At 71.7% G+C, this 54,143-nt stretch carries 59 protein-coding genes and 1 pseudogene (2 of these 60 running past the window's edge); 34 read left to right on the plus strand and 26 right to left on the minus strand.

Annotated features, from left to right (window positions below):
- The 5 genes from GON04_RS13635 to GON04_RS13655 all read left to right on the plus strand — a co-directional run.
- Positions 1-308, plus strand: the final stretch of a protein-coding gene (locus GON04_RS13635; protein WP_157398623.1) for a LysR substrate-binding domain-containing protein. 613 nt of this gene lie to the left of the window's left edge; the window shows 308 of its 921 coding nt (coding positions 614-921); the start codon falls outside the window, past its left edge; it ends in the stop codon at positions 306-308.
- Between the two features lie 116 nt (positions 309-424).
- Positions 425-1,393 (plus strand): tripartite tricarboxylate transporter substrate binding protein, encoded by a 969-nt coding sequence (locus GON04_RS13640; RefSeq protein WP_157398624.1) that lies wholly within the window; start codon positions 425-427, stop codon positions 1,391-1,393.
- Positions 1,394-1,397: 4 nt separating this feature from the next.
- Positions 1,398-1,973, plus strand: a complete 576-nt coding sequence (locus tag GON04_RS13645; RefSeq protein ID WP_157398625.1) for a cupin domain-containing protein — start codon at positions 1,398-1,400, stop codon at positions 1,971-1,973.
- Complete coding sequence (locus tag GON04_RS13650) at positions 1,960-2,508, plus strand: cupin domain-containing protein (RefSeq protein WP_157398626.1); 549 nt, start codon at positions 1,960-1,962, stop codon at positions 2,506-2,508. Before GON04_RS13645 ends, GON04_RS13650 begins: the two co-directional genes overlap by 14 nt.
- Positions 2,509-2,641: 133 nt before the next feature.
- Positions 2,642-2,983, plus strand: coding sequence for a hypothetical protein (locus GON04_RS13655; RefSeq protein ID WP_157398627.1), 342 nt, complete (start codon positions 2,642-2,644; stop codon positions 2,981-2,983).
- 42 nt (positions 2,984-3,025) lie between these two features.
- Here GON04_RS13655 and GON04_RS13660 read toward each other — a convergent pair whose 3' ends face one another.
- Positions 3,026-3,925, minus strand: coding sequence for a LysR substrate-binding domain-containing protein (locus GON04_RS13660; RefSeq protein ID WP_181654063.1), 900 nt, complete (start codon positions 3,923-3,925; stop codon positions 3,026-3,028).
- 66 nt (positions 3,926-3,991) lie between these two features.
- Between GON04_RS13660 and GON04_RS13665 the strand changes: the two genes are divergently transcribed.
- From GON04_RS13665 to infA, 11 genes and pseudogenes are all read left to right on the plus strand, one after another.
- Positions 3,992-4,813 (plus strand): TauD/TfdA dioxygenase family protein, encoded by an 822-nt coding sequence (locus GON04_RS13665; RefSeq protein WP_157398629.1) that lies wholly within the window; start codon positions 3,992-3,994, stop codon positions 4,811-4,813.
- 159 nt (positions 4,814-4,972) lie between these two features.
- A complete protein-coding gene (locus GON04_RS13670; RefSeq protein WP_157398630.1) occupies positions 4,973-5,716 on the plus strand; it encodes a hypothetical protein in 744 nt (247 codons plus the stop codon).
- Positions 5,717-5,741: 25 nt separating this feature from the next.
- Positions 5,742-6,722 carry a Bug family tripartite tricarboxylate transporter substrate binding protein gene (locus tag GON04_RS13675; RefSeq protein WP_157398631.1) on the plus strand — a complete coding sequence of 327 codons (981 nt, stop codon included), beginning with the start codon at positions 5,742-5,744 and terminating at the stop codon, positions 6,720-6,722.
- Positions 6,723-6,728: 6 nt separating this feature from the next.
- Positions 6,729-7,829 carry an LLM class flavin-dependent oxidoreductase gene (locus tag GON04_RS13680; RefSeq protein WP_157398632.1) on the plus strand — a complete coding sequence of 367 codons (1,101 nt, stop codon included), beginning with the start codon at positions 6,729-6,731 and terminating at the stop codon, positions 7,827-7,829.
- An 11-nt stretch (positions 7,830-7,840) separates the two neighbouring features.
- A complete protein-coding gene (gene pcaD / locus GON04_RS13685) occupies positions 7,841-8,677 on the plus strand; it encodes a 3-oxoadipate enol-lactonase (RefSeq protein ID WP_198349293.1) in 837 nt (278 codons plus the stop codon).
- A gap of 38 nt (positions 8,678-8,715) precedes the next feature.
- Positions 8,716-9,672, plus strand: coding sequence for a LysR family transcriptional regulator (locus tag GON04_RS13690; protein ID WP_157398634.1), 957 nt, complete (start codon positions 8,716-8,718; stop codon positions 9,670-9,672).
- A 58-nt stretch (positions 9,673-9,730) separates the two neighbouring features.
- Positions 9,731-10,261, plus strand: a complete 531-nt coding sequence (locus GON04_RS13695; protein ID WP_157398635.1) for a flavin reductase family protein — start codon at positions 9,731-9,733, stop codon at positions 10,259-10,261.
- Between the two features lie 116 nt (positions 10,262-10,377).
- On the plus strand, positions 10,378-10,746 hold the full coding sequence (locus GON04_RS13700) for a PA2779 family protein (protein WP_157398636.1): 369 nt from the start codon (positions 10,378-10,380) through the stop codon (positions 10,744-10,746).
- 138 nt (positions 10,747-10,884) lie between these two features.
- On the plus strand, positions 10,885-11,094 hold the full coding sequence (locus GON04_RS13705) for a hypothetical protein (RefSeq protein ID WP_157398637.1): 210 nt from the start codon (positions 10,885-10,887) through the stop codon (positions 11,092-11,094).
- A gap of 199 nt (positions 11,095-11,293) precedes the next feature.
- Positions 11,294-11,584, plus strand: a pseudogene (locus tag GON04_RS13710) (RNA recognition motif domain-containing protein); the annotation flags it as partial.
- A 180-nt stretch (positions 11,585-11,764) separates the two neighbouring features.
- Positions 11,765-12,025: a translation initiation factor IF-1 gene (infA, locus tag GON04_RS13715; RefSeq protein ID WP_157398639.1), complete on the plus strand. Its 261-nt coding sequence runs from the start codon at positions 11,765-11,767 to the stop codon at positions 12,023-12,025.
- Here infA and GON04_RS13720 read toward each other — a convergent pair.
- Complete coding sequence (locus tag GON04_RS13720; protein WP_181654064.1) at positions 11,964-12,599, minus strand: DUF4334 domain-containing protein; 636 nt, start codon at positions 12,597-12,599, stop codon at positions 11,964-11,966. The genes infA and GON04_RS13720 overlap by 62 nt on opposite strands.
- 17 nt (positions 12,600-12,616) lie before the next feature.
- Positions 12,617-13,624 carry an asparaginase gene (locus GON04_RS13725; protein ID WP_157398640.1) on the minus strand — a complete coding sequence of 336 codons (1,008 nt, stop codon included), beginning with the start codon at positions 13,622-13,624 and terminating at the stop codon, positions 12,617-12,619.
- Positions 13,625-13,801: 177 nt separating this feature from the next.
- On the opposite strand from GON04_RS13725, the gene GON04_RS13730 reads away from it, so the two are divergent.
- The 3 genes from GON04_RS13730 (at position 13,802) to GON04_RS13740 (ending at position 17,183) form a co-directional block, all read left to right on the plus strand.
- Positions 13,802-14,905, plus strand: coding sequence for an amidohydrolase family protein (locus GON04_RS13730; RefSeq protein WP_157398641.1), 1,104 nt, complete (start codon positions 13,802-13,804; stop codon positions 14,903-14,905).
- A 96-nt stretch (positions 14,906-15,001) separates the two neighbouring features.
- Positions 15,002-15,265, plus strand: coding sequence for a hypothetical protein (locus GON04_RS13735; protein ID WP_157398642.1), 264 nt, complete (start codon positions 15,002-15,004; stop codon positions 15,263-15,265).
- Positions 15,266-15,356: 91 nt separating this feature from the next.
- Positions 15,357-17,183, plus strand: a complete 1,827-nt coding sequence (locus GON04_RS13740) for an AMP-binding protein (RefSeq protein WP_157398643.1) — start codon at positions 15,357-15,359, stop codon at positions 17,181-17,183.
- A gap of 24 nt (positions 17,184-17,207) precedes the next feature.
- Here GON04_RS13740 and GON04_RS13745 read toward each other — a convergent pair whose 3' ends face one another.
- Positions 17,208-17,516 (minus strand): hypothetical protein, encoded by a 309-nt coding sequence (locus GON04_RS13745; protein ID WP_157398644.1) that lies wholly within the window; start codon positions 17,514-17,516, stop codon positions 17,208-17,210.
- A 221-nt stretch (positions 17,517-17,737) separates the two neighbouring features.
- Between GON04_RS13745 and GON04_RS13750 the strand changes: the two genes are divergently transcribed.
- Together GON04_RS13750 and GON04_RS13755 are read left to right on the plus strand one after the other, a co-directional pair.
- Complete coding sequence (locus GON04_RS13750) at positions 17,738-18,916, plus strand: esterase/lipase family protein (protein ID WP_157398645.1); 1,179 nt, start codon at positions 17,738-17,740, stop codon at positions 18,914-18,916.
- A gap of 90 nt (positions 18,917-19,006) precedes the next feature.
- A complete protein-coding gene (locus GON04_RS13755; protein WP_157398646.1) occupies positions 19,007-19,285 on the plus strand; it encodes a hypothetical protein in 279 nt (92 codons plus the stop codon).
- A 35-nt stretch (positions 19,286-19,320) separates the two neighbouring features.
- Here the strand turns inward: GON04_RS13755 and GON04_RS13760 are convergent, their stop codons facing one another.
- From GON04_RS13760 to GON04_RS13780, 5 genes are all read right to left on the minus strand, one after another.
- A complete protein-coding gene (locus tag GON04_RS13760; RefSeq protein WP_157398647.1) occupies positions 19,321-21,288 on the minus strand; it encodes a hybrid sensor histidine kinase/response regulator in 1,968 nt (655 codons plus the stop codon).
- Entirely contained in the window at positions 21,281-21,739 is a 459-nt protein-coding gene (locus tag GON04_RS13765) for a response regulator (RefSeq protein ID WP_157398648.1), read from the minus strand. Before GON04_RS13765 ends, GON04_RS13760 begins: the two co-directional genes overlap by 8 nt.
- Before the next feature lie 3 nt (positions 21,740-21,742).
- Complete coding sequence (locus GON04_RS13770) at positions 21,743-23,941, minus strand: ATP-binding protein (protein ID WP_157398649.1); 2,199 nt, start codon at positions 23,939-23,941, stop codon at positions 21,743-21,745.
- Complete coding sequence (locus GON04_RS13775) at positions 23,922-24,560, minus strand: biliverdin-producing heme oxygenase (RefSeq protein ID WP_157398650.1); 639 nt, start codon at positions 24,558-24,560, stop codon at positions 23,922-23,924. Before GON04_RS13775 ends, GON04_RS13770 begins: the two co-directional genes overlap by 20 nt.
- 140 nt (positions 24,561-24,700) lie before the next feature.
- Entirely contained in the window at positions 24,701-25,666 is a 966-nt protein-coding gene (locus GON04_RS13780; protein WP_181654065.1) for an AEC family transporter, read from the minus strand.
- Positions 25,667-25,848: 182 nt separating this feature from the next.
- On the opposite strand from GON04_RS13780, the gene GON04_RS13785 reads away from it, so the two are divergent.
- Together GON04_RS13785 and GON04_RS13790 are read left to right on the plus strand one after the other, a co-directional pair.
- Complete coding sequence (locus GON04_RS13785) at positions 25,849-27,939, plus strand: ATP-dependent helicase (protein WP_157398652.1); 2,091 nt, start codon at positions 25,849-25,851, stop codon at positions 27,937-27,939.
- A gap of 2 nt (positions 27,940-27,941) precedes the next feature.
- Positions 27,942-28,349 (plus strand): hypothetical protein, encoded by a 408-nt coding sequence (locus GON04_RS13790; RefSeq protein ID WP_157398653.1) that lies wholly within the window; start codon positions 27,942-27,944, stop codon positions 28,347-28,349.
- A gap of 11 nt (positions 28,350-28,360) precedes the next feature.
- Here the strand turns inward: GON04_RS13790 and hmpA are convergent, their stop codons facing one another.
- Positions 28,361-29,545 carry an NO-inducible flavohemoprotein gene (hmpA, locus tag GON04_RS13795; RefSeq protein WP_181654066.1) on the minus strand — a complete coding sequence of 395 codons (1,185 nt, stop codon included), beginning with the start codon at positions 29,543-29,545 and terminating at the stop codon, positions 28,361-28,363.
- A gap of 95 nt (positions 29,546-29,640) precedes the next feature.
- Here hmpA and norR point away from each other — a divergent pair, with 95 nt between their 5' ends.
- Entirely contained in the window at positions 29,641-31,248 is a 1,608-nt protein-coding gene (gene norR / locus GON04_RS13800; RefSeq protein WP_157398654.1) for a nitric oxide reductase transcriptional regulator NorR, read from the plus strand.
- Here the strand turns inward: norR and GON04_RS13805 are convergent, their stop codons facing one another.
- Complete coding sequence (locus tag GON04_RS13805) at positions 31,249-32,046, minus strand: exodeoxyribonuclease III (RefSeq protein ID WP_157398655.1); 798 nt, start codon at positions 32,044-32,046, stop codon at positions 31,249-31,251. It abuts the gene before it with no gap.
- Positions 32,047-32,056: 10 nt separating this feature from the next.
- On the opposite strand from GON04_RS13805, the gene pyrE reads away from it, so the two are divergent.
- Positions 32,057-32,737 carry an orotate phosphoribosyltransferase gene (pyrE, locus tag GON04_RS13810; protein WP_157398656.1) on the plus strand — a complete coding sequence of 227 codons (681 nt, stop codon included), beginning with the start codon at positions 32,057-32,059 and terminating at the stop codon, positions 32,735-32,737.
- Between the two features lie 10 nt (positions 32,738-32,747).
- On the plus strand, positions 32,748-33,425 hold the full coding sequence (locus GON04_RS13815) for a DUF4124 domain-containing protein (protein WP_157398657.1): 678 nt from the start codon (positions 32,748-32,750) through the stop codon (positions 33,423-33,425).
- Here GON04_RS13815 and gatB read toward each other — a convergent pair whose 3' ends face one another.
- Genes gatB through gatC form a run of 3 tightly spaced genes read right to left on the minus strand, consistent with a single transcriptional unit; the run spans position 33,426 to position 36,633 of the window.
- Positions 33,426-34,871 carry an Asp-tRNA(Asn)/Glu-tRNA(Gln) amidotransferase subunit GatB gene (gene gatB / locus GON04_RS13820; protein ID WP_157398658.1) on the minus strand — a complete coding sequence of 482 codons (1,446 nt, stop codon included), beginning with the start codon at positions 34,869-34,871 and terminating at the stop codon, positions 33,426-33,428. It lies immediately after the preceding gene.
- Entirely contained in the window at positions 34,868-36,337 is a 1,470-nt protein-coding gene (gene gatA, locus GON04_RS13825) for an Asp-tRNA(Asn)/Glu-tRNA(Gln) amidotransferase subunit GatA (RefSeq protein WP_157398659.1), read from the minus strand. Before gatA ends, gatB begins: the two co-directional genes overlap by 4 nt.
- Positions 36,334-36,633 carry an Asp-tRNA(Asn)/Glu-tRNA(Gln) amidotransferase subunit GatC gene (gene gatC / locus GON04_RS13830; protein WP_157398660.1) on the minus strand — a complete coding sequence of 100 codons (300 nt, stop codon included), beginning with the start codon at positions 36,631-36,633 and terminating at the stop codon, positions 36,334-36,336. The genes gatA and gatC overlap by 4 nt, the downstream gene beginning before the upstream one ends.
- Positions 36,634-36,776: 143 nt before the next feature.
- On the opposite strand from gatC, the gene GON04_RS13835 reads away from it, so the two are divergent.
- The 4 genes from GON04_RS13835 to mrdA all read left to right on the plus strand — a co-directional run bounded on the left by GON04_RS13835 (position 36,777) and on the right by mrdA (position 41,641).
- The gene (locus GON04_RS13835) at positions 36,777-37,820 is read left to right on the plus strand and encodes a rod shape-determining protein (protein ID WP_157398661.1); all 1,044 of its coding nucleotides are present in this window, start codon (positions 36,777-36,779) and stop codon (positions 37,818-37,820) included.
- Positions 37,821-37,959: 139 nt separating this feature from the next.
- Entirely contained in the window at positions 37,960-38,895 is a 936-nt protein-coding gene (mreC, locus tag GON04_RS13840; protein ID WP_157398662.1) for a rod shape-determining protein MreC, read from the plus strand.
- A 49-nt stretch (positions 38,896-38,944) separates the two neighbouring features.
- The gene (gene mreD, locus GON04_RS13845; RefSeq protein WP_157398663.1) at positions 38,945-39,463 is read left to right on the plus strand and encodes a rod shape-determining protein MreD; all 519 of its coding nucleotides are present in this window, start codon (positions 38,945-38,947) and stop codon (positions 39,461-39,463) included.
- An 84-nt stretch (positions 39,464-39,547) separates the two neighbouring features.
- Positions 39,548-41,641, plus strand: coding sequence for a penicillin-binding protein 2 (mrdA, locus tag GON04_RS13850; protein WP_157398664.1), 2,094 nt, complete (start codon positions 39,548-39,550; stop codon positions 41,639-41,641).
- A 21-nt stretch (positions 41,642-41,662) separates the two neighbouring features.
- On the opposite strand, the gene GON04_RS13855 is transcribed toward mrdA, so the two are convergent.
- The 3 genes from GON04_RS13855 to GON04_RS13865 are packed head-to-tail and all read right to left on the minus strand — an operon-like array spanning position 41,663 to position 43,921.
- On the minus strand, positions 41,663-42,703 hold the full coding sequence (locus GON04_RS13855) for a YheT family hydrolase (protein ID WP_157398665.1): 1,041 nt from the start codon (positions 42,701-42,703) through the stop codon (positions 41,663-41,665).
- Complete coding sequence (locus GON04_RS13860; RefSeq protein ID WP_157398666.1) at positions 42,703-43,152, minus strand: YybH family protein; 450 nt, start codon at positions 43,150-43,152, stop codon at positions 42,703-42,705. Before GON04_RS13860 ends, GON04_RS13855 begins: the two co-directional genes overlap by 1 nt.
- Positions 43,153-43,162: 10 nt before the next feature.
- Positions 43,163-43,921 (minus strand): hypothetical protein, encoded by a 759-nt coding sequence (locus GON04_RS13865; protein WP_157398667.1) that lies wholly within the window; start codon positions 43,919-43,921, stop codon positions 43,163-43,165.
- Positions 43,922-43,964: 43 nt separating this feature from the next.
- Between GON04_RS13865 and GON04_RS13870 the strand changes: the two genes are divergently transcribed.
- The 4 genes from GON04_RS13870 (at position 43,965) to GON04_RS13885 (ending at position 46,226) form a co-directional block, all read left to right on the plus strand.
- A complete protein-coding gene (locus tag GON04_RS13870) occupies positions 43,965-44,558 on the plus strand; it encodes a LemA family protein (protein ID WP_157398668.1) in 594 nt (197 codons plus the stop codon).
- A gap of 12 nt (positions 44,559-44,570) precedes the next feature.
- Entirely contained in the window at positions 44,571-45,479 is a 909-nt protein-coding gene (locus GON04_RS13875) for a TPM domain-containing protein (protein WP_181654067.1), read from the plus strand.
- Positions 45,479-45,985, plus strand: a complete 507-nt coding sequence (locus GON04_RS13880; RefSeq protein WP_157398669.1) for a TPM domain-containing protein — start codon at positions 45,479-45,481, stop codon at positions 45,983-45,985. Before GON04_RS13875 ends, GON04_RS13880 begins: the two co-directional genes overlap by 1 nt.
- Positions 45,986-46,061: 76 nt before the next feature.
- Positions 46,062-46,226: a hypothetical protein gene (locus GON04_RS13885; RefSeq protein WP_157398670.1), complete on the plus strand. Its 165-nt coding sequence runs from the start codon at positions 46,062-46,064 to the stop codon at positions 46,224-46,226.
- Positions 46,227-46,296: 70 nt separating this feature from the next.
- Here GON04_RS13885 and GON04_RS13890 read toward each other — a convergent pair whose 3' ends face one another.
- The 9 genes from GON04_RS13890 to atpB form a co-directional block, all read right to left on the minus strand.
- Entirely contained in the window at positions 46,297-47,400 is a 1,104-nt protein-coding gene (locus GON04_RS13890; RefSeq protein WP_157398671.1) for an ABC transporter substrate-binding protein, read from the minus strand.
- 219 nt (positions 47,401-47,619) lie between these two features.
- Complete coding sequence (locus GON04_RS13895) at positions 47,620-48,048, minus strand: F0F1 ATP synthase subunit epsilon (RefSeq protein WP_157398672.1); 429 nt, start codon at positions 48,046-48,048, stop codon at positions 47,620-47,622.
- 4 nt (positions 48,049-48,052) lie between these two features.
- Positions 48,053-49,465, minus strand: coding sequence for a F0F1 ATP synthase subunit beta (gene atpD / locus GON04_RS13900; RefSeq protein ID WP_157398673.1), 1,413 nt, complete (start codon positions 49,463-49,465; stop codon positions 48,053-48,055).
- A gap of 32 nt (positions 49,466-49,497) precedes the next feature.
- On the minus strand, positions 49,498-50,376 hold the full coding sequence (gene atpG, locus GON04_RS13905) for a F0F1 ATP synthase subunit gamma (protein WP_157398674.1): 879 nt from the start codon (positions 50,374-50,376) through the stop codon (positions 49,498-49,500).
- Positions 50,377-50,402: 26 nt separating this feature from the next.
- On the minus strand, positions 50,403-51,956 hold the full coding sequence (gene atpA, locus GON04_RS13910) for a F0F1 ATP synthase subunit alpha (RefSeq protein ID WP_157398675.1): 1,554 nt from the start codon (positions 51,954-51,956) through the stop codon (positions 50,403-50,405).
- 34 nt (positions 51,957-51,990) lie between these two features.
- Complete coding sequence (locus GON04_RS13915) at positions 51,991-52,521, minus strand: F0F1 ATP synthase subunit delta (protein WP_157398676.1); 531 nt, start codon at positions 52,519-52,521, stop codon at positions 51,991-51,993.
- Positions 52,522-52,533: 12 nt separating this feature from the next.
- Complete coding sequence (locus tag GON04_RS13920) at positions 52,534-53,004, minus strand: F0F1 ATP synthase subunit B (protein WP_181654068.1); 471 nt, start codon at positions 53,002-53,004, stop codon at positions 52,534-52,536.
- A 68-nt stretch (positions 53,005-53,072) separates the two neighbouring features.
- Positions 53,073-53,336, minus strand: a complete 264-nt coding sequence (gene atpE, locus GON04_RS13925; protein WP_047501588.1) for a F0F1 ATP synthase subunit C — start codon at positions 53,334-53,336, stop codon at positions 53,073-53,075.
- A gap of 65 nt (positions 53,337-53,401) precedes the next feature.
- On the minus strand, positions 53,402-54,143 hold the 3' portion of the coding sequence (gene atpB / locus GON04_RS13930) for a F0F1 ATP synthase subunit A (RefSeq protein WP_157398677.1). Its footprint extends 131 nt past the window's final position; only the last 742 of its 873 coding nucleotides appear in the window; the start codon falls outside the window, past its right edge; the stop codon is at positions 53,402-53,404.

A 54,143-nucleotide genomic window follows, 5' to 3' on the forward strand; every position in this document is an offset into this window, starting at 1 on the left:
CGGCGGTGATCAACGGCTTCGCCGAGGCCGGCATCACGCCCACCATCGTGCTCACCGCCACCGATGCCGACGTGATCAAGTCGTACGTGGCGCTGGGGCTGGGCATCGCGGTGCTGCCGACCATCGCCTACGAGCCCGAGCGCGACCGCGAGCTGGCGGCCATCGACGCCAGCCACCTGTTCAAGCCCACCGTCACCCAGCTGCAGCTGCGCCGCGGCAGCTACCTGCAGGCGCACATGATCGACTTCATCAGCACCGCCTACCCGCGCTGGACCAAGCGCGCCATCGCCGACGCCCTGGCGGCGTGAGCGCCGGCGGCGCACCATAACCGCACGGAATGGCGCCATAGGAACAAGTTCCTTCGCCGCATGGTCGCGCGCCCGTAGGATCGCCGGTCCACCCTTGCACCGCTGACCGACTGCCCATGCTCCGTCCGTTCCGCCGGCTTCCCCTCGCCGCCACCCTGGCTTCCGTGCTGGCCCTGCTCGCCGCCGGCCCGGCCCGTGCCGACTACCCCGACAAGCCGATCCGGCTGATCGTCGGCCCGGGCCCCGACATCCTGGCGCGCATCATCGGCGAGAAGCTGACCGCCGCCTGGGGCCAGCCGGTGGTGGTCGACCAGCGCCCGGCCGCCGGCGGCGTGGTGGCCGGCGACTCGGTGGCCAAGGCCGCGCCCGACGGCTACACGCTGCTGCTGTCGACCGGCTCGTACACCGTCAACAGCGCGCTGCGCGCCAAGGCGCCGTACGACTTCCAGCGCGACCTCACGCCGGTGAGCCTGATGGCCACCCTGCCCTTCATCCTGGTGGTGCACCCGTCGGTGCCGGTCAAGGGCGTGAAGGACCTGGTGGCGCTGGCGCAGTCCCAGCCCGGCAAGCTGAACTACGCGTCGTCGGGCAACGGCACGCCCTCGCACCTGTCCGGCGAGATGCTCAAGCAGATGGCCAAGGTGGACATCGTGCACGTGGCCTACAAGGGCGCGGCGCCGGCCCTCACCGACGTGCTGGGCGGCCAGGTGCAACTGAGCTTCCTGCCCGCACCCACCGCGCTGCCGCTGGTCAAGTCGGGCAAGCTGCACGCCATCGGCGTGAGCAGCCCCAAGCGCTACGCCGCGCTGCCCGACGTGCCGACGATCGCCGAACAGGGCTACCCCGACTTCTCGGTGGTGGGCTGGAACGGCATCCACGTGCCGGCCAGGACGCCGGCGCCGGTGATCGACAAGCTCAATCGCGAGATCGCGGCGATCCTCAAGCAGCCCGAGGCGCGCGAGAAGGCGGCCGGCGCCGGCTTCGAGGCGGTGGGCTCCTCGCGCGAGGAGTTCGAGGCCTTCGTCAAGGCCGACATCGCCAAGGCCACGGCCGTCATCAAGGCCGGCAACATCCAGCCGGACTGACGCCATGCCCGTGCAGATGAAGCCGATCCGCCGGATCGTGACCGGCGAGGATGCCGACGGCCGCTCGCGCGTGCTGTGGGACAGCGCCGCCCCCAACGTCAATGTCGGCAAGGTCGCCGCCAGCGCCGGCATGACCGACGTCTGGGTGTTCCCCGACTGCCCGGCCCCGGTGCGCGGCGACCGCGACGACGGCAACCTGCCGTTCGCGTTCGACCCGCCGGCGCGCGGCGGCCACCTGCGGCTGGTGCACTCGGCCGGCAAGGAGCCCGGCTACGACCCGGCCGCCGACACCACCGCCGTGCCGCTGCACGAACCGCGGCTGCGGCCCAACGGCCACACCTGGGACCGCGGCGGCCAGAACGCCTACAGCTCGCCGGTGCACCGCTCCGAGACGATCGACGTGGGCGTGCTGGTGGAGGGCCGGCGCACGCTGCTGCTGGACGACGGCGCCCACCCGATGGAGCCGGGCGACATCGTGGTGCAGCTGCGCAACTGGCACGGCTGGACCAATCCGGATGCGCCCAGCATCATGGCCTTCATCATGATGGGCGGCACGGCCGGTGGCGATGACGATCGCTGAGCGGCCCCTGCGCCGCCTCGTCACCGTCGACGGGCCCGACGGCCGCTCGTTCCTGCTCGCCGACGGCGCCGTCGACGACGTCCTGCACGACCCGGCCCGGCCCGGTTTCTCGCTCACCCGCATCTGGGCCACCGACGGCACGCCGGCGCTGGCGCTGGCGGCCGAACAGGTGCGCGCCATGGCCTGGTCGCTGGGCGCGCCGACCCACGGCTCGGTGTTCCGCGTGCTGGTGCTGCCGCCCGACGCCGGCTGGCGCGCGACCACCACGCCGGCGCAGGTGCAGGCCTGGTTCCGCTCGGCCGGCTCGCCCGAGGCCTGGTGCGGCCCCGACGCCCCGCATCCCTACATGCAGAAGACCCGCACGCTCGACCTGTGCGTGGTGCTCGAGGGCGAGCCGACGCTGGTGCTGGACCACGGCCCCGTCACGCTGGCGCCCGGCGACACCGTCGTGCAGCGCGCCACCCGCCACGCCTGGAGCAACCGCACCGAGCGGCCCTGCGTGGTGGCGATCTCCTCGCACGACGCGGCCGCCTGAGGCCGGCTCCGCGAACGGCTTAGTCGACCTGCGCCGACAGGCCGCGCGGCCGCTGGCCGGTAGCGCGGCCAACGCATCCGATCTGCAATGGTCACACGCGCCCATCCCGGGCGCACTGTGTGAAGGAGCCACCATGCAAGCCGATCAACTGAAGGAACGGATCAACCGCATCGAGCAATGCGCCGACGACGCCAAGCGCGCCGTGCAGGCCGGCTCGGTGCCGCCCGAGCTGCGCCAGCAGGTCGACCAGCTGCACCAGCAGGCGCGCCAGGCCAAGCAGGACTGCGACAGCCAGCAGCAGATGGGCCAGTCGCAGGACAAGATGCGCCAGCAGGTGATGCAGCTCGAACAGACTGCCGACCGCGCCAAGCAGGCCTGCAGCACCGCCAGCAACCTCGACCCGCAGGCGAAGCAGGCCGTGCAGCGCGCGCACGACGAGATCTCCAGCCTGAAGAAGCAGATCCAGATGGGGTGAGGCCGGGGCGCCTCGACGCGTGCGCGCCGGCAACGCGCCCGCTCAGGCCGCCGGTTCGGCCATCAGCTCGCCGCACAGGTCGACCAGCCGCTGGGCGGCGGGCGAGAGCGAGAAGCCGCGGATGGTGACCACGGCGATGGTGCGGCTGAGCACCGGGGCCAGGATGCGCACCGCCTTCAGCGGGGTGCGCCGGGGCACCGCGACGGCCGGCAGCATGGCCACGCCCAGGCCGGCCTCGGCCATCGCGACCAGGGTGGCGACGCTGGTGAATTCGTAGTTGGACTGCACGACCAGCCCCTGGCCGCGCAGCGCATCGTCCAGGTGGCCGCGGAACAGGGTCGCGTCCGACAGGGTGAGCAGCGGCAGCCGGGCCAGCTCGCGCAGCGAGATGCCGGTGCGGCCGCGGTCGCGGTAGCTGCGCGGCAGCAGCGCCCGGTATTCGTCCTCGAACAGCGGGGCGAAATCGAGCTCGCCGGGCCGCTCGGGCACCGGGCCGATGCCGAAGTCGACCTCGCGCCGCCGCACCGCTTCCAGCAGCCCGGCGTGGGTGAGTTCGCGCACGTGCAGGGTGATGCCCGGGTACTGGGCAGCGAAGCGGGTGAGGATGGGCGGCAGCCGGGTCGCCGCCACCGTGGGCACGCAGGCGAAAGCCAGGTGGCCGTGCAGCACGTGGGCGGCCTGCTGGATGCGCGCCAGGCCCCCGTCGAGCTCGGCCATGGCCTTGCGCGCGCTGATCAGCAGCTGCTCGCCCTCGCGCGTGAGGTCGACCCGCCGCGTGGTGCGCTGGAACAGCGCCACCCCCAGCTGCTCCTCGAGCTGCTTGACCTGCATGCTCACGGCCGGCAGCGACAGGTGCAGCTGGTCGGCCGCCTTGCGGAAGCTGGCGTTCTCGGCCACCGCCAGGAAGGTGGCGAGCAGCTTGAGGTTGATGCGGTTGTTCACGAAACTTGAACAATGCCTCAGATCATTTGAGTTGTCCATCGCGCGGGCGCTGCCTACGATGGCGCCATGAAGATCCGACAAGTGGCTGGCGCCCTGGGCGCCGAAGTGACCGGCCTGCGGCTGGACCGACTGACCGACGGCGAGGCGGCCGAGGTGCGCCAGGCGTTCCTGCGCCACGGCGTGCTGTTCTTCCGCGACCAGATGCTGGAATCGGCGCAGTTCCTCGCCTTCGCCCGCCAGATGGGCGAGCCGACGTTCTACCCCTTCGTCAAGGGCCTGCCCGAGGCGCCCGAGATCATCGAGGTGAAGAAGCTCGAGCACGAGAAGGTCAACTTCGGCGGCGTCTGGCATTCCGACACCACCTACCTGGAAGAGCCACCCAAGGGGACGATGCTGCTGGCGCGCGAGGTTCCGCCGTTCGGCGGCGACACCCTGTTCGCCAGCCAGCACGCCGCCTACGACGCCCTGTCCGACCGCATGAAGGCCATGCTCGAAGGCCTCACCGGCATCAGCAGCTCGGCCAAGGCCGACGTCTCCAAGACCCGCGAGGACCGGATCAAGGAAGACGGCACCAGCGAGGCGAAGAAGGATTACCAGGCCGAGCACCCGGTGGTGCGCACCCACCCCGAGACCGGCCGCAAGAGCCTGTACGTGAACGAGGCCCACACCGCCGGCATCAAGGAACTGCCGGCCGCCGAGGGCGAGGCGCTGCTGCAGTTCCTGTTCAAGCACCAGGTGCGGCCGGAGTTCACCTGCCGCCTGGTCTGGCAACCGGGCTCGATGGCCTACTGGGACAACCGCTGCGTCATGCACAACCCGGTCAACGACTACCACGGCTACCGCCGGCTGATGCACCGCATCACGCTCAAGGGCGACCGGCCGCGCTGAGCGCGCACGCGCCCCGGCCGGCACGGCCGGGGATGGACATGAGGTGCGGCGGCCGCGCCGTCCGCAGTAGCCGGCCTGATGCCCGGCATCAGATCACCTGATTTGCCCCGCCCCCGGGGCACCGATACGCTGCCGCAGGACTGACACCTGCGGGGCACGATGAGCGAAGCGATCTGGGCGAGCTGGTACGACCTGGAGCCGGGCGAGCAACCGGCCTTCCTGGACTGGGCGCACGCGCACTGGCTGCCCTGGCTGCAGCAGCGGCCCGGCATCGGCTGGGTGGCGCACTACCGCGGCGTCGGGCACGGCCCGGCCCTGGCCACGTACCACGACATCGCCGGCCATGCGCCGGACGGCGAGACCGGCACCGGCACCCAGTTCGTGGTGCTGGCCGGCGCCGCCGGCTCCCACACCTTCTACCGGCCCCTGCTCGAGCGGGTCGCCATGCCCGACGGCTTCGCCGCCATGCTGGCGCGCCGCCGCGGCCTGCGCCAGGCCGTGCTGGTCGAGGAGGCGCGGGTCAACGGCCCGGCCCTGCTGGCGCGTCCGCCGGGCGCCACGCCGGCACCGGCGATCCAGTTCGGCACCTACCGCATCCGCACCGTGGAAGAGGAGCAGGACATCAACTGCTGGTACGCGCACCAGCGCTTCCCGCTCATGGCGCGCATGCCGGGCAGCGTGATGACGCGCAAGTTCGTCACCTCGACCGGCTGGGCCAAGCACGGCATCCTGTACGAGTTCGAGTCGCTGGCGGCGCGCACGCGCCACTTCGAGGAGCCGGAGGAATCCAAGGTGGTCGACACGGCCGAATGGACCGGCCGCATCGTGCGCACCACGCTGCACACGCCCGGCTCGCCCTTCGTCGGCGAGCGCACCTGGCCGCCGGTGGAGCAGCCGGCCTGAGCCCCCCAGAAGAGGAGACACCCCCATGACCCCTTTCCTGCGCCGCCGCCAGCTGCTGGCGGCCACCGCCGGCGCCGTCGCGCTGCCGCTGGTGGCCCGCGCGCAAACCTGGCCGTCGCGGCCGATCACCTTCCTGGTGCCGCTGCAGGCCGGCAGCGCCGGCGACGTCGTGATGCGCGCAGTGGCGCAGAAGATGGGTGAGTCAGTGCGCCAGCCGGTGGTGGTCGAGAACCAGGCCGGCGTGGCCGGCCTGCTCGGTGCGGAAAAGATCTCCGGCGCGCCGCCCGACGGCTACCTGCTGGGCGGCATCAGCGACAGCGTGCTGAACTACGCCGCCCAGTTCAACGACAAGCCCCGGGTCGATGCCCTGGGCGGCTTCGAGCCGGTGGGGATGGTCGCCAACGTCAGCTGGGTGCTGGTGGTGCATCCCTCGCTGGGCGTGCGCACGCTGAAGGACTTCCTGGCGCTGGCCAGGCAGCGGCCGGGGCGCATCGACTACGCGTCGGCCGGCACCGGCAGCCCGCACCACATCTCGATGGAACTGCTCAAGGCCAGCAGCGGCATCTCCCTCACCCACATCCCCTACCGCGGCGCGACCCAGAGCATCACCGACCTGGCCGGCGGCCAGGTCGGCGCCGCGATGTCGGCGGTGTCGGTGGTGCTGCCCTTCGTCAAGGACGGCCGGCTGGTGCCGCTGGCGGTGCCGCAGGCGCAGCGCTCGGCGCTGCTGCCGGACGTGCCCACCTTCGCCGAGGCCGGACTGCCGGGGTTCCAGTTCTCGACCTGGGTCGGCCTCTACGCGCCCAGGGGCACGCCGCGCCCGCTGGTGGCCCAGATCAACACCGAGCTGCGCAAGGCGCTGGCCGATCCCGCCCTGCGCGAACGGCTGCTGCCGCTGGGGCTGGAGCCATCGCCCTCGTCGCCGGAGGAGCTGCGCGAACTCACCCGCAGCGGCCACGCCCGGGTCGGCAAACTGATCAAGGACATCGGCATCAAGCCGGAATAGGACACCATGAAACTGGGCATGTTCATGATGCCGCTGCACCCGTTGCACCGGAACCCCACCCGCACGCTGCAGGAGGACCGGCAGGCCGTCATCCTGGCCGATCAGCTCGGCTTCCACGACGCCTTCGTCGGCGAGCACCTGACCGACCAGGCCGAGAACGTCACCAACTCGCTGATCTTCCTGGCCACGCTGATCGCCGAGACGCGCTCGATCAAGCTGGCCACCGGCACCTCCAACCTGTCGCACATGCACCCGGTGCTGGTGGCCGCGCATGCGGCCATGTTCGACCACCTGGCGCAGGGCCGCTTCATCTTCGGCATCAGCCCGGGCGCGCTGGTGTCCGACGCCGAGGCGCTGGGCATCCTCGAGCAGGACCGCAACCAGCTGTTCGCCGAGGCCATCGACGTCATCCTGGCGATCTGGGCCGGCGAGCCGCCGTACGACATCGAGCTGCCGGGCAACCGCTTCAAGGTCACGACCCGTACCACCCAGGTGCCGGCCATCGGCATGGGCGTGATGTCCAAGCCGTTCCAGCAGCCGCGGCCCGAGATCGTGGGCACCGTGGTGGCGCCGTTCTCCAAGGGCGTGATCGCCATGGGCCAGCGCGACTTCCACCCGCTGTCGGCCAACTTCCTGCTGCCGCAGTGGCTGCCCAGCCACTGGGCCAACTACGCCCAGGGCAAGGCCAACGCCGGCCTGGCGGCCGACCCGGCCGACTGGCGGGTGGCACGCACCATCTTCGTGGCCGACGACGCCGCCACCGCGCGCGCCTACGGCCGCGACGACGCCAACAGCCCCTACCGCTTCTACTACTCGCAGCTGTACACCAAGCTGAAGAAGGCCAACCGGCACGAGGTGTTCAAGGAGCGCCGCGACCAGCCCGACGACGAGGTCACGCTGGACCGCATCCTCGACCGGCTGGTGATCGCCGGCACCGTCCCCGAGGTGGTCGACCAGATCCTCACCCTGCGCGACCAGGTGGGCGACTTCGGCGAGCTGGTCTACGCCGGCATGGACTGGGTCGACGAGGCCCTGGGCCGCCGCTCCATGCAGCTGATGGCCGAAGAGGTGATGCCGCGCGTCAACGCGGCCATCGCCGGGCGCTGAGCATGGCGGCCTTGCCTCCATCGCCATCCGCGGTGCACGCCGACGGCGGGCGCTGCAACGTGCACGGCGCGGCCATCGCCTACCGGCTGCAGGGCCCGGTCGACGCGCCGGTGCTGATGCTGGGCAACAGCCTGGCGGCCGACCTGGAGATGTGGGACGGCAACCTGCCGGCGCTGGGGCAGCACTTCCGCGTGCTGCGCTACGACATGCGCGGCCACGGCGCCTCGTCGACGCCGGCCGGGCCCTACACGCTGGAACTGCTGGCCGACGACGCCATCGCGCTGCTCGACGCCCTGCGCATCGACAAGGTCCACTTCGTCGGCGTGTCGCTCGGCGGCATGGTCGCGCAGCAGCTGGCGGCACGCTATCCCAACCGCATCGCCAGCGTGGTGCTGTGCGCCACCATGAGCAACCAGGCCGCGCCGGCCGCCTGGGACGAGCGCATGGCGGCGGTGCGGCGCGGCGGCATGGAAGCCATCGCCGAGGCCACGCTGCAGCGCTGGTTCACGCCGGCCTTCCACGCCGAGGCGCCGCAGGCGCTGGCGGCCGTGCGCCGGATGGTGCTGGCCACCCGGCCGGAGGGCTACCTGGGCTGCGCCGCCGCGATCCGCGCGCTGGCGCAGGACGCCCTGCTGCCACGCATCGCCGGCCCCTGCCTGGTGCTGGCCGGCGAGCACGACGGCGCCGCCACGCCGGCCATCGCCCAGTCCCTGGCGCAGCGCATCCCGGGCGCGCAGCTGCACGTGGTGCCGGGGGCGGCGCACCTGCCGAACATCGAGCGCCAGGCCGCCTTCGACGCCCGCGTGCTGGCCTTCCTCGCGGACGCCACCGCCGCGACCGGCCGCTAAACTGCGCCGGCGTCGCCGGTCGCGCGACGAGGTTGCCCATGGTCCCCAGCCTGCGCGAGATCCGCCTGTTCGTCGCCGTCTACGAGGAGCAGTCCTTCACCGCCGCCGCGGTGCGCGAGCACGCCACGCAGTCGGGCGTGTCGCAGCACATCAAGAACCTGGAAGACCGCCTGGGCGTGCAACTGCTGGACCGGCAGAAGGGCGTGCGGCCGACACCGGCCGGCAGCGCCTACTACCTGCGCTGCCTGGAGGTGCTCAAGGCGCACGCGCTGGCCCGCCGCACGCTGGACGAGTTCTCGGCCGGCCTCTCGGGCGAGGTAGTGGTCGGCCTGATGCCCACCATGACGCGCTCCATCGTCGCGCCGGCGGTGCAGGCGTTCGGCGCCCGCCATCCCAACGTGCACGTGCGCATCGTCGAGGCCTACAGCGCCGTGCTCACCAACGCGCTGCGCGCTGGCGAACTCGATTTCGCCATCGTGCCGCGCCCGGGCGGCGGCGCCACCGGCATCCGCGCCACGCTGTTCGCGCGGACGCCCGAGTTCCTGGTCTCGGCGCCCGGCGGGCCGCTGGTGCACGGCGCCCCGGTGCGGCTGGCCGACCTGCAGGGGCTGCGGCTGGTGGTGCCGGGCGAGGCCAACGCGCGCCGGCCGCTGCTGGAGCAGTACTTCGCCAGCCATGGCGTGGCGGTGGCGGCGCGGCTGGAGTTCGACACCATGCTGGGCACGCTCGACCTGGTGGCGCGCAGCGACTGGCGCGCCGTGCTGCCGGGCGTGTTCGTCTCGCGCGACGTGGCCTCTGGCGCCTTCACGCTCAACCCGCTGGCCAACCCGGCACTGCTGCTGGACCTGGTGCTCATCGAGCCGGAACGCCAGCCGCTCTCGGCCGCCGCCGCCGCCTTCCTGGACGCGCTGCGCGAGGTGACCGACGCCGCCAACCTGGTGGCGGTGCGCATGGCCGACGGCGGCGCGGACGCGGCGGCCGATCAGCGCGCCTGATACGCCCGATCAGGACTGCTCATTTCCCTGCCGGCCGGCCCCGGCCTAGGCTTGCCCCATGCAAGCCCACGCCAGTGCGATCGATCCCGGGGAACTGCGCCGCGCCTTCGGCAGCTTCGTCACAGGGGTCACCATCGTCACCGCGCTGGATGCCGGCGGGCGCCCGGTCGGCCTGACGGCCAACTCGTTTGCCTCGGTCTCGCTCGAACCGCCGCTGGTGCTGTGGAGCCAGTCGCTCACGGCGCCCAGCCACCCGGTGTTCCGCGGCGCCGAACGCTTCGCCATCAACATCCTGGCCGACGACCAGGCCGGCCTGTCGGACCGCTTCGCCCGTGGCGGCACCGACAAGTTCAGCGGCGTCACGGTGCGCGAAGGCCTGGGCGGCGTGCCGCTCATCGACGGCGCCGCCGCCCTGCTCGAGTGCATCCGCGTCGCCACCTACCCGGGCGGCGACCACGCCATCTTCCTCGGGCGGGTGGAACGGTTCGAGCGCCACGGCCGTGCACCGCTGGTGTTCGCCGCCGGTGCCTACCACGCGATCGGCGCGCCGGGCGCCGCGCGCAGCCCGGCCCTGCATCCGGTGAGCTGACCGGGGCGCGGCATCCGGGCCGACGGGCACACGGGATCGGCACCGACAGCGGCGCCCCGACCGGCCCGGGGCCGCCTCGGTATATTTGGCTTGGTCGATCCAAACGGAGTCCAAGCATGCAATCGCGTTCGCGCCTGGGCCGCCCCCTCCGCTGGGGCTTGCCGCTCATCCTGGCGTTGCAGTTACCCCTCGCGCAGGCCGACCTGATCGGCCCGGAAGCGGCGATGCCCGAACCGGCGACCAGCCAGCTGGAGGCCGACCGGGCCAAGGTGCAGGAGTTCCTCGACAAGGCCAACGTCAAGGAACGCCTGCAGGCCATGGGCGTCAGCGGCGTCAACGCCAGCCAGCGCGTGGATGCGCTCACCGAGCAGGAAGTGCATGCGCTGGCGCAGCGCATCGACGGCATGCCCGTCGGCGCCGCGCTGAGCCAGACCGACCTGATCCTGATCCTGCTGGTCGCGGTCCTGATCATCGTCGCGATCTGAGCGGTGCGAGGGCGCCGCCGGCGCCGTTCACGGCCGGTCGCCGCAAGCCCATCCATGAACCGGGCCGCCGCGTCAAGCGCGGCGGTTGCCGCCACGGGTCATTACACCGTCACCGATGGGTTCCGGCGACACTGCCTCATGCACAGCAATTCCCGATCCCTGACCCCCGCCGACCTGTCCGACGACTTCGATGACGGCCCGCGCCCCGCGCGCGAGCTGGCCCTGGAACGCAAGGCCATGGAGGAAGACATCGCCAAGCGCGCCTGGATGGCCGATTCGGCGCACCAGCTCGCCGGCCGCATCCCGACCTCCGTGTTCGCCCTGGGCGACCTGGCCACCGGCCGCTGACCCCAGCGCCTGCCGGTCTTTCCGCCGAGCGGCCAGCGCCGACGGCCCGACAGGCGCATAATGCCGGGACGCCCCGAACAGTTCGGGGCGTTGTTTCTGCGGTGACCAGTCTGCTTCGCGCTCCCGAACCCTTTACCCATGAGTTTGTGATTGCATCCCGGCTCCATCCGTGGCTCAAAACCCTTTGAATGGAGTCCTCATGGGCAACAAACTTTACGTGGGCAACCTGCCCTATTCCTTCCGCGACAGTGACATGGAGCAAGCCTTCAGCCAGTACGGCTCGGTGGCCAGCGCCAAGGTCATGATGGACCGCGACAGCGGCCGTTCCAAGGGCTTCGGCTTCGTCGAGATGTCCAGCCCCGCGGAAGCGCAAGCTGCCATCCAGGGCCTGAACGGCCAGGACGTCGGCGGCCGTGGCCTCGTCGTCAACGAAGCCCGCCCGATGGAGCCGCGCGCTCCTCGCGCCGGCGGTTTCGGCGGCAATCGCGGCTACTGATCCTTCCAGCGCGCGGCACGGTCCCGTTGCGGGCCTGCCGCTTCCCGCGCCGCAACCGGCCCGCCCCCGCGGCGGTGCCCGGATTTGCCCGCGCGACGGCTGCCCGGCTCCCGGGCGCCCTACCCCGTTTTCCCCACATTGCCTGCATGCCGACGCGCATGCCAAAGGATTGCCATGGCGAAGGAAGAATTGATCGAAATGCGTGGCAAGGTGGCCGAGATCCTGCCGGACTCGCGCTGCCGCGTCATCCTGACCAACGGCCACGAACTGGTGGCCTACACCGGTGGAAAGATGAAGAAGCACCGCATCCGCATCATCGCGGGTGACGAGGTGACGCTGGAGATGTCGCCCTACGACCTGACCAAGGGGCGCATCATGTTCCGGCATCTGCCCGATCGCCGGCCGCCCGGCGGCGCGCCGCACCACCGCCGCTGAGCCCCGCCCCGCCGCCGGCGGGGTCGCACGCCTGCGCCTCGCGGCGCAGCACGAAGAACAGCGGCTGCGGCTGGCCGCGCAGTTCCATGGCGCCCAGTACCGTGTCGGCGTCGACACGGCGGAACACGTCGCGCACCGGCAACGTGTCGTAGAGCATCGCCGCCGTGCGGCAGCCGCGGTGCTCCAGCATCCGCAGGCGCGCCCGCGGACGGCCGGTGGCCAGCAGCGGCAGCAGCGGCCAGGCCAGCCGGGCGGCCGCGGGCGATGCCAGCCAGCGCCAGTGCATCCACAACGGCAGCAGCGGCCGCGCCCAGGTCGGGTCGATCGGCAGCAGGGCGCCGGCGCGCGTGCGCATCACCAGCGGGTCCACCGCGTCGTCGCTCTCGAAGCGCTTGCCGTGCCAGTGCCAGGCGGCCAGCACGCCGTCCAGCGGATGGCCGGTCGGGAACCCGCGGCCGGCCCAGCCGCCGCGCAGGTCGGTGGTGGCCACCGGCCCGAGCGCATCGAACAGTGCCAGCGCCTCGGCGGCGCTGGCACGGCCGGCGGCGAGCGCGGCCTCGAACGACGCGGACACGGCCGCCTGCGCCCGCTTCAGTCGCCGGCGCGCAGCCGGAACACCGCCTTGCGCTCGCCCACCTGGGTGCCGCGCGCATTGGCGACCGGCTCGGCACGCCAGGGCCGCAGCTCCTCGCGCTGGCGCGCGTCCAGCCAGCCAAGCTGGTCCAGCACGGCGACCGTGGCGGCGAACAGCGCGGTCTTGTTGCCGTCGATCACCTTGATCGCGAAGGCCTGGCCGCGGCTCACGCTGCCCACCGCCTGCACGCCGTCGGCGCCGACCTTGGTGACCCAGTCGCCGCGGCCGGCGCGCATGAAGGCCAGGTCGCTGCGGCCGGTGCCCGACACCAGGTCGGGCCGCGCCACCATGGCCTGCGACAGGGTCGCGAAGCTGGCGCCGAACTCGGGATCGCGGGCGCCGCTGGCCAGGCGCGCGTAGGCCCGCGCCAGGTGCGACAGCGGCAGCGCGAAGTTGGGCGCCGAGCAGCCGTCGATGCCCAGCCGCAGGTCCTCCGGCGCCAGCCCCGCGGCCCGTGCCACGTTGCGCCGGACCGCCTGCTGCAACGGGTGGCCGGGCGCCAGGTAGCTGGCCGTGGGCTGGCCGTGCTGCACGCACCAGGCGAGGAAACCCGTGTGCTTGCCGCTGCAGTTGTGGTGGCGTTCGTCGACGGTGGCCGGCGCCGGGCCGACGCCCAGCTCCACGTAGTACGGCACGTGGCAGCCGCACTGCAGCGCCCGGTGCGTGAGGCCGATGCGGCCCAGCATGCCCTGCACGCGCTCCACGTGCATCGGCTCGCCGTTGTGGCTGGAACACAGGAGGGCGACCTCCTCGGGGCCGAAGCCGAACTGCGCCGGCCCACCGGCCTGCAGGAAGGGCAGCGCCTGCAGGGCCTTGAGGGTCGAGCGGGTGAAGGTGAGCCAGTGCGGATCGCCCGCGTGCGCGAGCAGCCGGCCCTGGGTGTCGGTCACCGCGACGGCACCGAAGTGCTGGCATTCCAGCGTGCCGCCGCGGGAGATGTCGATCAGGGGGACGAGAGTCGTCATGCCCGGATTGTCGCTGCCGCGCCACTGGCCGCCAGCGCCGGACCCGACCGTTTGGTTGCATGCCAACACGCCCGCGCGCCACGCGGGAACCCCCGTTGACAGCCGCGTGGCCGGCCGACAGAGTGCCCGCACCACAACGACAAGGCAGCGCGCACGGCGCGGCCGATGGAGACAAGCATGGACGATTCGCTTCCCCTGCAGGCGCGCCTGCGCCATTGCGCCGAGTGCGCGCCCGCCGGTCCGTCGCGGCGCGGCTTGCTGCTCGGGGCGCTGGGCAGCGCCGCGCTGGCCGCCTGCGCCACCCCGGCCGCCGGCCCGGCCGCCACGGGCGCCGCGGCCCCGGCCCAGCGCATCGACGTGCACCACCACCACACGCCGCCGGCGTGGCTGACCGCCGCGCGCACCCGCGGCATCGCCGACGGCCCCGCGGTCAACTGGACGGTGCAGCGCTCGCTGGCCGACATGGATGCCGCCGGCGTCGCCACCGCCATGCTGTCGGTCACCACGCCCGGCGTGGTCCTGTCCGGCATGGACCGCGACGCCACCCGCCGCCTGGCGCGCGAGTGCAACGAGTACGGCGCCCGGCTGGTGTCCGACCACCGCCCGCGCTTCGGCCTGTTCGCCGCGCTGCCGATGCTGGACACCGAGGGCGCGCTGGCCGAGATCGCCTATGCGCTGGACGTGCTGAAGGCCGACGGCATCGGCCTGCTCACCAGCTACGGCGGCGACAAGTGGCTGGGCGACCCGCAGTTCTTCCCGATCATGGAGGAGCTGAACCGGCGCAAGGCGGTGGTCTACACCCACCCGACCACGGCCAACTGCTGCGGCAACCTGCAGGCCAACGTGCAGCCGGTGATGATCGAGTTCGGCACCGACACCACCCGCACCATCGCCTCGGTGCTGTTCAACGGCAACGCGCGCCGCTTCCGCGACATCAAGTGGATCTTCTCGCACGCCGGCGGCACCATGCCGTTCCTGGTCGAGCGCTTCGTGCGCAACCCGATTCTGGTGCCCAGCTCGGCGCAGCTGTTCCCCGAGGGCGTGCTGCCCGAGCTGCAGCGCTTCTACTACGACACCGCGCAGGTGGCCAACCCGGCCGCCCTGTCGGCGCTGACCAAGGTGGTGCCGCTGTCGCAGATCGTGTTCGGCTCCGACTACCCGTACCGCACCAGCCTCGACCACGTGAAGGGGCTGCGCAGCGCCGGCGTGTTCAGCGAGGCCGACGTGCAGCGCATCGAGCGCACCACGCCGCTCGGACTGTTGCCGCGCCTGCGCGGTTGACAGGGACAACCCGCCCGCGGCCCTGACAGGCCGTAGCGGACTTTGCAGGCGAGACATGCTGTCGGGCTGCCCGGCAGGGCAGGATGGGGGACCACCATGCAGTACCCCTCCCGCCTGTCCCGGTCCCTTCGCTGGGCCGCCCTGCTCGCCGTCGCCGTCGCGGCCAGCGGCTGCGCCGTCTATCCCGCCTATCCCTCCTATCCCTACGGGCAGCCGGTCGCCGTCGCGCCCGCCCAACCCGGGGTGGTCTACGCCCCGGCGCCGGTCGTGGTCGCCCCGCCGGCGTACTACGCGCCGCCGCCCGTGTACCTCGGCTTCCGCTTCGGGTACGGCTACGGCGGCCGCTACCACCGGCACTGAGCGGGCGCGCACCGGGCCGCCCGGCTGCGGGTAGGCCCCGGTGCGGCCGCGCGCGAGCGGGCCGGACAATCGGCGCCGACAAGGAGCTCCCATGCGGTCCATCACCGGCCCGGCCGACATCGAGGCGATCGAGGCGCAGGCGGCCGAGCCCCCGGCCCGCTCGCCCTATGGCCTGATCGCGGCCGCCGCGCGGCGCTTCCCGCAGCGCACCGCCCTGGCCTTCCTGCCCTTGGCCGACCTGGCGCAGGCGGCCGAACGCACCACCTACGCCGAGCTGCTGGCGGCCATCCACCGGGCCGCCAACCTGTTCCGGTCGCTGGGGGTCGGCCCGACCGACACGGTGGCCATCCTCGCGCCCAACATCCCGGCCACGCAGGCGGCCCTGTGGGGTGCGCAGCTGGCCGGGCGTGCCTGCCCGATCAACTACCTGCTGCAGCCCGACCACATCGCCGCCCTGCTGCGCGCCAGCGGCGCCAAGGTGCTGGTGGCGCTGGGCCCGTCGGCCGAGCTGGACATCTGGTCCACCGCCCAGGCGGTGCGGGCGCTCGCGCCGCTGCCGCTGGTGGTGCTGCGGGCGCCCGGCGGCCAGGTGCCGGACGGCATCGACTTCGCCGCCGCCTGCGCCGGCCAGCCGGCCGAACCCGTCTTCGAGCCGGTCCTGGCGCCGGACCACGTGGCGGCCTGCTTCCACACCGGCGGCACCACCGGCGCCCCCAAGCTGGCGCTGCACACCCAGGGCAACGAGGCCCACACCGGCTGGCATGCGCACGCCTTCTACGGTTTCGACGAGCACACCGTCGAGGTCAACGGCTTCCCGCTGTTCCACGTCGCCGGCGCCTTCGTCTACGGCCTGGCGCTGCTGGCCATCGGCGCCACCCAGCTGCTGCCCACCCTGACCGGCATGCGCAACGCCGCCTTCGTGCGCCAGTACTGGAAGTTCTGCCAGCGCGAGGGCGTGACCGCGCTGGCCTGCGTGCCCACCATCCTGGCGACGCTGGCCAACACGCCGGTCGACGCCGACACCAGCCGGATCCGCGTGGCCTACACCGGCGGCTCGCCCCTGCCCAGCGAACTGGCGGCGCAGTTCGAGGCCCGCACCGGCATCCCGGTGCGCAACATCCTGGGCATGACCGAGTGCGCCGGGCTGCTCACCATCGAGCCGTTCGCGGCGCCGCGCGTGCCCGGCTCCACCGGGCTGCGGCTGCCGTTCACCGAGGTGCGGGTGGTGCCCTGGCGCGACGGCGCGGCGCAGCTGGACGAGCGCTGCGCCACCGGCAGCACCGGCGTGGTCGTGGTGCGCGGCCCGCACGTGAGCCCCGGCTACAGCGACCCGGCGCGCAACGCCGGCATGTTCGAGCGCGGCTGGCTGGTCTCGGGCGACCTCGGCCACCTCGACGCCCAGGGCTACCTGCACGTCACCGGCCGGGCCAAGGACATCATCATCCGCGGCAGCCACAACATCGATCCGGGGCTGGTCGAGGACGCCTTCCAGGCCCACCCGCAGGTGGCGCTGTGCGCGGTGGTGGGCGAGCCCGACGCCTATGCGGGCGAGGTGCCGGTGGCGTTCGTCACGCTGCGCCCGGGCTGCACGGCCGACCCGGCGGCGCTGCTGGCCGCGGTCGGGCCGAAGGTCTACGAACGGCCGGCCGTGCCCAAGCGGGTGACGGTGCTGCCGGCGCTGCCGATGACGGCGATCGGCAAGGTCTACAAGCCGGCGCTGCGCCTGCTGGCGATCGAGGCGCGCCTGCGCGAGGAGTTGGCCGGGCTGGGGCGACCGGTGGCGGTGGCGGCGCTGGAGCGCGGCGGCACGCCGGTGGCGGTGCTGACGTTCAGCGGCCCCGACGAGCCGGCGCTGCGGGCCGCCGTGCAGCAGCGGCTGGGCGCGATGGCGCTCACGCTCGAGATCGTGTTCGCCTGAGCGCCCGGCCGCGGCCGCGCCGCGTCAGGGCTTGGCGGCGGTGGACTGCTGCCGCTCCTTCTCCTTGGCCGTGGTCACGTCGACCTTGGGCACCGTCACGGTCCTCTCCTCGGTCTTCACGGTCGGCACGTTGACGGTCTTCTCTTCCTTGCTCACCTGCACGTCCGGGCCCTTGACGTCGTACTTGGGCAGGGTGACGTTGCCTTCCTGGGTCTTCTGGACGTCGTACTTGGGCGCCGTCACGTTGCCTTCCTGCGTCTTCTTGACGTCGCAGGCGGCCAGGCCCAGGGCGGTGGCGGCGGCGAGGGCGGCGATGGTGATGGTCTTGTGCATGTGGAACTCCCTTGATGTCGTGGTCGAACGGGGCGGCGGCGGTCCGCCGTCCCTGCTGGCAGTCTGGCCGGGCGGCTCCAGCGCGACTGTAGGAAGCCGGCCCCGGCGCCTGTCCGGGTGCGGCGCGGCGGTCCTGCAGGCCGCGGCCGTCCATCTGTCACCCTCCTCCTACGTGCCCCGCCAGCCCGGCCGCCTAGGATGAGGCGAACCGCTCGACCGCCGTGCCAGCCGATCCGAACCGTCCCGCCCCGCTGCACCTGCCGCGCGAAGCCGCCGCGACCGTGCGCGACGTGCGTGGCGGCGTGCGGCTGGCGGTGGACGGCCTGCGCACCGCCATCGGCGGGCTGGAGACCGTGCACCAGCGGCTGGCCCACATCGAGCCGCCGGTGCGCGGGCTGCGCGTCGTGCCGCCGCAGCGCGGCTGGGCCTCCGTCGTGTACCGCGGCCTGCGCGGCAGCACCGACCTGCTGGGCGGCGGGCTCGACCTGGCGCTGGCGTCGCTGCAGGCCTCGCTGCAGGACACCCGCGCCCTGCGCCATCCGAGGCAGCCGGTGGCCGGTCGCGAGGCGCTGGTGGCGGCCCTGAACGCCTGGCTCGGCGACCACCTGCACCGCACCGACAACCCGCTGGCCATCCCGCTCGAACTGCACCAGCGCGACGCGCCGAGCCGCCCGCGCGTGCTGGTGCTGGTGCACGACCTCGGCCTGGACGACCTGCACTGGCGCCGCCACGGGCACGACCACGGCCAGGCGCTGGCCGGGGCGCTGGAGGCCACGCCGCTGTACGCCCTGTACAACAGCGGCCGCCATGTCTGGGCCATCGGCCGGGAACTGGCGAACGAACTGGAGGCGCGGCTGGGGCGCTGGCCCGTGCCGCTGGAAGGCGCGACGCTGGTCGGCCACGGCCTGGGCGGGCTGGTGCTGCGCAGCGCCCTGCACCAGGCGCTGCGCTCCGGTCTCGCCTGGCCTGGGCACGTGCGCCACCTGGTGTACCTGGGCACGCCGCTGCGCGGCGCGCCCGCCTGGGACGCCCAGCGGCCGTTCGCCGCCGGCGGCCTGGGCGCGTCGGCGCTGGTCGGCCCGCTGGCCCGGCTGGCCGGGCGCCGCAGCGACGGCATGCGCGATTTCAGCGAAGGCCGCTACCTGGAACTGGAGCCGCCGCCGGCCGACCCCGACCCCTTGCCGGCCGCCATCACCGACCATGCGATCGCCGGCGCGATCGGCGCCGGCAGCGACGACGGCCTGGTGCCGGTGGCCAGTGCGCTGGGCCAGGACGGCCCGGCCGGCACTGCACTGCCACCGGACGAGGCGCACCGCTGGATCGCCACCGGCGTCGACCATCTCGGCCTGCTGGGCAGCGAATCGGTCTACCAGACGATGCGCCGCTGGCTGGCGGCCTGAGGGGCGGGGTGCGCACAGGGCGCTGCGCCCGGCGCTGACAACCGGCGCCCTCCCTGCGTCGCATAGTGGGATGCAAGGAGTCCAACGGTCATGAGCTATCTACCCAAGGCGCAAGAGCAGATGAACGGCGACCTGCTGCTGCCCGAGACCACCAAGCTGTTCCTGCACCGCGTCGTGCACGACCTGCAGGCATCGCTGGCGGCATCCGGCCAGTCCGGCGGCCAGGACGGCGTCGCGCTCACCGCCTTGCAAGGCGCCCTGGGACCGTGCCTGGAACCGTTGCCCACCGTGCGCGAGGTGCTGGACCTGCCCGACCCCGAGGTCGAGCGGCGCGGCCGCAACCTGCTGCGCGTCAGCCTGCCGCGCTAGGCCGGCGCGCCGCTGCCCCGCCGGTTCACGCCGGCTCAGGCCGTGCGCTCGGCGTGCGTCGCCAGCGCCTTCTGCAGCGCGGCGTGGATCGCCTGCGGTTCGGCCGGCTTGACCAGGTGGCCCGAGAAACCCGCCATCGCCGACCGCTGCAGGTCGGGCGTGGCCCCGTAACCTGACAGCGCGACGACCGGCAGCGACCGGCTCAGGGCGCGCCCGACGTCGATGCCGCTGCCGTCCGGCAGGCCCAGGTCGGTCAGCACCACGTCGAATGCGCGCTGGCGCGCGGTGCGCACCGCCTCGGCGCAGGTGCCCACGTGCGTGACCTGGTAGCCGTAGGTCTCCAGGCACATCACGATGGTCTCGGCGGCGTCGTGGTTGTCCTCCACCAGCAGCAGGCGCCAGCCGCCCGCCTCGTCCCGGGCCTCGGGGCCGGTGCCGACCGCCGCCGCCGCGGCCTCCGGCTGCACGTGGCTGCGCAGGCGAAGCGTGAAGGTGGCGCCCTGGTCGCGGCCGGCGCTGGCCGCCGTGAGCTCGCCCTTGTGCTCGGCCACCAGGCCGCGCGCGATGGCCAGCCCCAGGCCCAGGCCGCCGAAGCGCTGCGAGACCTCGCGGTCGGCCTGCTCGAAGGCGCTGAAGATGCGCGGCAGCGCCTCGGCCTCGATGCCGATCCCGGTGTCGCTGACCTCCAGCACGATGTGCGCGCCGTCCAGGCGGGTGCGCACCTCGATCCGGCCCTCCTCGGGGGTGAACTTGATGGCGTTGCGCAGCAGGTTCCACAGCACCTGCTGCAGCCGGGCCTCGTCGGCCGCGACCTCGGCCCGCGCGGCCTCCAGCCGCAGGTGCAGCTGCAGCCGCTTGTCGCGCAACTGGCCTTCCAGCATGTCGAGCACCACCTGCACCAGCTCGTGCAGGTCGACCACGCGCGGCTTCAGGCTCACCTTGCCGGCGGAGATGGCGGTCAGGTCCAGCAGGTCCTCGATCAGGCGGGCCTCCAGCGCCACGTTGCGCTGGATCATGGGCAGCAGGTTCTGGTACTTGGGCGGCACGCTGGCGGTGCGCTCCAGCAGGTGGGCAGCGGTCGCGATCGGCGACAGCGGGGTGCGCAGCTCGTGCGACAGCACCGCCAGGAACCGGTCCTTGGCCTGGTTGGCGCGCTCGGCCTCCTCCTTGGCCGCCCGCAGCGCCTCGGCGTCGCGGTAATCGGCGGTGGCGTCGCGCACGATCTTGGAAAAGCCGTTGTGCGCCTCGTCGTCGCTGTACAGCGGCATCAGCACGCCCTCGGCCCACAGCCGCAGGCCGTCGCGCCGCATCAGCCAGCGGTTGTCGTCGGCCTTGCCCTCGCGCAAGGCGTCGCGCATCTCGCGGGCGAAGGTGCCGGCGGCCCGGTCCTCGGGCGTGAACAGGATCTCGGCCGAGCGGCCCACGATCTCGTCGCGCCGGTAGCCGAAGATGTCCTCGGCGGCCTGGTTCCACGAGCGGATGGTGCCGGCGCGGTCGACCAGGATGACCGCGTAGTTGCGCAGCGCGTCGACCACCCGCGCGAAGACGGCGTTGGCCTCGCGCAGCTGCACCTGCACGGTCTCGCGCGCCTGGCGCTGCGCCACCTCGCGCAGCGCGCGGTCGATCACCAGCGGCAGCCGCACCAGCCGGCTCTTGCTCACGTAGTCGGTGGCGCCGCGCTTGAGCATCTCGACGGCGTTGTCCTCGCCGATCACGCCCGAGACGAAGATGAACGGCACCCGCGGGTTGCGGGTCCGCGCCTCGGCCAGCGCCAGCTCGCCGGAGAAGCCCGGGATCTCGTAGTCCGACAGGATCAGCTCGTACGAGCCGGCCGCGAGCGCGCCGACGTAGCCGGCCTCGTCGCGCACCACGTCGAGCACGGCGCGCGGGTACGAGGCGAGCAGCGCCTCGCGCAGCAGTTCCGCATCGAAGCGCGAGTCCTCCAGCAGCAGCACCCGCAGCGGCCGGTCGTGGAAGCCCGTCTCCGGCAGGTGTTCATTCATACCGTCGACTGGCCTTCTGGGACCCAGGCGGGGGCTCGTTGACGACCGCCCAGAACACGCCCAGGTCGGCGATGGCGGTGACGAACTGCCGGAACTCGACCGGCTTGACCACGTAGGCGTTGACGCCCAGCTCGTAGCTGCGCACCACGTCCGACTCCTCCTGCGAGGAGGTCAGCATCACCACCGGGATGCTGCGCAGGTGGCTGGTCGCGCGCACCCGCTGCAGCACCTCCAGCCCGTTGACCTTGGGCAGCTTGAGGTCCAGCAGCACCACCGCCGGATTGCCCTCCTGGCGCTCGCGGAAGTCGCCCTCGCGCAGCAGGTAGTCCAGTGCCTGGGCGCCGTCGCGCACCACGATGACTTCGTTGGCCAGCTGGCTGCGCTCCAGCGCCACCAGCGTGAGCTCCAGGTCCCGCTTGTCGTCCTCGACGAGAAGAATCGGTTTGAGCATGGTTCAGTCCTCTCCTTGTTCACGGGGCTTTGCATCCCCTTTGCCTGCCGGCAGGGAGAAGCCGAACACCGCTCCCTGGTCCGGTTCGCCGCGCGCCCACACGGTTCCGCCGTGGCGCTCGACGATCCTCCTCACGCTGGCCAGGCCGATGCCCGTGCCCTCGAAATCCTCGGTCTGGTGCAGCCGCTGGAACACCCCGAACAGCTTGCCCACGTACTTCTGCTGGAAGCCGACGCCGTTGTCCTCGACCTCGATGCCCTCGCCCTCGGGGCCGCGCACCGCGCGCACGCGCACCAGGGCCCGCGACCGGGTGCGGGTGTACTTGGCGGCGTTGCCCAGCAGGTTGCGCAGCGCCACCTGCAGCAGGAAGGGGTCGCCCCACAGCACCGGCAGGTCGCCGGCCACCTGCCACTCGATGGCGCGCGCCGGCTCCTGGCGCGCCAGCTCCGCCACCAGCTCCTCGACCAGCACGTGGGTGTCGACCCGCTTGCGCTTGAGCGCCGAGCGGCCCATGCGCGAGAAGTCGAGCAGCGCGTCGACCAGGTGGCCGGCGTACGCCGCCGCCTCCTTGACGTGCGACAGGTAGCGCATCGAGCGCTCGGACAGCTGCTTGCCTTCCATGTCCTGCACCAGGTCGACGTAGCCGGCGATGTGCCGCATCGGCGCGCGCAGGTCGTGCGAGACGGTGTACGAGAAGGCCTCCAGCTCCTTGTTGACGCGCCCCAGCTCGGTGGCCACCTCGGCCAGCTCCTCGGCCCGCCGCAGCACGATGCCGATCAGCGCATGGCGCAGCTCGCCGGCGGCCGCCAGCTCGGCGGGCGACCAGGGCAGCGAACGTCCGCGCAGCTGCTGCTGCCAGCTGGCGAAGCTGCGCCGCGGATGGATGCGGCCGTCGCCGACCGTGGCCTCCTTGCGCGGGTCGCCGGCCCACCGGATGGTGCGCACCAGCTCGGGCCGGAACCACAGCACCAGGTGGCGGTGCACCTGCGAGATCGAGACCGCCAGCACGCCGCAGGCGCGTTCGCGGAACGCCGCCGCGGGCGGGAACTCCTGCACCAGCCGGTCGCAGGCCCAGGTCTCCACGCCCTTGCCCGCGATCCAGTGCGCCAGCGCCGCGATCTGCTCGCGTTCCGGCGTCTCGCCGGCGGTCCAGCAGTCGTCGTTGAGCACCACGGCGGCGCCGCCGGCCCGCGCCATGTGCAGCAGCAGGCCGGGCTCGCCGGCCAGCTGCTGCAGCGTGGCGTCGCTGTCGGCCAGCTGCGCCACCAGCTGCAGCGTCAGGCGGCGTAGCTCCAGCCGCTGCGCGACCTCGGCGTTGTCTTCCTTGGCGCCGATCTGCAGCGACAGCAGCCGGCCCAGGTGCTCGCAGGCGGCGCGGGTCTGGAACGGCAGCTGGCGCGGCGCGTGGTCGTGGCAGGAGATCAGGCCCCACAGGCGGTCGCCGACCACGATGGAGACCGACATCGAGGCCAGCGTGCGCATGTTGCGCATGTACTCCAGGTGCACCGGCGACACGCTGCGCAGGTGCGCGTGCGACAGGTCGAGCGAGGCCGGCTCCCAGCCGGCCTCCACGCCCAGCAGCGGCACCGGCCGGTAGCTGGCGTCGGGGATCAGCCGGATGTGGTTCAGGCGGTACAGCTCGCGCGCCTGCGCCGGCACGTCGGCGCCCGGGAAGCGGTGGCCCTGGTAGGAGTCGTAGCCGGGGTCGATGCACTCGGCCAGCACTTCGCCGTGGCCTTCCTCGTCGAAGCGGTAGACCAGGGTGCGGCCGAAGCCGGTCAGGCGCTTGATCTCGCGCGCCGCCAGGTCGGCCAGTTCGGCGACCGAGCCGGCGCGCTGCAGCAACGGCAGGAAATGGCGCGCCAGCGAGTAGATGGGGGCCTGGGTGCCGGCCTCGTCGACCGCCGGCTCGAACTCCAGCAGCACCAGCGCGCCGCTGCGGTGGCCCAGGACATCGAGCGGCGCGCCGTCCACGTCGACCCGGCCGAGCGCGGCCGGCCCTTCGCCGTCGAGGGCGGCCAGCCGCGCGCCGACCAGGCCGGCGGCGCGGCGTGCCGCGTCGGCGCCGGCCCAGTTGGCGCTCCAGGCCACCAGCGCGCCGTCCGGGCCGAGCACGGCCATCCGGCCGTGCGGCTGGATCGCGCCCGGCACCCGGATCGGCTCGCTCGCACAGAGGGCGAGGTCAGGCAGCGGCGCGTTCATGCAGCAGCGAATCGAAGGTGGCGATCAGTCCGTCGAAGGTGGCCACGGCGGCGCGCACGGCGCCGGCCTGGCCGGCCGGATCGGCGTCGAGGGCATCGGCCAGCAGGCGCTGGAACGCGCGCCAGCGCGCGGCGGTGCCGGCGCCGCCGCCGTGGAAATAGGCCAGGCCGTGCTCGGGCCGCAGCCCGAGGTGGCGCTGCACCTGGGCCGCGATGACCTGGCCGCCGAGGGCGGATCCTTCCAGCACATAGAGCGAGCCGAGCGCCTCGGCCGGGCCGGCCAGCGGCGGCACGCGGGCCAGCCACGGCAGGGCCGGCAGGCCCAGCGCGCCCAGGTCGCGCCGCGCCAGGGCGGCCCGGCGGCCCGCGGTGAACCAGGGCTGCAAGTGGAGCGGCAGCGCGCGCAGCAGGCGCGGCTCCCAGACCGCCAGGAAGGCGTCGAAGCCTTGCAGCACCCGCCCGTAGTGCGCACGGCCGAAGCCCTGGCGCAATCCCAACTGCGACTCGATCGCTGCGTGCCGGCCGGCGGTGGCCTGGCGCAGCAGGTCCAGCGTCGTGGCACCGGCCCCCGTCAGCTGCCGGACGCTGGGCACCGGCTTGTCATCCTGCTCTCGAACCATTCAACATCCAAGATTCGTCCCGCCCCCGCGGACAAAGCGACGAATCTGCCAGAGGAGCCCTCGCGGCCGTGTAGGAGGATTCCGACACCGGTCGTCGGAGCAGCCCGGGCCTGCGTGCCGGACCCGGCGCGGGGAGCGCGCTAGCGCAGGAGGGCGACCGCGCCCGAGAAGGTGACGAAGGCGGCGGCCGTGGTCAGCAGGATGATGCGGGCGATGCGGCCGTTGTCGGCGCCGAAGCGCTCGGCCAGCAGCGACACGTTGCTGGCGCTCGGCAGCGCCGCCACCAGCACCATCACGGTGAGGGCGAACCGGTCCAGCGGCAGCCGCACGGCGATGGCCAGCAGGCCGACGCCCAGCACCAGCAGCGGGTGCAGCACCAGCTTGGCGGCCGCCACCGGCACGAAGTCGGCCGCCGGCGGCGCCGCCTGCTCCTGCGCCGCCGCCACCATCTGCGAGCGGGCCAGCACGGCGCCGATGGTGAACAGGGCCACCGGCGAGGCGGCGTCGGCCAGCATGCCGATCAGGGCTGCGACCGGCTTGGCCGGCACCAGGTCCAGGGCCGACGCGGCGGCGCCCAGCACGATGGCCCAGGGCATCGGGTTGGTCGCCACGCCGCGCAGCGCCCGCCGCGCCGCCTGCGCCGAGCCGTGCTGGTCGGCGCCGTCCAGCCGCGACAGCCCGATGCACAGCGAGGTGGTGACCACCAGGTCGATCAGGATGGTGAGGATGGCCGGGCCGGCCGCCGCCGGGCCGAGCAGCGCCACCAGCAGCGGCACGCCCATGAAGCCGGTGTTGGGGAACGCCGCCACCAGCGCGCCGAAGGCGGCATCGTTCCAGCGGATGCGCTCGTTCAGGGTGAAGGTCACCGTGCCGCCGACCATCAGCAGGGCGCACGGCAGGTAGACCGCCAGCGCGGCGCCGTCGAACAGCTGCGCCACCGGCGTGCTGGCGCCGAACCGGTACAGCATGCAGGGCAGCGCGAAGAACAGCACGAAGGTGTTCAGCCCGCCGATCGCCTCCAGCGGCAGCATGCGGCGGCGGGCGGCCAGGTAGCCGCACAGCACCAGCGCGAAGAAGGGAAAGGTGACCTGCAGGATGGCCAGCACGGCAGCGATTGTCGGGGCAACGCCGGCCGGCACTTTGTCGCCCTGCTGACGCCTGCCGGCCACGCGCCTGCCGCCGCCGCGCGGGTGCACACGCGGCGGCACTTTGTCGCGCCCTCCCCGGAACGCGGCCGCTATCATCGGCCGCTCGCCCGCCCGCCCCCTCCCCGAGCAGTCCCCCCCGCATGTCCGGCCTCAACCTCGCGCAGCAGGATGCCGTCAACTACCTGCATGGCCCCTGCCTGGTGCTGGCCGGCGCCGGCTCGGGCAAGACGCGGGTGATCACGCACAAGGTGGCGCGCCTGATCCAGACCGGGATGGACGCCAAGCGCATCCTGGCCATCACCTTCACCAACAAGGCGGCCGCCGAGATGCGCGAGCGCGCCAAGTCGCTGATCGGCAGGCCGGCCAAGGACGTGGTGATCTGCACCTTCCACGCGCTGGGCGTGCGGCTGCTGCGCCAGGACGGGCAGGTGCTGGGCCTCAAGCCCCAGTTCTCCATCCTGGACGCCGACGACGTCACCTCCATCCTGAAGGACGCCGGCGGCACCACCGACGCCGCCACCGCGCGCCAGTGGCAGTGGGCGATCAGCCTGTGGAAGAACATGGGGCTGAACGCGTCGCAGGCGCTGGCCCAGGCCAAGGACGACAACGAGCGCGTCACCGCCACCATCATGGCGCGCTACGAGGAGCGGCTGGCGGCCTACCAGAGCGTCGACTTCGACGACCTGATCGGGCTGCCGCTCCGGCTGCTGCAGGAGCACGACGAGGTGCGCGACAAGTGGCAGCGCCAGCTCGGGCACGTGCTGGTCGACGAGTACCAGGACACCAACGCCACCCAGTACGAGCTGCTGAAGCTGCTGGTGGGCGCGCGCGGCGGCTTCACCGCGGTGGGCGACGACGACCAGTCGATCTACGGCTGGCGCGGCGCCACGCTGGACAACCTGCGGCGCCTGCCGCAGGACTATCCGCAGCTGAAGGTGATCAAGCTGGAGCAGAACTACCGCTCCACCAGCGCCATCCTGCGCGCGGCCAACAACGTCATCCAGCCCAACCCCAAGCTGTTCCCCAAGACGCTGTTCTCGGAGCTCGGCGAGGGCGAGCCGGTGCGCATCGTCGACTGCGACAACGAGGAGCACGAGGCCGAGCGCGCGGTGGCCCGCATGCTGTCGATCCGCGCCAGCGGCGGCGGCAAGGACTGGAAGGACTTCGCCGTGCTGTACCGCGCCAACCACCAGGCGCGCATCTTCGAGCAGGCGCTGCGCAAGGCGCAGGTGCCCTACAAGGTGTCCGGCGGCCAGAGCTTCTTCGACCGCGCCGAGATCCGCGACCTGTGCGCCTGGCTGCGGCTGTGGGTCAACGAGGACGACGACCCGGCGTTCCTGCGTGCGGTGACCACGCCCAAGCGCGGCATCGGCCACCAGACGCTGGCCAGCCTGGGCACCTTCGCCAACCAGTACAAGCTGAGCCTGTTCGGCGCGCTGTTCTCGTCCTCGCTCGGCGCCGTGCTGTCGGCCCGCGCGCTGGGCAGCCTGCAGGAGTTCGGCCGCTTCGTGAACGACCTGCAGTTCCGCGCCCGCCGCACCGAGGGCGCCGAGGACGCCAAGGCCTTCCTGACCGACTGGCTCAAGGACATCGGCTACGAGAAGCACCTGTACGACAGCGAGGAGAGCGAGAAGCTGGCCGCCTCGCGCTGGACCAACGTGCTGGAGTTCTGCGACTGGATGGCGGCGCGCTGCGGCGGCCAGATCGATGACACGGCGGGCGTGCAGGTCGCCAGCGAGAAGAAGACCCTGCTGGAGGTGGCGCAGACCATCGCGCTGCTGTCCACCATCAGCGAGCGCGAGAAGGACCAGAACGTGGTGACGCTGTCGACGCTGCACGCCTCCAAGGGCCTGGAGTGGCCGCACGTGATGCTGGTCGGCTGCGTCGAGGGCATGCTGCCGTTCAAGCTGGGCGACGACGACAACCCGGGCGGCAAGGCCGACGGGCCCATGAGCGAGGGCATCCTGCAGCGCCTGCAGGAGGAGCGGCGCCTGATGTACGTGGGCATCACGCGGGCCCAGCGCTCGCTCGCGGTGAGCTGGACCAAGCGGCGCAAGAAGGGCCGCGAGGTCGTGGCGGCGCAGCCCAGCCGCTTCATCGCCGAGATGGCGCTGGAAAAGGCCACCACCCGGGAGGACCCGCGCGAGAAGCTGCGCGCGCTGCGGGCCGAGTTCGCGAAGAAGAGCGCCGACAGCGCAGCCGCCGCGGCCGCGGCGCAGGGACCGGCCTGAGCGTGCGCGCCGCGCGGCCGTTGCTGTTCGCGCTGGTCGCCGTGACGGCGGCGGCGGCGCACGCGCAGGCGCCCTGCCCGGCGCCGGCCGACGTGCAGCCGCTCGACCTGGTGGGGCTGTGGCGGGCCGAATTCGAGGGCGGCGGCGGCGCCACGCTGCTGCTGGAGCCGCACCGCGAGTACGCGCAGAGCCTGTCGGGCGAGGTGAACCGCAACGGCGAGCGCGCCCGCGTCGCCGCCGACCTGGACGACGGCGCCTTCACGCTGGAGGAGTCGGTCGACGGCCAGCGCATCGCCGCCACCTGGCAGGGCGATCTGGTGGCGGACTCCTGCGGCCGCGAGATCCGCGGCACCCGCAGCGGCGGCTGGGACCGCAGCCTGCCGTTCGTGCTGCGCCGCCTCGGTCGCTGAGGCGGCCGGCCTCAGGCCGCGCGCAGGTCTTCCAGCGGGCCGAAGAACTCGTAGCGCAGCTGCTGCTGCGGCACGCCCAGGTCGAGCCCGCTGCGGTAGACCGACTGCATGAAGGGCTTGGGGCCCAGCAGGTAGAGGTCGACGTCGCGGTCGCCCGGCAGCTGCTGCGCCAGCAGCTCGCGGGTGACGAGGCCTGTGGCGTGCGGCCGGTCCTCCGCGCGCGGCCGGTCGTACACGTAGGTCACGCGGACGTTGGCGTGGCGGGCGGCGATGGCGTCGACGCGCTGGCGGAACGCGTGCACGCGGCCGTCGCGGGCGGCGTGGATGAAGCGGATCGGCCGGCCGCCGGGCGCGGCCGCCTCCAGCATGCTCATCGCCGGGGTGATGCCGACGCCGCCGGTCACCAGCACCAGCGGCCGCTGTGCGTCCTCGGCCAGGGTGAAGTCGCCGCAGGGCGCGAGGGCGTCGATCGGCGTGCCGACCACGGCCGTGTCGTGCAGCCAGCCCGAGGCCTTGCCCTGGGGCTCGCGCTTGACGCTGATGCGGTACCAGGGCTTGCCCGGCGCGTCCGACAGCGAGTAGTTGCGGCGCATGGTCTCGCCGTCGATGGACAGCACCAGCGTCAGGTACTGGCCGGGAACGAAGGCGAGCAGCGGCCCGCCGTCCACCGGCTCGAGGTAGAACGAGGTGATGACGTCGCTCTCGGCGACCCGGCGCGCCACGCGGAACGCGCGCTGGCCGCGCCAGCCGCCGTCGCGGGCCGCGTTGGCGGCGTAGACCTGCTCCTCGGCGGCGATCAGCAGCTTGGCCAGCTCGCCGTAGGCGGCGCCCCAGGCGTCGATGATCTCGTCGGTCGCGGCGTCGCCCAGCACGTCCTTGATGGCGCGCAGCAGGCACTGGCCGACGATGGGGTAGTGCTCGGGCAGCACGCCCAGCGCGGCGTGCTTGTGGATGATGCGCGGCAGCGCGCCGGCGATCTCGCCCAGGCGGTCGATGTGGGCCGCATAGGCCAGCACGGCGCCGGCCAGGGCGCGCGACTGGGTGCCGCTGGCCTGGTGGGCCTCGTTGAAGAAGGCCTTGAGCTCGGGATGCTCGCCGAGCATCACGGTATAGAAGTGGCGGGTGATGGCCTCGCCGTGCTGCTGCAGCGCGGGAACGGTGGCCTTGATCAGGGTGATGGCGTGGGGTGACAACATGGCAGTCCTGTCTCACGATCCGTGCCAGCCCTGCAGCGCGCGCAAGTCCTTGTCACGGCACGGAATTGCCGGCCTGTGGTCCAATCGACCACGAGATGTTCGCAGTCGATTCCACAACGGCGGCGGTCGAAACGACCACCGCAGCCCCTCCCTCCCCCACCTCCGACACCGAGCGCTTCCAGCAGCTGCTGGCGGCCGCCAAGCGGGCCGTGCGCTGCGATGCGGTCGCCCTGCTGCAGCTCGAGGCCGGCGTGCTGACGCCGGTGGCCGTCGACGGCCTGAGCCTGGAGACCCTGGGCCGGCGCTTCGCGGTGGCGGCGCACCCGCGCCTGGCCCGGCTGGTCGAGAGCGCGTCGGTGCTGCGCTTTCCCGCCGACTGCCCGCTGCCCGACCCCTACGACGGCCTGGTGCTGGGGCAGGCGAACCTGCTGGCCGTGCACGACTGCATGGGCGCGCCGCTGCACGTGGGCGGCCGCCTCTGGGGATTGCTGACCTTCGACACCCTGGCCGCCGGCACGCTGGCGGCGGTGGCCACCAGCCAGGTCGAGGCGGTGGTGCGCCTGATCGAGTCGGGCCTGGAGGCGGTCGAGACCCTGCGCGCGGTGCGGGCCCAGGCCGCGCGCGAACAGGCCGCCGCGCGCGCCTGGCAATCGGCCCATGCGCCGGCCCGCGAGCTGCTGGGCACCAGCCCGGCGATGCAGCGGCTGCGGGCCGAGATCGACACCGTGGCCGCCTCCGACCTCACCGTGCTGGTGCTGGGCGAGACCGGCGTCGGCAAGGACCTGGTGTCCCAACGCCTGCATGCCGCCTCGCTGCGGCGCGACCGGCCCCTGGTGCAGGTGAACTGCGCCGCCCTGCCCGAGTCGCTGGCCGACAGCGAGCTGTTCGGCCACCGCAAGGGCGCCTTCACCGGCGCGGTGCAGGACCGGGTGGGCAAGTTCGAGCTGGCCGACGGCGGCACGCTGTTCCTCGACGAGGTGGGCGAGCTGCCGCTGGCGGTGCAGGCCAAGCTGCTGCGCGTGCTGCAAAGCGGCGAGGTGCAGCGGCCCGGCAGCGACCGGCTGGTGCAGGTGAACGTGCGCGTGGTCGCGGCCACCAACCGCGACCTCGGCGAGGCGATCCGCCAGGGCCGCTTCCGGGCCGACCTGTACCACCGGCTGGCGGTCTACCCGCTGGTGGTGCCGCCGCTGCGCGAGCGCGGGCGCGACGTGCTCACCTTGGCCGGCGGCTTCCTGGAGGAGAACCAGCACCGCCTGGGCGCGCGCAACCTGCGCCTGGCGCCCGAGGCCAAGGCGGCCCTGCTGGCGCATGCCTGGCCCGGCAACGTGCGCGAACTGGAGCACGTGCTCAGCCGCGCCGCCCTGCGCGCGGTGGCCGAGCCGCGCCGGCCGGCGCGCTGGGTGTCGATCGAGCTGCGCCACATCGCGCTCGAGGGGGCGCCGCCGCAGGCGTTGCCGGCGCCCTCCCCGCTGGCCGCGCGTCGGCCGGAACCCGCGCCGGACCCGATGCCGAACCTGCCGGCCGGGCCGGGGCAGACCCTGCGCGCGGCGACCGAGGACTTCCAGCGGCGCTGGATCCAGGCCAGCCTGGCGCGCCACGCCGGCCAGCCCAGCCGGGCCGCGGCCGAGGCCGGCATGGACCGCAGCAACTTCCACCGCCTGCTGCGGCGGCTCGGGTTGGCGACGACGCCGCCGGCCGGCTGATCAGCCCAGCCAGCCCATTTCGTAGCCGACCGTGATCGGCGCGTGGTCGGAGAACTTCTCGGCCTTGTAGATCGCCTCGCTGCGCGCCAGCTGCGCCACCGCCGGCGTCGCCAGGTGATAGTCCAGGCGCCAGCCGACGTTGTTGGCGTAGGCCTGGCCGCGGTTGCTCCACCAGGTGTAGCTCTCGTCGGTGGTGTCGGGACGCAGCTGCCGGTAGACGTCGACCACGCCGTGCTCGTCGAGCAGCCGGGTCATCCAGGCCCTCTCCTCGGGCAGGAAGCCGCTGTTCTTGCGGTTGCTGCGCCAGTTCTTCAGGTCCTGCTCCTTGTGGGCGATGTTGACGTCGCCGCACAGCACGAACTCGCGCTCGGCCTTGGTGCGCAGCAGGTGCGGCTCGAAGGCATCGAGGAAGCGGAACTTGGCCTGCTGCCGCTCCTCGCCGGAGGAGCCGCTCGGGAAGTAGGCGCTGATGACCGAGAAGCGGCGCGCCGGCGTGTCGAAGCGCAGTTCGACGTAGCGCCCCTCGGCGTCGAATTCGTCCGAACCGAAGCCCACCACCACCTCGCTGGGCTCGTGCCGGCTGTAGACGCCGACGCCCGAGTAGCCCTTCTTCTGGGCGAAGTGGAAATGGCCCTTCAGGCCGGCCAGGCTGTCGAAGCGGCCGGCGATGTCGTCGGCGCCGGCCTTGACCTCCTGCACGCAAATACAATCGGGGCTCGCCTTTGCGAGCCATGCCTCCACGCCCTTGCTGGCGGCCGAACGGATACCGTTGAGGTTGAGGCTGGTCAGTTTGAACAAGGAATTTCCCATGCTGGCAGCGCCCCGCCAGGACAGCCTGGCGCAGGACTTCGTGCAGTTCTCCGTGGAAGCCGGCGTGCTGCGCTTCGGCGAGTTCAGGACCAAGGCCGGTCGGATGTCCCCGTATTTCTTCAACGCGGGGCTGTTCGACGACGGCGCCAAGCTCGGCCAGCTGGCGCAATTCTATGCACGCCGCATCCTCGCCTCCGGCATCGAGTTCGACATGCTGTTCGGGCCGGCCTACAAGGGCATCCCGCTGGCCGCCGCGGTGGCGATCGAACTGGCGCGCGACGGCCGCAACGTGCCCTACGCGTACAACCGCAAGGAAGCCAAGGACCACGGCGAGGGCGGCACCCTGGTCGGCGCGCCGGTGCGCGGGCGGGTGCTGATCGTCGACGACGTGATGTCGGCCGGCACCGCCGCGCGCGAGTCCATCGCCCTGATCCGCGCCGCCGGCGCCACCCCGCACGCGGTGGCCATCGCCCTGGACCGGCAGGAGAAGGCGACCGAGGACGGTCGCGACGTCGACCACAGCGCCGTGCAATACGTGCGCAATCAGCTCGGTCTGCAGGTGTGCGCGATTGCCAGGCTGGCCGACCTGCTCCAGTATCTCGAGCGCCACGCTGGCGAGGAACTGGGCGAGCACCACGCACGGGTGGAGGCCTACCGCCGGCGTTACGGCGTGGAGTGACGACGGGGACATGGCATTGCGCGGCAGGGGCATCTGGTGGGTCGGGTTGGCGGTCGCCGCCGCGGGCGGAGCGGCATCGGCCCAGGCCCTGCCGGGATCCGTCATCTATTCCTGCGTCGATGCCCGGGGCCAGCGCATCACCTCCGACCGTCCCAACATGGAGTGCCTGGACCGCGAGCAGAAGCAATACGGCAGCAGCGGCATCGTCCGCGGCCGCCTGGCCCCCTCGCCCACGGGCGACGAACGCGCGGCCGAGGAGGAGCGGGTGCGCAGGGCCGAGGAGGACCGGGCCCGCGACATCGAGCGCAAGCGGCGTGACCGCGTGCTCCTGAACCGCTACCCCGACGAGGCCAGCCACCGCAGCGAGCGCGACGACGCCCTGTCGCGCGTCGACAGCGCCATCGCCACCGGCGAGCGGCGCGTGACCGACCTGCAGCAGCAGCGCGAGCAGCTGGCCAGGGACGAGAAGTCGGCCGGCACCGACGTCATCCAGCAGAACCGCATCCGGCGCGCCATCGAGGAGAACGAGCAGAACCTGGCGGCGCAAAAGCGCCTGCTGGCGGCGCAGGCCGAGGAGCGGCAGCGCATCACGCGGCGCTTCGACGACGAGCTGGGGCGCCTGAAGTCGCTCTGGGCCCAGAACGCCGCCAGCCTGCCGGCCAACGGCGCCTCCCGGCCGCGCCGCTGATCAGCCCGCGAGCTTCTTGCGCAGGAGCTCGTTCACCTGGGCCGGGTTGGCCTTGCCCTTGGTCGCCTTCATGGCCTGGCCGACCAGCGCGTTGAACGCCTTGTCCTTGCCGGCCTTGAACTGCGCCACGTTGTCGGCGTTGGCGGCCAGGATGCCGTCGAGGATGCGGTCCAGCTCGCCGGTGTCGCTCATCTGCCGCAGGCCCTTGGCCTCGATCAGGGCATCGACGTCGGCGCCCTCGCCGGTCCACAGGGCCTCGAACACCTGGCGGGCAGCGTTGTTGGAGATGGTGCCGTCGTGGATGCGGCCGATCAGCGCGCCCAGCGTGGCGGCCGGCACCGGCGAGCGCTCGATGGCCAGCTCCTGCGCGTTCAGCCGGCGCGACACCTCGCCCATGATCCAGTTGCTGGCCAGCTTGGGCTGGCCGCAGGCCTTGGCGGCGGCCTCGAAGTAAGCCGCCATCGCCGGGCTCTGGGTCAGGGTGGTGGCGTCGTACTCGGGCAGGCCGTAGGTGGCCACGAAGCGCGCCGCCATCGCACGCGGCAGCTCCGGCATGGCGGCGCGCACGCGCTCCACCCAGTCGGGCGCGACCACCAGCGGCGGCAGGTCGGGATCGGGGAAGTAGCGGTAGTCGGCCGCGTCCTCCTTGGTGCGCATGGCGCGCGTCTCGCCGGTGTCGGGATCGAACAGCACCGTGGCCTGCCCGATGGCGCGGCCGTCCTCCAGCTCGCCGATCTGCCAGCGGATCTCGTAGTCGATCGCCTGCTGCATGAAGCGGAAGCTGTTCAGGTTCTTGATCTCGCGCCGCGTGCCCAGCGGGCCGCCGGGGCGCCGCACCGACACGTTGGCGTCGCAGCGGAAGCTGCCCTCCTGCATGTTGCCGTCGCAGATGCCGATCCAGGTGACGATCTTGTGCAGCTCCTTGGCGTAGGCGACGGCCTCGTCGGTGGAGCGCATGTCGGGCTCGGTGACGATCTCCAGCAAGGGCGTGCCGGCGCGGTTCAGGTCGATGCCGGTCTGGCCGACGAAGTCCTCGTGCAGCGACTTGCCGGCGTCCTCCTCGAGGTGGGCGCGCACCAGCCGCACCGACTTCCTCTCCTCGCCCAGCAGGAACTCCACCACCCCGCCCTGCACCACCGGGATCTCGTACTGGCTGATCTGGTAGCCCTTGGGCAGGTCGGGATAGAAGTAGTTCTTGCGCGCGAACACGCTGCGCGGCGCGATGGTGGCGCCGACGGCGAGCCCCAGCTTGATGGCGCATTCGACCGCGCCGCGGTTCATCACCGGCAGCGTGCCGGGCAGCGCGAGGTCGACCGCGCTGGCCTGGGTGTTCGGCTCGGCGCCGAAGGCCGTGGCGGCGCGGCTGAAGATCTTGGAGTGGGTGGCCAGTTGCGCGTGGGTCTCGAAGCCGATCACCACTTCCCAGCCCTGGACCAGCTTGCTCATTGCAGGCCCTCCGGCTGGCGCAGGTGGAACTCGGTGGCCTGCTGGTACTGGTGGGCGGCGCTGAGCAACCGGGCCTCCTGGAAATAGTTGCCGATCAGCTGCAGGCCGACCGGCAGCCCGCCCTCGCCGAAGCCGCACGGCAGGCTCATGCCCGGCAGGCCGGCCAGCGAGGCGGGCAGGGTGAAGATGTCGGCCAGGTAGTCGGCCAGCGGATCGCCGCCATGCCCACCCAGCTTCCAGGCGACGCTGGGCGCCACCGGGCCGGCGATCAGGTCGCACTGCGCGAACGCGGCCTGGAAGTCGTCGGCCACCATGCGGCGGATCTTCTGCGCCTGCAGGTAGTAGGCGTCGTAGTAGCCGTGCGAGAGCACGTAGGTGCCGATCATGATGCGGCGCTTGACCTCGTCGCCGAAGCCCTCGGCCCGGGTCTTGCGGTACATGTCGACCAGGTCGTCGTACTGCGCCGCGCGGTGCCCGAACTTCACGCCGTCGAAGCGCGACAGGTTGGACGAGGCCTCGGCCGGCGCGATGATGTAGTAGACCGGGATCGACAGCTCGGTGCGCGGCAGCGAGATCTCGACCAGGCGCGCGCCCAGGCGGACGAACTGCTGCAGCGCCGCGTCGATGGCGGCACGCACGTCGGCCGCCAGGCCCTCGCCGAAGAACTCCTTCGGCACGCCGATGCGCAGGCCGTCCAGCGACGCGCCCAGGCCGCGCGTGTAGTCCTCGGCCGGCAGGTCGAGCGAGGTCGAGTCGCGGTCGGGGTCGGGGCCGCACATCGCCGACAGCAGCAGCGCGCAGTCCTCGGCGCTGCGCGCCATCGGGCCGGCCTGGTCGAGGCTGGAGGCGAAGGCGATCATCCCGTAGCGCGAGGCGCGGCCGTAGGTCGGCTTGATGCCGGTGATGCCGCAGAACGCGGCCGGCTGGCGGATCGAGCCGCCGGTGTCGGTGCCGGTGACGGCCGGCGCCAGCCGGGCGGCGACCGCCACCGCGCTGCCGCCGGAGGAGCCGCCCGGGATGCGGCTGGTGTCCCAGGGATTGCGGGCCGGCCCGAAGGCCGAGTTCTCGTTCGACGAGCCCATGGCGAACTCGTCGCAGTTGAGCTTGCCCAGCGTCACGGTGCCGGCTTCGGCCAGCTTGCGCACCACGGTGGCGTCGAACGGCGACCGGTAGCCGGCCAGCATGCGCGAGCCGGCGGTGCTGGGGAAGTCGCGCGTGACGAAGATGTCCTTGTGGGCGATCGGCACGCCCAGCAGCGGCGCCGGGTCGCCGGCCGCCAGCCGCTGGTCGGCGGCCCGGGCCTGCGCCAGCGTGACGTCCTCGTCGGTGGCCAGGAAGGCGCCCAGCCCCTGGTGGGCCTGGCCGCGGGCCAGGAAGTGCTGTGCGACCTCGACGGCCGAGACCTGCTTGTCGCGCAGGCGCTGCGCCAGGGCGGCGACGGACAGCTGGTGCAGGGCGTCGCTCATTCGATCACCTTGGGCACCAGGAACAGGCCGGCTTCGACGGCCGGCGCGCTGCGCTGGTTGGCCTCGCGCGCATTCGGCTCGCTGGCGACGTCGTCGCGCAGGCGCAGCTGGACCTCCTGGATGGCGGCGACCGGGTGCGCCAGCGGCTCGATCCCCGCGGTATCCACAGCCCGCATCGCCTCGACGATGCCGAAGAAGCCGTTGATCTGAGTGAGCATGCGCTCGCTTTCGGGCGGTTGCAGCTCCAATCGCGCCAGGTGCTGCAGGCGGCGGATGTCGTCGGGGGTCAGGGCCATGGCGAAAAACGGGGGCGAAACCAGTTGTAAGCGCGGCAGGACGTGCTGTCGCGTTGGCAGTTATTCACAGGGGATCAGGTATTATCCCGCCTTTGGTGACGGCCCTTCGGGGCCGCTTTCGCAGAAGAAGAGGAATCCCCCCCATGTTCGGAGCGTTCCGTCGGTACCTGTCAACCGACCTGGCCATTGACCTGGGCACCGCCAACACGCTGATCTTCGTCCGGGACAAGGGGATCGTTCTCGACGAGCCGTCGGTCGTCGCCATCCGCCACGAAGGGGGCCCGCAGGGCAAGAAGACCATCCAGGCGGTGGGCCACGAGGCCAAGGCGATGCTGGGCAAGGTGCCGGGCAACATCGAGGCCATCCGGCCGATGAAGGACGGCGTCATCGCCGACTTCACCGTCACGGAGCAGATGCTCAAGCAGTTCATCAAGATGGTGCACCCGCGCGGCGTGTTCAAGCCCAGCCCGCGCATCATCATCTGCGTGCCCTGCGGCTCCACCCAGGTCGAGCGGCGCGCCATCCGGGAGTCGGCGCTGGGCGCCGGCGCCAGCGAGGTCTACCTGATCGAGGAACCGATGGCGGCCGCCATCGGCGCCGGCCTGCCGGTGAGCGAGGCCTCCGGCTCCATGGTGGTCGACATCGGCGGCGGCACCACCGAGGTGGGCGTCATCTCGCTGGGCGGCATGGTCTACAAGGGCAGCGTGCGGGTGGGCGGCGACCGCTTCGACGACGCCATCATTGCCTACATCCGCCGCAACTACGGCATGCTGATCGGCGAGCCCACCGCCGAGGCGATCAAGAAGAACATCGGCTCCGCCTTCCCGGGCAGCGAGGTCAAGGAGATCGAGGTCAAGGGCCGCAACCTCTCCGAAGGCGTGCCGCGCTCGTTCACCATCTCCTCCAACGAGATCCTGGAGGCGCTCACCGACCCGCTGAACAACATCGTCTCGGCGGTGAAGAACGCACTGGAGAGCACGCCGCCCGAGCTGGGCGCCGACATCGCCGAGCGCGGCATGATGCTCACCGGCGGCGGCGCCCTGCTGCGCGACCTCGACCGCCTGCTGGCCGAGGAGACCGGCCTGCCGGTGCTGGTGGCCGAGGACCCGCTCACCTGCGTGGTGCGCGGCTGCGGCATCGCGCTGGAACGCATGGAACGCCTGGGCTCGATCTTCACGTCCGAATGACGGCCGTCGCCGCCGCGCGGGCTGACCGGGCGGCGGTGCGGCACAGCTGACCGGCGCCGCGCGCCATGAACCCCCTCCAGCTTCCTGTCCCCGAGCCGCGTTCCGGCGCCGCCATCCCGGCGCAGCAAGGTTGCCCGCCATGCCCTTAGGCACGCTCGACCGCACGCCGCCGCCGTTCTTCAAGCAGGGGCCCTCGGCGCTGTCCAAGCTGATGGTGTTCAGCGCCCTGGCGCTGTTCCTGATGGTGGCCGACACCCGCTTCCACATCACGCAGCCGCTGCGCGCGGCGGTGGCCACCGTGCTCTACCCGGTGCAATGGGTCGCGCTGCAGCCCATCCTGGCCCTGCGCCAGGGCGCCGAGTACTTCGAGTCTCTCGGCCGGGCGCAGGCGGTGGAGGCCGAGGCGCGCGTCAAGCTCGCCCAGCAGTCGCAGCGGGCCAACCAGGTCGAGCAGCTGACGCTGGAGAACGCCCGGCTGCGCAAGCTGCTCGAGCTGCGCGAGCGCCTGGCCACCACGGCGCAGGCGGCCGAGGTGCTGTACGACGCCGCCGATCCCTACACCCGCAAGGTGGTCATCGACAAGGGCCTGGCGCAGGGCATCACCGAGGGCTCGCCGGTCATCGACGAATCGGGCGTGCTGGGCCAGGTCACGCGCGCCCACCCGCTCATGAGCGAGGTCACCCTGATCACCGACCGCGACCAGGCCATCCCGGTGCTGAACACCCGCACCGGGTCGCGCAGCGTGGCCTATGGCGATCCGACCGGCGCCCACGCCGGTGCGCTCGAACTGCGCTTCATGGCCGGCAATGCCGACGTGCAGCCGGGCGACCTGCTCACCACCAGCGGGGTCGACGGCGTCTACCCGGCCGGCCTGCCGGTGGCCAAGGTCGACAAGGTCGAGCGGCGTGCCGACTCGGCCTTCGCCCGCATCTACTGCGTGCCGCAGGCGCTGGTGGACGGCGCCCGCCATGTCATGGTGCTCAAGCCGGTGGCGGCGCAGATCCCGCCGCGGCCACCGATCGACGCGCCGCCGCCGGTCAAGGTGCCCAGGAAGGGCCCGGGAGGCGGGGCATGAGCAGCGACCGTCCGTTGCGTCACGCGCACGCCGGCAGGGAGGCACGGCCATGATCATGCGTCCCGGCCAGCAGCTGCTGCTGCCGGCCAACCCGCTCTTCATCTGGTCCAGCCTGCTGGTGGCGCTGGTGCTGAACGTGCTGCCGCTCGGCCGGGTGGCCTGGATGCCGGACCTGCTGGCGCTGACGCTGGTGTTCTGGGCCGTGCACCAGCCGCTGCGCATCGGCGTGGGCGCCGCATTCCTGTTCGGCATCGTCATGGACGTGCAGCAGGCCTCGCTGCTCGGCCAGCACGCCCTGGCCTACACGGCGCTCAGCTTCGGGGCCATCGCCATCCACCGCCGCCTGCTGTGGTTCACGGTCCCCTCGCAGGCGGTCCAGGTGCTGCCGCTGTTCGCCGCCGCCCATGCCATCGAGCTGGTGGTGCGCCTGGTCGCCGGCGGCGCGTTCCCGGGTGTCTCGTTCCTGCTCGCGCCCGTGATCGAAGCCCTCCTGTGGCCGGTGGTGAGCGTGCTGCTGCTGGCGCCCCAGCGCCGCGCGCCCGATCCGGACGAAAATCGGCCCCTCTGAGGTCGCACGTCCCGCGCCGGACGGTGGGCGTGGACAGGACCCGGATGCCGTCGACCACGCCGCCCACCGCACGCTGACCGCCCCATGACCGAACTGCGCAACGTCGAAGCCGATCTCTCGCGCTTTCGCACGCGGGTGCTGGCCGCCAGCCTGGTCGTGCTGGTGTGCTTCCTGCTGCTGGCCATGCGGCTGGTCTACCTGCAGGTGTACCGCCACGAGGACCTGAGCGAGCAGGCCGAGAACAACCGCACGGCGATCGTGCCCATCGTGCCCAACCGCGGGCTGATCCTGGACCGCAACGGCATCGTGCTGGCCACCAACTACTCGGCCTACACGCTGGAGATCACGCCCTCGCGGCTGACCGACACGCTGGAGCGCACGATCGAGGACCTGGGCCAGGTGATCGACATCACGGCGCGCGACAAGCGGCGCTTCCGCAAGCTGCTGGAGGAGTCCAAGGGCTTCGAGTCACTGCCCATCCGCACCAAGCTCACCGACGAGGAAGTGGCGAAGTTCGCCGCCCAGCGCTACCGCTATCCCGGCGTCGAGATCAAGGCCCGCCTGTTCCGCAACTATCCCTGGGGCGAGCTGGCCAGCCACGTGATCGGCTACATCGGCCGCATCAACCAGGCCGAGAAGAAGACGATGGAGGACTGGGACGACGAGGACCAAGCCAACTACCGCGGCACCGAATACATCGGCAAGCTGGGCGTGGAACACAGCTTCGAGCGCCAGCTGCACGGCCTGACCGGCGTCGAGCAGGTCGAGACCTCGGCCGGCGGGCGCGCCGTGCGCAAGCTGGCCAGCAGCCCCGCCACGCCCGGCAACACCGTCAAGCTGGGCCTGGACATCCGGCTGCAGAAGCTGGTGGAGGACCTGTACGGCAACCGGCGCGGCGCCCTGGTGGCGCTGGACCCGCGCACCGGCGAGATCCTGGCCTTCGTCTCCAAGCCCACCTTCGACCCCAACCTGTTCGTCGACGGCATCGACGTCGAGAACTGGCAGGCCCTGAACGAGTCGATCGACAAGCCGCTGCTCAACCGCGCGCTGCGCGGCACCTACCCGCCCGGCTCGACCTTCAAGCCCTTCATGGCGCTGGCCGCGCTGGAGACCGGCAAGCGCACCCCCAGCCAGGCCATCTCGGACCCGGGCTACTTCTGGTTCGGCAACCACAAGTTCCGCGACGACAAGGAAGGCGGGCACGGCATGGTCGACATGTACCGCTCGATCGTGCAGTCGTGCGACACCTACTACTACATGCTCGCCAACGACATGGGCGTGGACCTCATGCACGAGCAGATGTCGCACTTCGGCTTCGGTGAGATCACCGGCATCGACATCGCCGGCGAGTCGCGCGGGCTGCTGCCGTCCACCGAGTGGAAGCGCCGCGCCTACCGCAAGCCCGAACAGCAGAAGTGGTACGCCGGCGAGACCATCTCGCTGGGCATCGGGCAGGGCTACAACAACTTCACCATCCTGCAGATCGCCACCGCCACGGCCACGGTGGCCAACAACGGCGCTCGCATGAAGCCGCACCTGGTCAGCGAGGTGGTCGACCTCAGCACCCGGCAGTCGCAGAAGATCGCGCCCGAGCAGGTCGGCCAGCTCACGGCGCGGCCGGAGAACCTGGCCGTCATCCGCAAGGCCCTGGTGGGCGTGAACATCGAGGGGACCTCGGCGGCGGCGTTCCGCGGCGCCGCCTACACCAGCGGCGGCAAGACCGGCACGGCCCAGGTCATCACGATCGCGCAGAACCAGAAGTACAACGCCTCGCAGATGGACGAGCGCCACCGCGACCACGCCCTGTACATGGCCTATGCGCCGGCCGAGGAGCCGAAGATCGCGCTGGCCATGGTGGTCGAGAACGTCGGCTTCGGCGGCGCCAACGCGGCGCCGATCGCGCGCCGCGTGTTCGACTACTGGCTGCAGGGCCTGTACCCGAGCGAGGAAGACATGGCGGCGGTGCAGAAGGGCCAGGCCACCACGCCGGTCGGCAAGCCGCGCAACGCCGCCGACATCGCCTGGCCGGGCGCCCAGGCCGCCACGGCCAGCGGCCCGGTGGCGGCCGCTTCGGTGCCTGCCGGCCCCGCCAGTGCGCCGTCCGCACCTGCTGCCACCGCGGCCGCAGCCGTCGCCCTGCCGGCCGCCAGCGCGGTGCCGGTGCGCGCCCGCCGCTAGCGCTGCTGCCGCCGCCGCGCCTCAGGGCGAAGCGGCCGCCGGGCGCCCCAGGCTGCGCAGCAGCCACGCCGTCACCGCGCGCGGCATCCACTGCACGTGCGAGGGCCAGGGTCCGGCCGGGAAGCCGACATGGCCGCCCTGCGCCGGCCGCCACTGCGTGACCCAGGCACCGTGCGCGTGCAGCGGCGGCAGGCTGGCGGCCGGCACGAACGGATCGTTGGCCGCGTTGAGCAGCAGCGCCGGGATGCGGATGCCCGGCAGGTACGGCTTGGCCGAGGCCCGGGCGTAGTAGTCGTCGGCGTCGCGGAAGCCGTGCAGCGGCGCGGTGAACACGTTGTCGAAGGCGTACAGGTCACGCGCGGCGCGCAGGGCCTGCGCATCGAACAGGCCGGGGTGCTGGCCGAGCTTGCGCAGCGCCTTGGGGCGCATGGTGCGCAGGAACATGCTGGTGTAGACGAGGCGGTTGAAGCCGCGCCCGATCGCCACCGCGCCGGCCGCCAGGTCGAGCGGCGAGCACACCGCCGCCACCGCGCCGGCCAGCCGCACCGCCTGCTCGCCGGCCTCGCCGGCCCAGCGCATCAGCGCATTGCCGCCCAGCGAGACACCCACGGCCAGCAGCGGCCCGGCGTGCCGGCCGCGCAGGCGCTCCAGCACCCAGTGGATCTCCTCGTGGTCGCCCGAGTGGTAGGCCCGCGGCCCCATGTTGATCTCGCCGCTGCAGCCGCGGAAGTGCGGCACCACGAACGCCAGCCCGTGCGCCCGCGCCACGTCGGCGAAAGCCTCGGCGTAGTGGCTGCGCGAGGAGCCCTCCAGGCCGTGGAACAGCACCAGCAGCGGCGCGCCGGCGGCCGGCGCGGCGTCGTCCAGCCAGTCGAGGTCGATGAAGTCGCCGTCCGGCGTGGTCCAGCGCTCGCGCCGGTAGCGCGGTGCGCCGGCGAGGGTGCGGCGGCCGAACAGCGCCGGCCAGATGGTCTGCAGGTTGCCGCCCGGCAGCCAGCGGGGCGCCGCGTAGTCGCCAACGTCGGTCCCGGCCGCCGCCGCTGCACGCGCCGCGGCGTCCATCAGTGCAGCACCGACGGCGTGCCGGAGACCTCCTGGATCTCGCTCGGCGTGCCGGGACTCGCGTGGTGCGCGACCAGGCGCCAGCCCTGCGCGGTCTTGTGCCAGATGTTGGTGGCGATTACCCAGGCGTGGCGCGGGCCCTGCGGCGTGAGCACCTCCACCTTCTCCAGCAGGTTGTGCACGCAGCTGGCCAGCGACTCGATCTTGCGCACCCGCTCGGGCCAGGCGCGGATGCTGCCGTTGGCGAACATGGCCTCGAAGGTGGCGCGGATGGCGACGGCGCCGACCACGCGCGGGCCGCCCGGGTGGATGCAGACGATGTCGTCCTCGTCGGCCCAGCAGGCCATCAGCTTGTCGATGTCGGCGTTCTGCAGCGCGTCGTAGAACGCCGCCTCCACGTCGTCGGCGTTGCCTTCCAGATTGGCCGCCTGCAGTTTGGACTTGCGCATGGCCCGCAATTTAGCCGGATTCGGCGCCCAGCCACTCGTGCACGGCGCGCTGCACGTCGCCCTGGGCCGCGTGCCACACCAGCTCGGACGACGCGATGTGGATGCCGGGCGGCGACGCCTGCAGCGCGGCCGACACGAACTCGGCCACCTTGGGCGAGCGCACCGGCTGCTCGCTGCTGGGCACCATGTAGCCGAACACGGACAACATGAAGCGGGCCAGCCGCGGCAGCAGCGCGCCTCCGCCGGCCGGCGCCGGCTTCTGCGCCGAGCGGACGATCAGCAGGCGGTCGAAGCCCAGCGTGGCGACGGCGTGTTCGTCCAGGCTGGCCAGCCCGCGCTTGAGGGCCTCGGGCAGGCGCGCCTGGGCGTGCGGCAGCACCACCGCCAGCGTGCCGACGCCGCTGCGGCGCATCCACTGCGCCAGCGCCGGCAGCTGCTGCGGCGTGGGCGTCCACAGCGCCCGCTCGCGGTCGTGGAACAGGCGCGGCGGGTCGAACAGCACGATGCCGGTATCGGCGGCGCCCGGCGGCCAGCTGGCCGGGTCGTCGTTGGGCACCAGGGTCGTGCCGACGCCGCGCAGGCCGGCGGTGATCGGCTCGCGCGCGAGCACCTGGGTTGCGGCGTAGCGCTGCTGGCCGACCAGGCGGCGCAGCACCTCGTTGCCCAGCACGCCGGTGGCGCCCGCGATGACCAGCCGCAACCCGCGCGCAGGCGCCGGGCCGGCCCCGCGCGCAGCCGCCCGCAGGGCTTGAATCGGCGACTCGCCCATCGCATCTATGCTACCGTCGCCCACCCCTCCAAGGAGAAGCCGGATGAAACGTTGGCTCGTGGTCCTCGCTGCCGTGCTGGCCCTGTCCGGCTGTGGCTACAACGACTTCCAGCGGCTCGACGAACAGACCCGCTCCGCCTGGTCGGAAGTGCTCAACCAGTACCAGCGCCGCGCCGACCTGGTGCCCAACCTGGTGGCCACCGTGAAGGGCGAGGCCAACTTCGAGCAGGAGACGCTGACCAAGGTGGTCGAGGCGCGCGCCAAGGCCACCTCGATGCAGGTGACGCCCGAGGTGCTGAACAACCCCGAGGCGTTCCAGAAGTTCCAGCAGGCGCAGGGCGAGCTCTCCAGCGCCCTCAGCCGGCTGATGGTGGTGAGCGAGCGCTACCCCGACCTGAAGGCCAACCAGGGCTTTCGCGACCTGCGGGTGCAGCTCGAAGGCACCGAGAACCGCATCACCGTGGCGCGCAACCGCTACATCCAGGCGGTGCAGCAGTACAACGTGCTGGCGCGCAGCTTCCCGACCAACCTCACCGCCATGGCGTTCGGCTACCAGCCCAAGCCCAGCTTCACGGTGCAGAACGAGGCCCAGATCACGGCCCCGCCGCAGGTGGATTTCGGCACCCCGAAGAAGTAGGGCGGCGCCGGCGTGCAGCGCCTCCTCGCGCTCGTCCTGGCCGCCCTGTGCTGGGCCGGCCTGGCCTGCGCCCAGGACGTCCAGCCGGTGCCGGCGCTCGCCGCCCGCGTCATCGACCAGACCGGCACGCTCGACGCCATCGAGCACCAGGGCCTGGAGGACAAGCTGGCCGCCTTCGAGCGCAGCAAGGGCACCCAGATCGCCGTGCTGATGGTCGCGACCACCCAGCCCGAGGACATCGCCAGCTACGCCAACCGGGTCGCCAACGCATGGAAGATCGGTCGGCGCGAGGTCGGCGACGGCGTGCTGCTGGTGGTTGCCAAGGACGACCGCAAGGCGCGCATCGAGGTCGCCAAGACGCTGGAAGGGGCGGTGCCGGACCTGGCGGCGCGGCAGATCATCGACAGCGCGATCACGCCCCGGTTCCGGCAGAACGACTTCGCCGGCGGCCTGCGCGCGGCGATCGACCAGCTCACCGCGCGCATCAGCGGCGAGGCACTGCCGGCGCCCGCGCCGCCGCCGTCGCGCCAGGGCAGCGCCGGCTTCGACTGGGTCGACAGTGCCATCTTCCTGTTCTTCGCCGTGCCGATAGGCGGTGCCGTGCTGCGCGGCCTGCTCGGCCGCCGGCTCGGCTCGCTGGCCACCGGCGGTGCGATCGGCACGCTCGCCCTGCTGTTCACGCAGAGCCTGCTGGTCGCTGCGGTGGCGGCCCTGGTGGCCCTGCTCTTCTCGCTGTTCTCCACCGCCGGCCTGGGCGGTGCCCGCCAGCGGAGCTGGGGCGGAGGGCCCTGGATCGGTGGCGGCGGGTTCGGCGGCGGCGGTGGTGGGGGCTGGAGCGGCGGCGGTGGCGGCGGTGGCGGAGGCTTCAGTTCCGGCGGCGGCGGCGACTTCGGTGGCGGCGGCGCCTCGGGGGACTGGTGATGCTGGCCCGCCTCGCCCGCCTGCTGCGCCACCGCTGGCACGACGACGACGCCCGCCGGGCACTGCCGCCCGAGCTGGTGGAACGGCTGACCCGCCGGGTGGGCGCGAGCGAGCAGCGCCACACCGGCGAGGTGCGCATCTGCATCGAGGCCGCGCTGCCCCTGAGCTATCTGTGGCGCGATGCCACGGCGCGCGAGCGGGCCGTGGTCCTGTTCGGCAAGCTGCGGGTGTGGGACACCGAGCAGAACAACGGCGTGCTGATCTACCTGCTGCTGGTCGAGCATGCGATCGAGATCGTGGCCGACCGCGGCCTGGCGCAGCGGGTAGATCCCGGCGAGTGGCAGCGCATCGTGCAGCGCATGGGCAGCGCGTTCCGCGAGCAGCGCTTCGAGGAAGGCCTGACGCAGGCGCTGGCGGAGGTCTCGGCGCTGCTGGTGGAACATTTCCCGGCGGCCCCTGGCGCGGCCAACCCCAACGAGCTGCCGGACGAGCCGGTGCTCGGCTGAGCCAGCCGGATCAACCGCTTACCCACACCGGCGCCGGACGGGCTATCCTGCGGGTTCCAATCCACGGCGCATCAACATGGACTTCGGAGACGACCTCCTCGCCCTCGTGGCTGCCAGCCTGTCGTTGGCCGTCTGCCTGGCGGCCTGGGCCCGCCGCGGCGTGGCCCCGCGCCGGCAGCTGCGCAAGATGATGGGCATGGGCGCCCTGCTCGGCGCCGCGGCGCTGCTGCTGGTCGACTGACGGCCACGCGGCCACCAGCCCCCAAACAGAAAAGGCGCCCCGCGGGCGCCTTCGATCCGGACTGCCTGCGTCAGTCGCGCACTTCGCCGTTGGGCCGCAGCAGCGCCATGCCGACGTAGCTGCCGCCATGGTGGAAGTCGGGCTTGAAGTGCACGACATAGCCGCCGGCGTCGTAGCGGCCCAGGGCCGCCAGGCTCTTGTGCAGCGAGGCGCGCGACACCTCCTTGCCGGAGCGGCGCATGCCTTCGACCAGCACCTTGGCCGCGATGCACGATTCGAGCGAGGTGACCGACATCGCGTCCTTCATGCCGGCGGCGGTCCAGGCCTCGTTGCACTCGCGCACCACCGGCACCGCGTTGGCCCGCGGCGTCGGCACGGTGATGGAGACCGACACGCCGGTGGCGTCGGGGCCGAGCGCCTTGGCCAGCTGGCTGGCGCCGGCGAACGACAGGCTGGTCACCATGGCGCCGCCCTTGCCGGCAGCCTTGATCTTCTTGATCAACTGGGCGGCGGGTGCGTACAGCGTGGTGACCACCAGCACGTTCGGCTCCGACGCGATGGTGTCCTTGACGTTCTGGTCGGTGATGTCGGCGTTGCGCTTGATGGACACCGACACCGGCGTGCGGTTGAACTTCTTGAGGACGTTGGCCACGGTCTCGAAGTTCTGCTTGCCGACCGCATCGTCGTAGTGCAGCACCGTGACCCGGGTGCTGCCCAGGCTGCCCCAGAAGTTGATGATCTTCTCGATCTCGTCACCGTAGGTGGCACGCACGGTGTAGACGTACTCGTTCTGCTTGCGGATGGTGTCGGCGCCGGTGAACGGCGCGAAGAACGGCACCCGCTTGTCGCTGACCGTGGGCATGGCGGGGATGCTCAGGGTCGACGAGGCGTAGCCGAACAGGGCCACCGCGCCTTCGTCCTCGACCAACTTGTGCGTGTTCTCGCCGGCCAGCTTGGTGTCGTTCTTGTCGTCCAGCGTCACCAGCTTGAGTTTGCCGCCGCCGATGCCGCCGGCGTCGTTGACCTTCTTGAAGTAGGCCAGCGCCCCGTTGCGGATGTCGTTACCGAGTTCGGCATTGCCGCCGGTCAGCGGTGCCGATTGGCCGACCACGATGTCGGCGGCGAAGGCCGCGGGCGTGGCCGCCAGGAGGAATGTGCAGAACAGCTTGCGCATGGGGATCCTCAACAATGCCGGACAGTCTATTGGCTTCAGGTTCCTGTTACCACTGGTTGCGACACGGGAACGACTCCCCGGCGCAACACAGCGGCCGCAACCGAGGGAAAGCCCTGACGAAAAAGAAAAGCCCCGGTCGGAGACCGGGGCTTGAGTGCGCTGGTTTTTCTTAGCGCTTGTTCGGTTGGCTGCGCGGGCGGGCCCGCGCAGCGGGATCCTTTACCGCTTCTGGCGGTACTTCTGCAGGGCGGCGATCTGGGCCGCCATGATGGCCAGTTCGGACTGCGCCTTGGCGATGTCGACCTCGCTGCGGGCGTTGCGCAGCGCCTCCTCGGCGGCGCGCTTGGCCTCGCCGGCCTTCTGCTCGTCGAGGTCCTTGCCGCGGATGGCGGTGTCGGACAGCACCGTGACGCGGTTCGGCTGCACCTCCAGGATGCCACCGGCCACGAACACGAACTCCTCGCCGCCGTCGGCCTTCTCGATGCGCACCGAGCCGGGCCGCACGCGCGTGATGAGCGGCGTGTGGCGCGGGTAGATGCCGAGCTCGCCGGCCTCGCCGGGCAGGGCGACGAAACGCGCCTCGCCCGAGAAGATCGACTCCTCGGCGCTCACCACGTCGACGTGGATGGTGTGCGTGGGATCTGCCATGACGTCAGGCCGCGGCCAGCTTCTTGGCCTTCTCGAAGGCTTCGTCGATGGTGCCGACCATGTAGAACGCCTGCTCGGGCAGGTGGTCGCACTCGCCGGCCACGATCATCTTGAAGCCGCGGATGGTCTCGGCCAGCGGCACGTACTTGCCGGGCGAGCCGGTGAACACCTCGGCTACGTGGAACGGCTGCGACAGGAAGCGCTGGATCTTGCGGGCGCGGGCCACCGAGAGCTTGTCTTCCGGCGACAGTTCGTCCATGCCCAGGATGGCGATGATGTCGCGCAGTTCCTTGTAGCGCTGCAGCGTGGCCTGCACCGCGCGGGTGGTGGTGTAGTGGTCTTCGCCGACCACGTTGGGGTCGACCTGGCGGCTATTGGAGTCCAGCGGGTCCACGGCCGGGTAGATGCCCAGCGAGGCGATATCGCGCGACAGCACCACGGTGGCGTCCAGGTGGGCGAAGGTGGTGGCGGGCGACGGGTCGGTCAGGTCGTCGGCCGGCACGTAGACAGCCTGGATCGAGGTGATCGAGCCGACCTTGGTGGAGGTGATGCGCTCCTGCAGGCGACCCATTTCCTCGGCCAGCGTCGGCTGGTAGCCCACGGCGGACGGCATCCGGCCCAGCAGCGCGGACACCTCGGTGCCGGCCAGCGTGTAGCGGTAGATGTTGTCGACGAAGAACAGGACGTCGCGGCCTTCGTCGCGGAACGACTCGGCGATGGTCAGGCCGGTCAGCGCCACGCGCAGGCGGTTGCCCGGGGGCTCGTTCATCTGGCCGTACACCATGGCCACTTTCGACTCGGCCAGGTTGTCCAGCTTCACGACGCCCGAGTCGGCCATCTCGTGATAGAAGTCGTTGCCCTCGCGGGTGCGCTCACCCACGCCGGCGAACACCGACAGGCCCGAGTGCGCCTTGGCGATGTTGTTGATCAACTCCATCATGTTGACGGTCTTGCCGACGCCGGCGCCACCGAACAGGCCCACCTTGCCGCCCTTGGCGAACGGGCAGATCAGGTCGATCACCTTGATGCCGGTCTCCAGCAGCTCCTGCGAGGGCGACAGCTCGTCGTATGCGGGGGCCTTGCGGTGGATCGAGGCGGTCAGCGACTGGTCGACCGGGCCGCGCTCGTCGATCGGGTTGCCCAGCACGTCCATGATGCGGCCCAGGGTGGCCTTGCCGACCGGCACCGTGATGGGCGCGGCCGTGTTGTAGACCATGGAGCCGCGGCGCAGGCCGTCCGACGAACCCAGCGCAATGGTGCGCACCACGCCGTCGCCCAGCTGCTGCTGCACTTCCAGCGTGAGGGCGGTGCCTTCCATCTTCAGCGCGTCATACACGCGCGGCATGTGGTCGCGCGGGAACTCGACGTCGACCACGGCGCCGATGCACTGGACGATCTTTCCTTGGATCTGAGCCATTGATTGCTCCAAATATTTAAATGGGTGCGGCCTCAGACGGCCGCGGCACCCGACACGATCTCCGAAAGCTCTTTCGTGATCGCGGCCTGGCGCGTCTTGTTGTAGACCAGCTTCAGTTCACCGATCAGGTTGCCGGCGTTGTCGGTGGCGGCCTTCATGGCCACCATGCGCGCCGACTGCTCGGACGCCATGTTCTCGGCCACGGACTGGTACACCAGCGCCTCGACGTAGCGCAGCAGCAGGTCGTCGATGACGGTGCGCGCGTCCGGCTCGTAGATGTAGTCCCAGCCATGCTCGCCACCGGCGGCCTTGGACTCGGCTTCCATCTTCGCGGCCGACAGCGGCAGCAGCTGCTCGACCACCGGCTCCTGCTTCATCGTATTGATGAACTTGGTGTAGCACAGGTAGACGGCGTTGAGCTTGCCCTCGGCGTACTGGTCGAGCAGCACCTTGACGGGGCCGATCAGCCGCTCGAGGTGCGGCGTGTCGCCCAGCTGGGTGGCGTGCGAGACCACCTTGGCGCCGATGCGGTTCAGGAAGCCCAGGCCCTTGTTGCCGATGGCCACCGTCTGGGCGCTGACGCCCTTGTCCTGCAACTCGCGCAGCTTGCCGGTGACGGCACGCAGCACGTTGGTGTTCAGGCCGCCGCACAGGCCCTTGTCGGTGGACACCACGATGAAGCCCGCCGCCTTGACGTCGTGCAGCTTCATGAAGGCGTGGGTGTACTCCGGGTTGGCCTTGCCGAGATTGGCGGCGATGTTGCGCACCTTCTCGCTGTAGGGCCGGGCGGAGCGCATCCGCTCCTGCGCCTTGCGCATCTTGGAGGCGGCGACCATTTCCATGGCCTTGGTGATCTTCTTGGTGTTCTCCACCGATTTGATCTTGCCGCGAATTTCCTTGCCTGCAGCCATTGCCGATTTCCTTGGTTGCTGGCGTCTTAGGCGAAGGTCTTCTTGAACGCTTCGATCGCGGACACCAGTTCGGCCTCGGAATCCTTGTCCAGGGCCTTGTTCGCTTCCAGCTTGGCGACCAGCGCCGCGTGCTTTTCCTTCAGCCAGCCATGCAGGCCGGACTCGAAGGACAGCACCTTCTTGACGTCGAGGTCGTCGAAGTAGCCCTTGTTCACCGCGAACAGCGAGGCGGCCATCATGGAGATGGACAGCGGGCTGTACTGCGGCTGCTTGAGCAGCTCGGTCACGCGGGCGCCGCGGTCCAGCTGCTTGCGGGTGGCGGCGTCGAGGTCGGAGGCGAACTGCGCGAAGGCAGCCAGCTCCCGGTACTGCGCCAGGTCGGTGCGGATGCCGCCCGACAGGCCCTTGATCAGCTTGGTCTGGGCGGCGCCGCCGACGCGCGACACCGAGATGCCAGCGTTGATGGCGGGACGCACGCCGGCGTTGAACAGCGAGGTCTCCAGGAAGATCTGGCCGTCGGTGATCGAGATCACGTTGGTCGGCACGAACGCGGACACGTCTCCGGCCTGCGTCTCGATGATCGGCAGAGCGGTGAGCGAGCCGGTCTTGCCCTTGACTTCACCCTTGGTGAAGGCTTCCACGTAGTCGGCGTTCACGCGCGCGGCGCGCTCGAGCAGGCGGCTGTGGAGGTAGAACACGTCGCCGGGATAGGCTTCGCGGCCCGGCGGGCGGCGCAGCAGCAGCGAGACCTGGCGGTAGGCGACGGCCTGCTTGGACAGGTCGTCATAGATGATCAGCGCGTCCTGGCCGCGGTCGCGGAAGTACTCGCCCATCGTGCAGCCGGAGTACGCCGAGACGTACTGCATGGCGGCCGACTCGGAGGCCGAGGCGGCGACGACGATGGTGTATTCCATCGCGCCGTTCTGCTCCAGCGCGCGCACGATGTTCTTGATCGTGGACGCCTTCTGCCCGATGGCGACGTACACGCAGGTCATGTTCTGACCCTTCTGGTTGATGATCGTGTCGACCGCGACGGCGGACTTGCCGGTCTGGCGGTCGCCGATGATCAGCTCGCGCTGGCCACGGCCGATCGGCACCATGGAGTCGATGGCCTTCAGGCCGGTCTGCACCGGCTGGTCGACCGACTTGCGCGCGATCACGCCCGGCGCGACCTTCTCGATCACGTCCGTCATCTTGGCGTTGACCGGGCCCTTGCCGTCGATCGGCTGGCCGAGCGCGTTGACCACGCGACCGACCAGCTCGGGGCCGACCGGCACTTCGAGAATGCGGCCCGTGCACTTGACGGTGTCGCCCTCGGAGATGTGCTCGTACTCGCCCAGGATCACCGAGCCGACCGAGTCGCGCTCGAGGTTCAGGGCCAGGCCGTAGGTGGGCGTGCCGTCTGCGGTGGGCGGGAACTCCAGCATTTCGCCGGCCATCGCATCGGACAGGCCGTGAATGCGGACGATGCCGTCGGTGACCGAGATCACGGTGCCCTGGTTGCGGATGTCGGCGCTGGCAGCCAGGCCTTCGATCCGGCTCTTGATCAGTTCGGAGATTTCTGCGGGATTGAGCTGCATGACTCGTTCCTTGTGTGCTTGGGGGCGAAACGGCTTACGCCGTCAGCGCGACTTTCATTTGTTCGAGACGGGCCTTGACCGAGGTGTCGAGCACCTCGTCGCCGACCACCACGCGGATCCCACCGATCAGGGAGGCATCCTCCTGCACGGTGACGTTGAGCCTGCGGCCGAACCGCTTCTCCAGCGCCTGCGCCACCTCGCCCAGCTGCGCGGCCGGGATCGGGAAGGCGCTGTAGACCACCGCGTCGGAGGCGCCGCCCAGGGCGTTCTTCATCGCGCGGAACTGGGCCGCCGCCTCGGGGAGCGCGGCCAGGCGGCCGTTCTCGATCACCGTGCGCAGGAAGTTCTGCGCCACCGGCGGCAGCGGCTCGCGCACGATGCCGACGATCAGGTCGTAGACCTCGCGGTCGGTGACCCTGGGGTTGCCGGCGTACTGCAGCAGCCGCACGTTGCCGGCGACGGACGCCAGCGCGTCCAGCCACTGCGAGGCGCCGTTCAGGTCGCTGCGGGACGACTGGAACAGTGCCTCCGCGTACGGACGGGCGATGGTGGCGAGTTCGGCCATTCGCGATTCCTCTTACAGCTCGGTCTTCAGGCGGTTGAGCAGCTCGGCGTGGACGCCGGCGTTGACTTCCTTGCGCAGGATCTGCTCGGCACCCTTGACCGCCAGTGCAGCGACCTGCTCGCGCAAGGCCTCGCGGGCATGCGCGGTCTGCTGGTCGGCCTCGGCGCGGGCGGCGGCGATGATCTTGTTCGCCTCCTCGGTCGCGCGGCCCTTGGACGCCTCGATGAGGCCCTGGGCGCGGCGCTCGGCGTCGGCCAGCAGCGCAGCGATCTGGTTGCGCGACTTGCCCAGCTCCTCGTCGACCTTCGCGTTGGCGGCGGCCAGCTCGGACTTGGCGCGGTCGGCGGCTGCCAGACCCTCGGCGATCTTGCTCGCGCGCTCGTCCAGCGCAGTGGCGATCGGCGGCCACACGTACTTCATCGTGAACGCCACCAGGAGCGCGAACACGATGATCTGAATGATGAGGGTACCGGTAATGCTCACTGTTTCATCCTCGGTCCCGGGGCCAGGGCGCCGGGCAATGATGGTAGGTGACCGTCAAGCCTGCCGACTTACTTGGGCAGGTTGGCGATCTGGGCCAGGAACGGGTTGGCGGTGGCGAACCACAGCGCGATACCCGTGCCGATGATGAAGGCGGCGTCGATCAGGCCGGCCAGCAGGAACATCTTGGTCTGCAGCTCGTTCATCAGCTCGGGCTGGCGGGCGGCGGACTCGAGGTACTTGCTGCCCATGATGCCGATGCCGATGCAGGCGCCGATGGCACCGAGGCCGATGATCAGGCCGGCGGCCAGGGCGACAAAGCTGATAACTTCCATGATTGCTCCTAAGGACTTTGGTTGGAAAAAGAAAAAAGCGAGGGAAAAGTGGTTGCCGCGGGCGCTCAGTGCGCGTCGTGTGCCTGGCCGATGTAGACCAGCGTCAGCATCATGAAGACGAAGGCCTGCAGCGTGATGATGATCAGGTGGAAGGCGGCCCATACGAAACCGGCGACGATGTGGCCGACGGCCAGGCCGATGCCGGTGGCCGAGACCGACCAGGCGCCGCCCATCAGCGCGATCAGCAGGAAGATCAGTTCGCCGGCGTACATGTTGCCGAACAGCCGCATGCCGTGCGAGACGGTCTTGGCGATGAACTCGATCAGCTGCATCGCCAGGTTGAACGGCCACAGCACCGGGTGGGCGCCGAACGGCGCGGTGATCAGCTCGTGGCCCCAGCCGCCCAGGCCCTTGATCTTGATGTTGTAGAACAGGCAGACCAGCAGCACGCCGACCGACAGGCCCATGGTCATCGACAGGTCGGCGGTGGGCACGACGCGCAGGAAGGCGTGGTGCGGGTCGTGGCCGGCGGCACCGTAGATCCGCTCCCAGATCCAGGGCAGCAGGTCGACCGGCAGCAGGTCCATCGCATTGAGCAGGAAGATCCAGATGAACACCGTCAGCGCCAGCGGGCCGACCATCTTGCGGCTAGTGGCGTTGTGCACGATGCCCTTGGCCTGCGAGTCGACCATCTCCAGCAGGATCTCGACGGCGGCCTGGAAGCGGCCCGGCACGCCGGGGGTGGCCTTGCGCGCGGCCAGCCAGAGCAGCCAGCAGCCGATGACGCCGATGGCGATGGCGAATAAC

It is taken from the genome of Ramlibacter pinisoli (assembly GCF_009758015.1).
In the GTDB taxonomy this organism is placed as follows: Bacteria; Pseudomonadota; Gammaproteobacteria; order Burkholderiales; family Burkholderiaceae_C; genus Ramlibacter; species Ramlibacter pinisoli.

Excerpts from the sequence above, each read along its gene's own strand:
- GON04_RS13640 (WP_157398624.1), top strand. The coding sequence starts at position 425 with ATGCTCCGTCCGTTCCGCCGGCTTCCCCTCGCCGCCACCCTGGCTTCC.
- GON04_RS13645 (WP_157398625.1), top strand. The coding sequence starts at position 1,398 with ATGCCCGTGCAGATGAAGCCGATCCGCCGGATCGTGACCGGCGAGGAT.
- GON04_RS13650 (WP_157398626.1), top strand. The coding sequence starts at position 1,960 with ATGACGATCGCTGAGCGGCCCCTGCGCCGCCTCGTCACCGTCGACGGG.
- GON04_RS13655 (WP_157398627.1), top strand. The coding sequence starts at position 2,642 with ATGCAAGCCGATCAACTGAAGGAACGGATCAACCGCATCGAGCAATGC.
- GON04_RS13665 (WP_157398629.1), top strand. The coding sequence starts at position 3,992 with ATGAAGATCCGACAAGTGGCTGGCGCCCTGGGCGCCGAAGTGACCGGC.
- GON04_RS13670 (WP_157398630.1), top strand. The coding sequence starts at position 4,973 with ATGAGCGAAGCGATCTGGGCGAGCTGGTACGACCTGGAGCCGGGCGAG.
- GON04_RS13675 (WP_157398631.1), top strand. The coding sequence starts at position 5,742 with ATGACCCCTTTCCTGCGCCGCCGCCAGCTGCTGGCGGCCACCGCCGGC.
- GON04_RS13680 (WP_157398632.1), top strand. The coding sequence starts at position 6,729 with ATGAAACTGGGCATGTTCATGATGCCGCTGCACCCGTTGCACCGGAAC.
- GON04_RS13690 (WP_157398634.1), top strand. The coding sequence starts at position 8,716 with ATGGTCCCCAGCCTGCGCGAGATCCGCCTGTTCGTCGCCGTCTACGAG.
- GON04_RS13695 (WP_157398635.1), top strand. The coding sequence starts at position 9,731 with ATGCAAGCCCACGCCAGTGCGATCGATCCCGGGGAACTGCGCCGCGCC.
- GON04_RS13700 (WP_157398636.1), top strand. The coding sequence starts at position 10,378 with ATGCAATCGCGTTCGCGCCTGGGCCGCCCCCTCCGCTGGGGCTTGCCG.
- GON04_RS13705 (WP_157398637.1), top strand. The coding sequence starts at position 10,885 with ATGCACAGCAATTCCCGATCCCTGACCCCCGCCGACCTGTCCGACGAC.
- infA (WP_157398639.1), top strand. The coding sequence starts at position 11,765 with ATGGCGAAGGAAGAATTGATCGAAATGCGTGGCAAGGTGGCCGAGATC.
- GON04_RS13725 (WP_157398640.1), bottom strand. The coding sequence starts at position 13,624 with ATGACGACTCTCGTCCCCCTGATCGACATCTCCCGCGGCGGCACGCTG.
- GON04_RS13730 (WP_157398641.1), top strand. The coding sequence starts at position 13,802 with ATGGACGATTCGCTTCCCCTGCAGGCGCGCCTGCGCCATTGCGCCGAG.
- GON04_RS13735 (WP_157398642.1), top strand. The coding sequence starts at position 15,002 with ATGCAGTACCCCTCCCGCCTGTCCCGGTCCCTTCGCTGGGCCGCCCTG.
- GON04_RS13740 (WP_157398643.1), top strand. The coding sequence starts at position 15,357 with ATGCGGTCCATCACCGGCCCGGCCGACATCGAGGCGATCGAGGCGCAG.
- GON04_RS13745 (WP_157398644.1), bottom strand. The coding sequence starts at position 17,516 with ATGCACAAGACCATCACCATCGCCGCCCTCGCCGCCGCCACCGCCCTG.
- GON04_RS13755 (WP_157398646.1), top strand. The coding sequence starts at position 19,007 with ATGAGCTATCTACCCAAGGCGCAAGAGCAGATGAACGGCGACCTGCTG.
- GON04_RS13760 (WP_157398647.1), bottom strand. The coding sequence starts at position 21,288 with ATGAATGAACACCTGCCGGAGACGGGCTTCCACGACCGGCCGCTGCGG.
- GON04_RS13765 (WP_157398648.1), bottom strand. The coding sequence starts at position 21,739 with ATGCTCAAACCGATTCTTCTCGTCGAGGACGACAAGCGGGACCTGGAG.
- GON04_RS13770 (WP_157398649.1), bottom strand. The coding sequence starts at position 23,941 with ATGAACGCGCCGCTGCCTGACCTCGCCCTCTGTGCGAGCGAGCCGATC.
- GON04_RS13775 (WP_157398650.1), bottom strand. The coding sequence starts at position 24,560 with ATGGTTCGAGAGCAGGATGACAAGCCGGTGCCCAGCGTCCGGCAGCTG.
- GON04_RS13785 (WP_157398652.1), top strand. The coding sequence starts at position 25,849 with ATGTCCGGCCTCAACCTCGCGCAGCAGGATGCCGTCAACTACCTGCAT.
- hmpA (WP_181654066.1), bottom strand. The coding sequence starts at position 29,545 with ATGTTGTCACCCCACGCCATCACCCTGATCAAGGCCACCGTTCCCGCG.
- norR (WP_157398654.1), top strand. The coding sequence starts at position 29,641 with ATGTTCGCAGTCGATTCCACAACGGCGGCGGTCGAAACGACCACCGCA.
- pyrE (WP_157398656.1), top strand. The coding sequence starts at position 32,057 with ATGCTGGCAGCGCCCCGCCAGGACAGCCTGGCGCAGGACTTCGTGCAG.
- GON04_RS13815 (WP_157398657.1), top strand. The coding sequence starts at position 32,748 with ATGGCATTGCGCGGCAGGGGCATCTGGTGGGTCGGGTTGGCGGTCGCC.
- gatB (WP_157398658.1), bottom strand. The coding sequence starts at position 34,871 with ATGAGCAAGCTGGTCCAGGGCTGGGAAGTGGTGATCGGCTTCGAGACC.
- gatA (WP_157398659.1), bottom strand. The coding sequence starts at position 36,337 with ATGAGCGACGCCCTGCACCAGCTGTCCGTCGCCGCCCTGGCGCAGCGC.
- gatC (WP_157398660.1), bottom strand. The coding sequence starts at position 36,633 with ATGGCCCTGACCCCCGACGACATCCGCCGCCTGCAGCACCTGGCGCGA.
- GON04_RS13835 (WP_157398661.1), top strand. The coding sequence starts at position 36,777 with ATGTTCGGAGCGTTCCGTCGGTACCTGTCAACCGACCTGGCCATTGAC.
- mreC (WP_157398662.1), top strand. The coding sequence starts at position 37,960 with ATGCCCTTAGGCACGCTCGACCGCACGCCGCCGCCGTTCTTCAAGCAG.
- mreD (WP_157398663.1), top strand. The coding sequence starts at position 38,945 with ATGATCATGCGTCCCGGCCAGCAGCTGCTGCTGCCGGCCAACCCGCTC.
- mrdA (WP_157398664.1), top strand. The coding sequence starts at position 39,548 with ATGACCGAACTGCGCAACGTCGAAGCCGATCTCTCGCGCTTTCGCACG.
- GON04_RS13855 (WP_157398665.1), bottom strand. The coding sequence starts at position 42,703 with ATGGACGCCGCGGCGCGTGCAGCGGCGGCGGCCGGGACCGACGTTGGC.
- GON04_RS13860 (WP_157398666.1), bottom strand. The coding sequence starts at position 43,152 with ATGCGCAAGTCCAAACTGCAGGCGGCCAATCTGGAAGGCAACGCCGAC.
- GON04_RS13865 (WP_157398667.1), bottom strand. The coding sequence starts at position 43,921 with ATGGGCGAGTCGCCGATTCAAGCCCTGCGGGCGGCTGCGCGCGGGGCC.
- GON04_RS13870 (WP_157398668.1), top strand. The coding sequence starts at position 43,965 with ATGAAACGTTGGCTCGTGGTCCTCGCTGCCGTGCTGGCCCTGTCCGGC.
- GON04_RS13880 (WP_157398669.1), top strand. The coding sequence starts at position 45,479 with ATGCTGGCCCGCCTCGCCCGCCTGCTGCGCCACCGCTGGCACGACGAC.
- GON04_RS13885 (WP_157398670.1), top strand. The coding sequence starts at position 46,062 with ATGGACTTCGGAGACGACCTCCTCGCCCTCGTGGCTGCCAGCCTGTCG.
- GON04_RS13890 (WP_157398671.1), bottom strand. The coding sequence starts at position 47,400 with ATGCGCAAGCTGTTCTGCACATTCCTCCTGGCGGCCACGCCCGCGGCC.
- GON04_RS13895 (WP_157398672.1), bottom strand. The coding sequence starts at position 48,048 with ATGGCAGATCCCACGCACACCATCCACGTCGACGTGGTGAGCGCCGAG.
- atpD (WP_157398673.1), bottom strand. The coding sequence starts at position 49,465 with ATGGCTCAGATCCAAGGAAAGATCGTCCAGTGCATCGGCGCCGTGGTC.
- atpG (WP_157398674.1), bottom strand. The coding sequence starts at position 50,376 with ATGGCTGCAGGCAAGGAAATTCGCGGCAAGATCAAATCGGTGGAGAAC.
- atpA (WP_157398675.1), bottom strand. The coding sequence starts at position 51,956 with ATGCAGCTCAATCCCGCAGAAATCTCCGAACTGATCAAGAGCCGGATC.
- GON04_RS13915 (WP_157398676.1), bottom strand. The coding sequence starts at position 52,521 with ATGGCCGAACTCGCCACCATCGCCCGTCCGTACGCGGAGGCACTGTTC.
- atpE (WP_047501588.1), bottom strand. The coding sequence starts at position 53,336 with ATGGAAGTTATCAGCTTTGTCGCCCTGGCCGCCGGCCTGATCATCGGC.